This window comes from Collinsella sp. CLA-ER-H7 (assembly GCF_040092345.1).
Taxonomy (GTDB): Bacteria; Actinomycetota; Coriobacteriia; order Coriobacteriales; family Coriobacteriaceae; genus Collinsella.
In genome coordinates this window covers 1-56451 of record NZ_JBBNLT010000012.1, presented here as the reverse complement: position 1 = coordinate 56451, position 56451 = coordinate 1, and the positions used below count along the sequence as shown (strand labels likewise).

Below are 56451 nucleotides of genomic sequence, written 5' to 3'. Positions count from 1 at the left end.
CGCCCTTCGCGAACTCCGCGGCGACCTCGTTGTAGACGCCCTCGATCACGTGGTCGCCTGCGACGTGCCCGGGATACCTGCCGCTCTGGTTGGCGATGGCGTGGCCCTTCTCCAGCAGATGCGTCAGCTGGTACTGCCGGTTGTGCACGGTACAGCTCATGCCGGTCTCGTCGGTCTCCACGTCAGACATCCAAGCCTTCGCGTAGCTCCCCCCGTGGTGGACGCGCTTGCGGCTTCGCTCGCGCAGCAGCCTGACCGCCTTCTGTCCGGCGGCGCGGGCGTTCCCCTCCAGCGCCTCAGCGTCATCGTCGATTACGCCCTGCATGTCGTTGACGATAATCTCGGCAAGGTTGTCGATATTGACGCCGCTCATCGGTCACCAGTCCTCTCGACAAGCGTGAGGCGAATATTGTCCGTGCCGCTAATAAGCCTGCTGTCGACCGAGTACGTCACGCCGCCGAACTCGACGAGGGTTTCGCCGGAATATGCGCAGGAGCGTATCTCAATTACCGCCTGCGGTTTCACGCCGGCCTGAGCCGCGACGTAATAGGCTGCCGCGCTCATCGAGAAGACGTTGCACGGCACCTTGCGGCGGCTCTCATTCCTGTGCGGGACGCCTTTGTCATCGCGCTCTGTCTCGGTCGCGATGAGCGTGCAGACGCCCGACCACCTACTCATCTCTCGGCTCCGCCCTATAGAGCGAATCGCCGCTCATCGACGTGAGCATGCATTCGAACGACTTCATGAAGCGGTCAGCATCGGGGTTGTCCATGCCGAAGTTGGCCTTTACGTAGACCTTGATGGCAAGGCGAATGCGGCCATCGGAATCGTCGTTGGCCTTTTCGGGAAGGACGCCGCCCGCGACAAGCTCGGCGCGGGCGGCTTCGATGACATCGGCTATCTCATCGTCGTAATCGTTGCAGAACTCAGGGATGCGGAGCGCAGCGCGGCAGGCATCGAGCAGCTCTGTCTTGGCATTGTCGGCCATGCCGCACCACCTCCCTAGGCAGTCTTAAGAGTCAGCTGGGCGAACGACTTGGGCACTGCAAGGCCGCAGTCGATCAGCTCGTAGCCGTCAAAGCAGCGGTTCTGGGTTCCGTCGGGCGCGATATAGGGCATAACGTCGGGGCCGTCGAACACGTTGCCCTTGAACAGGTCGGGGTAGCCGGCGATGATCACACCGTCGGCGATGGAATCGTCGCGCTTGACCAGCTTGCCGAAGATGTGGCCTTCGACGGTCGGGTCGGCATTCTTCTCATCGACGAAATAGGAGCGCCCATTAGCGTCCTCGAGCATGGCGATGTAGTTCCAGATGACGTTGCTGTTCGCGTAGATGATGGCACCCTTGGGCGTGGGAAGGCCGTAGGTGTTGAGCCTGGAGAGCAGGCCAGCGAGGTCGGCCTTCGCGAACTCTCCGGCTTTGGCTGTCTCGATCTTGTTAGTCTTCTCCATGCCGTAGGTCTCGTTGGCCAGGCGCGCATGGGAATGGGTGTTGCATCCAACGGACAGTCGTGCGGCGGTCTCGCTTACGAGATAAGACTGGAAGGATGCGACGGATTGGACGGCCATGCGGCGGCTAATCTTCAGGGTCTTCTTGATCTCGACGCCCTCGAACTTGAGCGTGTCGAACGCGTTCTTCTCGTCGTCGGTCGGTGCCGCGCCCTCGGCGGTCTGCGCGGCGTCGCCAGCATCAATGGACTTGTGGCGGATAATCTCGAACTGATGGGGGAAGTTCTGCTTCGGCATGTCGCCCCACAGAACGGCGGTGTTGTCGATGAGCGAGATAATCTCGTTTTGCAGCTCGACGGGAATGACGGAACCGGTGTTGCTCGTCATGTGGTTGAATGCGTCGCGCTGCTCCATGGCGTGGTTCTGCGCGGCGCGCTCCGCGTCGGTCAGTGCGTAGCCTTCTACCAGCTGGACGCCGGCGCGCTCAGCGACTCCCTTCACCCACGCGCGCTGCTCGGCGGCGGCATAGTCGGTCGTGTCGTATACCGCGCCGGTGGCGAAGTTGTTTGCGGAGCGAGCCAGCGGGACGGAATCGACGCGCTGTGCGGTGCCGTTGTCGATGGCGGCGCGGGCGGCTGCCACTGCGGCGGCGCGGGTCTGGGCGGTCTGGTCGAGCTGCGCACGGATCTGGTTGATCTCGTTGGTGAGCTCTGCCATGCGGGCGGCGTCCTCATCGGACGGGTCGGCGTCATCGCCGTACTTGTCGACGAGTGCCTTGAGCTCTTTCAGCAGATCTTCAAGGTTCATGTTTGTTCCCTTTCTAGTTGGTGGCGATTGCCATTACTGCACGCGCACGGATGAGCGCGTTCCTTCGGCGCGCGTGCTCCCCGCGCGACTTCTCAATCACTCCGTTGAGAAGGTTTCTTGCACTTATTTCGGTGTTTGGGTCAGCCGGTAGGCTCACCGCCGACACGTCATAAATCTTCTTGACCCTCGTGATGGTCGTGGTGTGCGTATCCCTGTCGTACTCGGACGCTCCGATGGTGAACGCCCACGACATACGGGTCACAAGGCCGTTGTCGATTTCCTCAAATCTGTTGCGGGCGGAAAATGACCTTGAGAGGTCAGCCGCGATAAACAGTCCATGCTCATCTGGTTCGACAACCAGAGTGCCGTTTGACAGGCGCGCCAAGACATCGCCGCAGTGGTCGAATTGCATGATGATGTCGCTCATGTCGGTATCTACGAAGGCATCGGGGCTGATGACCTCTCGATACTTAGTGCCGTCAAATGGGTCTTCCCACAAGACATACGGATCGTTGAAGGTCGAAGCGTATCCCTCTACATAGCAGTCGGAATCGATGCGCTTCTCACGGCCTTGGCCTCCATCCACGCTACGCAGCACCATCGCCATTGAACGATACTGGCGCTCATTCGGTTTCGCCGGCATCGGCATCGCCGTCCTTTCCGTCGATTTTTGCGATATTGGCATTTGTCTCGGCCGCCTGCGCCGCCTGCGCCGCCGTGTGCTCGCTGATCAAGTCCAGGTCGATGTACTCGCCGCGAATGACATGGCGGTCACCGCCCTCGTAATGCGGAAGCTGGAACACATCCGCGACCTGATCGCCAGTCATAATTCCACGGTCGTATAGCGATGTACTCACGTTGAGCTTCGTCTGGTTGCTCGCGAACTCAAGTCGGTTCGCGCTGAACATGATTGAGTTTCCGTGCGCGATCTCGTTCGGTGTGAACGTCATGCAGGTGAGCACGTATCCCAGCTGCACGGCGAAGACCTCGGTTCGCCCCTCGTAGAAGGCGTTGTATGTGTCCTCGTCTGCCTTGTTCATGACGATATCTTCGTTGCTGCCGAAGAAACGGTATGCGGCTTTCTCGATTCGCTCCATCTGCGCCGCGTCGACCGTGTAGTTTTGCGGCGTTATCTGCTTCACGTCGTTGTACTTGTTGTCGTACACGGCGATGCCGCCGGCGTTTGCGGTACCGAGTTGCGCGTTGAAATCCTCGCGAGCCTTTTTAAGGTCTTCTGGATTGCGGTTCTGGCTCATCTTTCCGATGAATCGAATGGCAGCGCCCTGCTCGATTGCGGTCTTCTCGGCATCCACCTGCGCGTGCATCAGCTCCAGCGTGGGGCGGAGCACATCGGTGCCGTCTCCGAAAAGATCGCTCTTGAACTGATGCCTTGTCAGTACGCCGACGCGCGACCACTCGATAAGTGTCTGCTCGCCACCGTTGAACGACAGCTTGAGCCAGAGTTGGCCGCCGACATCGTATGCCTCGCACTGCCCCGGCAGAACCGGGTAGTAGCCGACGATGGTGACCATGTCGGCACCGGTAATCGGAACGATGAGGCACGTGTCGCACACATCGAGCATTGTCGAGACGCGGTGCAGGAACTGCGGCGTCGTCATCCAAGGGTTGGGCTTCCATTCAAGCGACCGCGTGGCGGCACCTTGCGCGGTGCCTGAAACCTCCGGCTTGAGCTTGCTCGCATGGTCTGCGTTACGCTCGATGATGCTTCTCGTCAGCTCGGCCTCATAGATGCCGCCGCTCCACGTGCTGAAACGCGGCGCGTACGCCGTGAACGTCTGGAAATACCCGTCGACCGCCTTCATGATCGGATTGTGGAAGACGGCATCGAACATGGAGCGGAACACCGACGTTAGTTTCGCCACGGCTAACCCCCAATCATGCTTTTGAAATCGTCCATCATGTCCTTGAGCACGACGAATGCGTCGCACTCGGCTGCCCACGCATCGATTCGGTTGCGCGGGTCTTGGTTCTTCTTGTCCGGCGCAATGTTGCCGTTCGCGTCGCTTCGCACCGCAACGTTCGAGCGGCACCATTCGGCGATCGGGTTTGAGTTGTCGACGATGCGGTTCTCCTTATAGAGCGCTCGCAGCTCCTTCATGGGCATCGAAAGCGTCTGCGCGCCCTGAATGACCTTCCGGAAGTTGTCCGCGCCGAAATAGCCCTCGTAGGCTTCCACCGTAGGGACGTCTCGCATGTGCCACGGGTCGTAGCCGCATGCGACGGCGTAGATACCGCATCTCTCGCGTATCTCGTCGACCCAATCGAGCACCTCGCGCTTATCGATAATCGGCGTCGCGGATGTTCGCAGCAGGCCGCGCGCTATCCAAGCGTCGTACGGCACGCCGTCACGACCGCCGCGCCGCCCCTCTAACTCCGCCTGCTCCAGCGCGCGGAGCGGAATCCAGGCCATGTGCAACGCGTAGATACGCTCATCGCCCGGCCTCATCATCAGCAGGCATGCCGCCGTGAGGTCGGTCGTGTCCGATGCGTCGACACCGAGCACCGCGTAGGAGAACGACCCGTCTGCCGGGTCGAACGTCTCGTCATTGTGTATCTCAGCCCATGTGAGCCATGCTTGGCTCTGGTTCTCGATAAGGTTGAAGTCTTTAACCAAGAGCGTCGGCAGGAATGTCGGATCGTCCTTGGCCTTGCTCACGTTCTGGCGAAGGCTGTTTAGGCTCTTGATAGTCCCGAGACCGGGATTGGCCTTAATCCATGCGGATTCGTCCTGCCATTCCTCGCGCTCGTCGAGTTCGTAGATGAATGCAATGAAGCGCTCGGCCTTCTCGCCTGTTGCCTGACCGTCCAGCCACTTCACGGCGTATTCGTACTGTGCATCGAAGATGCCGTTGCGCACGAAGCCGTTCGTGGTGATCTCCAGCACCAGCGGTTGCCGGCGCGCGGAGGTGCCCTGAATCGTGAGGTCGTAGAGGTCGCGGTTGCGCATGGCTGCGAGCTCGTCAACGATAGCGCCTGAGATGTCCAAGCCGTCAAGGTGATTCGTGTTGGCGGATAGCGCCTTGATTGACCCCATGTTGAGGTCGCAGTAAAGGTCGCTCACGCGCTTCCGCACGTGCTTTGCCAGCGCAGGCGAGGTCGCTACCATTCGCCAAGCGTTATTAAAGCCCTTCGCCGCCTGATCGTGAGCCGTGGCCACGTTGTAGACTTCCGGTGCGCCCTCATCATCGTTTATAAGCAAGTCGTGCTCTATTGCAGACGCGAGCGCGGTCTTGCCGTTCTTTCGCCCCATAATCCAAAGGACTTCGCGGTATTGGCGCAAGCCCTCGGCATCCACGAAACCGAAGATTACGGAGAGGATGGCCAACTGGAAAAGCTCGAGCTTGAATTTTCGCCCAAGCCTGCCGCTCGGAAGGCGGCAAAACGTTTCGATGAACGTAACATGCTTAGCCGCGAACTCTTCGCGGTAATGGTACGGATAGAGCGGATCGGTGTTATCCAGGTCGCGCAGCACGCGCTCCGCGAGCTGATGCATCTTCTCGCAAGCAGTGATCTCACCGTTGAGGATGCCACCGAAGTAGCTTCGTATCGCCTGCTCGCAGCGACCAGCGCCGCTTCGCTTCTTAGCCGCCGAAGCGCGTTTCATTGAGGTAGTCAATGAGGGCATCGCCTGCGGTGCTGCCGGACGGCATCATGTCGGTGAGCTGCTTGATGCCGCGTGAGAACGTTGTAAACAATTTGTTATAAGCGCTGAAACCCGGATGCTCCCGCAGACCGGATTGACCGCCGCCGTTGTCATATGACGTAAATATGCTCTCATACATCAGCTCGCGTCGGGCTTCGTCAAGCTTGACCTTCAGGAACGCGATGTTCGACATCAGCGGAAGCACGGCGCTTCGCTTCTCGTCTGGTATCGCGTCCTTGGTGAGCCGTTGGAGCTTTTTCAGCTCGCTTTGGTATCGGCTCTCGATAGAAGCGGTGCGCTTCTTCGGGGGACTTTCCGTGGCTTTGAGCAAAAGGACGTTACTTTCGCACACTTTTCGCTTTCCCACAAGACCACCCCCGTTCTGAAACCCGTCACGCGCATAAATCTATCTCCCGGCGTTGGTGCCCTAGGCCACTAGCCTAGGTTTTCGAATGGGGGGATTGCTCGGCGCTCTGACCTGCTGTTTTGTTGTCCATGTTTTGTGAGCAGTTGATTGTGCTCAGTCTGTGTGTTCGCTGTCCAGTGAAATCAAGTTGCCGTCCTCGTCAAAGACCAGCCCTTGCCTTGTGCTGCCCTGCCTTACCCATCCGTGCACCTTCTTGTGGCACAGGTCGCAAAGGCTGACAAGGTTCTTCGGGTCGGTGCTGATGTTCGGATCGTTGATGTTCGCCGGAGTCAGCTCGACGATGTGATGCACCATGACCGCCGGTGTTGCGATGCCCTGTGCCAGACAGTGCTGGCACAGGTAGGCGTCACGCTGTAGAGCCTGCTCGCGGGCGTGCTCCCAGTCCGTCGAATGGTAGAAGCGATACGAGAAGCCCTTAGCCATTGCCGCGCCTTCCCAACAAAAAAGGGACGCGAGCCGGAGCCCGTGTCCCTTTTGCTTACCTAATCCACCGTATCGAACTTTAGCACAAGGCGGGAACTGAAGGGAAGTACCGATTTCAATTTTCTTTCAGCCATGCCATGCCAACTGCGTCGATGTACCTGAACGCGGCGTTGCACAGCTCTCGGCACCACTTCGGTGAGCACTGCATGACGGCTGCCACCTCTGTCCACGGCATGGCCTGACAGTAACCCATGCAGATCGCGTCGGCATATCGGTTGCCCTTCTGCCTTGCGAGACCGCCACGGTTGTTACTGCCATAGAGCACCGCGCACGCTTCATCAATGGCGGCTGAGCTGTCGGCGATGCGTCGCTCGAACCTGCCCTCCAGGTCGATGCGGCCATTGATTGCATCCATAGGGTCGGTGTATCCGCCGCCACCGCCGCCGCTGTAGCTCTGGGCTTTCGCTCCTTCCTTCGCCCTGAGCCTTGCTAGCATTTCCCTCGTGCCCTCGATGGCCTTCACTTCCTCGCGGATGGCTTCGAAATACTCCTTGGCATCCACGCGCTTCGCCTACTCGATACCGGTGGAGCCGAGGCCATCGGTTCCGCGCTCGGTGTCTGTCAGCTCGTCGACCTCGACGAGCTCACACGGCACGAACGGCACGATGACCATCTGGCAGACGCGCGAGCCCTTCGGCAGGTTGACGATATCGCAGCTGAGGTTGATGAGCGGTGCGCTGACCTCGCCTCGATAGCAGCTGTCGATAACGCCCACGCCGTGGCTGAGCGTCACGCCGTGGTTGCTCGCCAGACCGGAGCGCGGGAAGAGCAGGCCGACACAGCCGCTCGGAATCTCGAAGGCGCAGCCGAGTCCGACGATGGCGCGGGCGTTTGGCTCAAGGCGGCAGTCCTCGGTAAGGCACATGTCGAAGCCGGCGTCACCGTCGTGCGCATAGCGCGGCAGCTCCGATCCGTCCATCACCTTCGCGTTCATCTTTCGTCCGTACATCTTTCCTCCTAAAACGGAATGTCTTCGTCGTAAAGTTCAGGTGCGTTGACCTGCGGTTGAGTTGCCTGCTGCGGCTGCTGGGTTTGCGGTTGCCGGTAGCTGGTCATGCCGATGATGTTCTCGACGATGACCTCCAGCTTGCGGTGGCGCTTTCCGTCAGCTTCCCAGACGGCCATGCGCAGGTGCCCGGTGATTGCGATACGTGCGCCCTTGTGCAGGTAGCCGTTTGCTTGCAGGGCTTCCCCGCGCTTGCCGAACAGCGTGCAGTCGACCCAGCTCGTCTCGTCCTCGTAGCTGCCGTCTTGTGTTCGGCGGCGGCGGTTGACGGCGAGTGAGAATGACGTGATGGGCGTGCCGCCCTTGGTGTAGCGCACCTCGGCATCGTTACCGAGGTTGCCGCTCAGCGTGCAGGTGTTCAGGCTCTCGGCGCTCATGCGGCACCACCGCTCACGATAGCGAGCGCGATAAGCGCGAAGAGCATCGCCACGGTCGCGATTGCCGGAAAGAGCAGCGAGAACGCGCCGCCGGTGAACAGCATCACGGTCGCTTCGATGATGCAGAACGACACGAAGAGAATCACGACGAGCAGCACGCACATGAGGACGGTGAAGACCAGCGACAAGACCCTCTTCACCTTGTGCGGTCGATTCTTAGGCATCGTCATCACCAGCCAGAATCGACAGAAGCCTTGCACGCTGCGTGGTTCCAAGCCCCTTGACCTTGCGGCCTTGTGCGATGCGGAGTTCGTTCATGAGCTGGCGCGATCTGACTTCGCCATACCCAGGCAGCGAAGTGAGCAGCGAGTAGACGCGCATGCCGTATGCGGCCTGATATCCGCTGTCAGCCAACTTGAAGAACTGCTCAACGGTCATCGAGCCGTCTTTCAGCTTCTGCTTATACTCGGCACGCTCGAGCCTGATCTGCATCCCCTTATCGAGGGCTGCGCGCCTTTGCTTGGTAGTCAATTTAGGTACCATTTTTGGTTGCTCCTGATTCTTACTTGAAATACGGTGGTTATCCTTTGCCAAACCGCTGGTTTTGCGGTCTGACCTTCCTTTTTCGTGACGATGCGCAAATGGTCGAAGTAGAGCCGTTTACACATCGTTTACAGTCCCTCCGCGAAGCTCATCCGTGAACTTGTCGAACACCTCGGCGGCTCTCTGGTCGCGTCCGGGCATCGCGTGGGCGTAGAGTTTGAGCGTCGTGGCTTCGTTCGCGTGCCCGAAGCGTTCGGCGATGTCCTTGAGGTTCGCGCCGTTGGCGAGAAGCCATGTCGCGTGCGTATGTCTAAGGCTGTGGAAGGTGCATCCCTTCGGCAGCCCTAGACGGTCGCGCAGGCGGCTGAAAGCCTTTGAGACGGTCGTGGGACGCATGAAGAAGCCGTCAAAGGACACCAACGGCATGTTCGGTGTGAAAACGTCCGTAAAGCCGTCCTGAAGCTCGATAAAGCCGAAGATCGTCTCAAGCTCACGCTCCGTCATGGATACGTTGCGGCTCTTGCGGCCCTTGGTCACGTCCACGCGCTCGACGCCGCCGCCGTCAAGCTCGACGATCTTGCCGCAGACGTGGAGGTATCCCATGCGCTTCGACACGTCCCTCCTGCGCATCGCGCAGACCTCGCCGACGCGCATCCCGGTGTGCAGCGCAAGCCATGCGGCGAAGGCGTACGCAGCTTCCCTCATGCTCTTTTCCGTGGGCTCGTCTGGATGCAGCGCGGTCGTTATCGCTTCGTCCAGACCCGGGTAATCCCACTCGTCGAGCGCAACGGCCTCGTGCTTGTCCTCGTGCGGCGGCTCGACGTAGAAGAGCGGGTTGGTCTCGCAGACACCGGACTTGACCCAGTGGTTGTATGCGCCGCGAAGGAAGAAATGCACGCTGCGCACCGTGTTTCGCGACAGACCCTGACCGCGTTTATCCTTCGGCAGCAGCAGGCGCGTCTCGAAGTCGTTGAACTCCATCACGCCGAGGTCGAGCACCGATTTACCCTTGAGATACCTGCCCACATAGCTTCGCGTGAACAGTTTCCAGCGCTTCACCGTGTAAGGACTCACGCCCTTGGCGCGGCGCTCGTCGATGTAGGCGTACAGCAAATCGGCGATAACGACGCTCTGCACCTTGCCACCGGCGGAGATATCGGAGAGCCAGCGGTTCGCCAATTCCTGTGCCTGGGCGCGGGTCGCTGCTTCGGGAAAGCTGCGGCGCGGCCTGATCTGCTTGCCCTCCGGAGTCGTACCAAGATAGGGCTGCGCGTACCAAACGCCCTTGGCATCGCGCTTGACCTCGATGCCCATCACCTGCACCTGCCGGTGCGCTTCAGATAGGCGACGTTCCTGCGCGACCGCTTGAGCGCCTTTGTATACCGGCGCTGCCATTTAGGGTCGCTATACTTCACGCAACGCTTCTCGAACTTGACCCATTCCCTATGCGCACGGCTCAACGCGCGTGAAACCTCATAGAAGAAGTTTCCCTTTCCACGCAAAGCGGATGTGAAAGCATCACCAAAGTCCTTAATGATTCGGTTGACGGCATGGCCTGGACTCTCAATCATCTTTCTCGCCCTTCTCGTCGATAACCTCGATGGCGTCAGACACGATGTCAGACCACATGACCATGTCTTCGTAGCTGACCATCACGTTGCTGCGACCGCGCCGCTCGCACGTCAGGATGCGCCGGCTCATGTCCTGTGAGACCGTGCAGAGGTTATCCAGGACGTGATACTTCCCGTACTTACTCATCGCCGTCATCCCCCACGATCTTCACCGACACGCCGCTCACGCCAAACGCGCGAATCAGGAAGAGCAGCGAGGTCGTGAACCGCTTGGCCGCTTCCTCGACATCGGCAGTCTTGACGTTGGGCTTTTTGTCCCCGAGTTCAAAGTTGAGCTTCACGGTTGTCATTGCCCATCACCCTCAATCGCGCGGATCACGTTGTCGATGCACTCGCGTGCCTTCTTGAGGTCTTCGATGCCGTTCTTTTCACGCCAGCGCCAGAGGTACTTGAACGCGCAGCCCTGCATGTAGGAGGCGTATGCTTCGGTGCCAAGCATCGACTCCATTGCCGTCTTGCACTCGATGCCCGTGTGTCCCGCGTAATGCGAAGGCTTGGTCACAGGGTCGAACTCAGTATCGACCGTCGAGGTCATCTTCTCGGCAACCTGCGAAGCGCTGAGCTCAACAGGCTCGGTCAGATCGCCGACTCGCTTGACGTATGCTGCCATTTCCTATCGACCTTCCTCTGTGTCGGCGGATTCAAAATCAGCTGGCCTAAAACTCCTTGTCCACGGCTCGGGTTCGATATATGAGCCGCACTTCACGCAAAACCTATGCTCGGGATGATACCTCTCGACCTCGCGACCACACACGCTGCAACGCATGGTGCAGTGGTCAGTTCTGACATAGCGGCACGTCTTCCGTTCCGCGAGGTCTGCGACCCTTCGCATCGTTCCGCGCCAGGACGAGTCTTCCGCTTTGCAGATTTCAGCCAGGCGCTTCTGAAAGCTCATGCCGGCAAGGCAGTCATTTGCAGTACGCCTGAGCGCGGATACAATCTTCTGGCGATCTTCCTCTACACTCATTCCTTTCCATCCCTTCTGTTCCAGTTCTTAATCGCTTCGTCTTTCGTTCTGCCGATTTCACCCTGACTGTCACAGGCTTTACAGGCGCATATCCACCCAAAACCAGATTCGAAGTGGTAAGTGCTACCGCTATACGCCCGTGCTTTGCCACCGCAGAATGGGCAAGGCTTCAGTTTCATTCCGCCACCTCCTTATCAAGCCATGGATGCGGGAACAGAACCCTTGCGCGGCATCCAGGGCAGTATTTCAATTCGATTGGCTTGTACGGGTATTCAGACTCAAACCAGCTGCCTGCGCCATCCCAGTCGAACTTCAGCTCTTCCCCGCATTCAGAGCACGTGAAACAGCCGCAATCATCAGAAGGCTTCTCAATCCGCAAGCACTGGTTTTCGTCGTCCCAACGGGTTTCGAATTCCTCCGGGATGAACTCGCACTCTTTGTCGGGCACGTACAGCCTTCCATCGCACTCGATGATGTCGGGCTCGCCCTGCGGTTGGAGCAGGCGCAAGACTTTGACTTGATGATCATTTGCGGCGGCAAGCAGCTTATCGACGCTAATCATTTCGCATCGCCCTCAATGACTTCGCCGGTGTCATCCACTCGTCGACCCACCGACAGAAGCCAGAGACAAACGGCCTAGAGTTCATCGAATCGGCCCAGCCGCAAAAGCCGATGAACCCATCTTCATTGAATGAGATCGCCTCACGCCCGTTGAAATACGACCCATCGCAGAATAGGAAGGCTTCTCTGATACCACCAGCGTCACCCGCATGAATAATCGGTCGCGTTTTTCGGTAATGGGAAACGGAAAGCTCCGGAACGGTCACCTCGCCAATTGCACGAAATGCGGCAATCTCGATTGAGATATAGCCCTCAAGAGCTGTGATGTCGCACGGTGTGATGTCTCGATACGTAACGTAATCGTTGAAGTGCCGGCGTGCGTAATTGCGGTCACTCCTATCGGTCTGCTCGTTGCCTCTAGCCAAGTCGAATATGCTTAGCTTTTTGAATGGTTCCTTCGTCGATGAGGTCATAGCGCATCCCCTCCTTAACATCCCTTTTGACTGCCCTGCACTTCCAGCAGGCGCTACGGTTTTTGATGAAATAGTCGAGCGGTCGGTCGATACCGCAATAAGGGCATCGCTTGACCCTGATCTTGTTGATGTAGCTACCAAACGGCATTTGCATCACCGTCCATTTGTTGAAAACTATTACGAATGTTGAAAACCTGTTGAAAGGCTGTTGAGAACTCAAGTTTCATAAGCGCGAAAACTCGAAAATCAGGCGCGAAATTAAAGGGCGATAAAGAAAGAAGCAAAGAAAGTAAGACTTCCTTGTTACATAACGCCACAAGCAAGTTGCGGGTTTTTGGCTTTGGGTTTGGGTCTTTAGACCCAAACCCAAAAACCCGCCCTGTATTGTTATGTACTGTATTGTTAGGGTTTAGCCAATCTAAAACCGATGGTTTAGCGACGCTTTCATGCTCCATTGTCCAATTCACCGCCTTTGACCTGCTATTCCGTTGGCTCTGTTTTGTTCTTCTTCGGCCTGCCGCCCTTGGCTCCGTTCGCCCTTTGCATGCCGAAATAAAGAGCGTTTTTTTGCATTCGCGCACTCTCGATGCGGCCTTTTCCATCCCGGTTTAGCAAGCCGATCTCCAGCAGGCAGCTGATGAAATCGCGGCAGTCCTCGACGCTCGACATATCGTCGAAGGCACCAGCCTTGCGCATCCCGATTTGCTCCGCGAGAATCAGCCAGTCCTCGTCTGTCTCGACCGGCAATGAGTGCGTCGTGGTGTTCGCCAGAATCTCGCAGATGCGCCAGAACGCCCCGTATCCGGCGTTGCCGTAGCGGAACAGCAGCCTTTGGCACTTCTGGTCTTGCGCGGAGTTTGAGTCGTGCTGGAACCATGCCATAGGCTCCTGGGCTTTGTCGCGCACGTCCTTGGTAATCATTCCTCTTCACATCCATCATCGATAGACAGGCCATCGCACGTGCCGCGCTGCCACCAGCCGTCCCACAGGCAGTGGCCGCACTCGCGGCAGTTAGTCCAAACGACAGACCCGCGAAACGTGCATTTGCTCTTGGGCTTTGCGCCGTCCTCGTCGAGTACGCCGCACTCGTAGTCGCACCGATACGGCTCCGGCATGGGCGGATCGTCGAACAGGCTCGGCTGGCTAGAGGTCGCGGGCATAGATATCGGCGGCGAGCAAGATGATTGACATGTGCCCCTCGTCGGCATCGCAGATCTCGCAGGTGCCGGCGATGATGGTCGCGGCATAGGCCAGGGTCGCGCACATAACGGCCGAGGCGAGACGCTCGTCAAGCTCGACAGTCTCGTCGGTCTCAGCGTTCTTCAGCTCGATCTTCCCTTTGTTCTTGGTGGCATATCGGGTGATGTCCTCGAAATGCTCGACCACCTGCAACGTCGTTGTCATGTCAGCTCTCCTTGGTGTCATAGATGGATTTGCGCGTCTCGATATTCAGATCGGGATGCTTGTCGAGAAGCCAACGGCTCAACAGCGGCGTATCCGTATTGTTGATGCCGTAGACGTGCTCTTCCCCGTTGCCGTCAACGAACGGAACGCCGACGAGCTTGTAGGAGCCTTCGTAACGCTGCTTCTCGATGAGGTACTTGGTCGACACGCGCATACCGCGCTTATCGATAGCCAGGGCCGTCAACTCGATGCTGCGGAGCGTCTTGGGGTTGAGCTCGCACCACTTCTTGAAAAGCTCGGCGCGGTCTTGGAGCCTGAGCGGCATCGGATAGACAGTCATCTTCTCCTGGGCGATGACGCTCTCAAGCGGCTGTGCCATGTTGTCGAGATCCATTAGATATCACGCTCGATGATGCGGAAGATAAGCCATATGACCGCACCGCAAAGCACGAAGATGAGCCATTCGCAGTTGTATGTCTCGCAGAAGGTGATGAGACCGCCTGCGATTGCCATGGGGATAATCCCGCACATGAAAAGAGCTGCAAAAACGTAGACAAACCAACGGATAACCAACGGTTTTCCTGTTAGAATCTGATCGTCATGACCGGCGCGGTTTTGACGCTTGCCCGTGCGCGTTTGCCGACGTGCGCGGGCTTCTTCTTTTTGCAGGCTTGCATAGCTTCGGTGGCTCTTATGTGGAACCGCCGCTGGAACGCACTCGATGCGCTTCGGCGCTCGCGAGCATCCAGAACCGCTACGCAAACCAACGGTTTCCGTCTTGGCTTCATGCATCTGAAACCCCTCCTTTCTATCTGTGGTCGTAGGTGTTGATCTTGATCGTGACGTCCTTTAGAGCCGCCTTGATGCCGTGCTTGACACCTGATTCGATGAGTGCCGACAGGACGATGATGTTCACCGCAGTGTGGGCAATTGCCAACAACAGATCCTTCACTTCCAAACCTCCTTACTTAAAGTCGGGAAACGTGCACGGGTCGTTCGGAGTGCACTCGAGTGCGATTGCGAGCTTTGCAACGCTCTCTAAATTCGGTGAGCACTCACAGCGCTCGTACTTACCAATTGCATCGACACTCACGCCAGATGCATCCGATAGCTGCTGCTGCGACCAATGCTTTTTGGTACGGCGAACTCGCAAGCTGTCTGCGAATGCGCGTTTCAACTCAGGCATAAATCCACCTCCTCTCAATGAATGCTCATTAGGTTTGTATTGGCGTTAGTCAATACAAACCGTATTCTTTTACGTGTAGTAAAAGAATCGAAACCAACGTGAATCACGTTGGCAGATACAGACAATAAACGTGTTGAACGTACTTTGCAAGCATGAATTACGTATTTTCTTGATTAACGTACGTGATTAACGTAGAATCGGCATTGCGACAGCGAAGGGAGGATAAATGCGATACCAACTGAAATTGAAAGAGTTACGCAAGGCTGCGGGCTTCGCGACACAAAAGGCGTTTGCTGATTATTTGGGAATCAAAGAACGCAAATATGCGTCATGGGAACGCGGTGAAGTCGGCATTCCTCTTGAAGATGCATTTATGTTGTGCGAAGCGCTCAAATGCACACCCAATGATTTATGCGGCTTTCCAAGCTCTGGAACAGACGAGCGAGAAATCCTTTCCGCCGATGAGCGCGAGATCGTTGACAACTACCGCGACAGCTCACCCCAATGGCAGCTAAACATAACGATGACTGCAAAAGCAGCGGCAAGCGAATCGAGAAAGGAATAAAAATGGGATTCATCAAGAACCAGCGCGAGGAAGTTGCTCGTCAGGAGATTGAAAAAGCAATTGCATCTGTTCCAGAGCCGGATGGTCGTATTCATGTGTTGCTGATTCGTTCATTTGGGCAGACGTTTAGCAGTCAGGTTTTCGGTGCCGACCAAAAATATAATGAGCAAATCAACGAAGTGCTCAACGGACTCCAGGATAAAGGACTCGAAATTATTCGCGTTGAGACAAACTCCGTCCCCAATCAGGGTATCGGCGGAGCAGACCGCTACGACACGCTCATTACGTATCGATAGCAAAATGCCCTGCACTCGGTCTTGGCGGATAAGTGCAGGGCTCGCCATTCCAGAAAAATGAAAAGGCAAGGTGATAATACCATGACAAAAGGCAGCCGTGCGGCCATCTACGCGCGCTTCAGCTCGCACAACCAGCGTGACGAGAGCATTGAGATTCAGGTCGACAAGTCCCGAGAGTTTTGCGTAGAGAGTGGCCTTACTGTCGTGCGCATCTATAGCGACTACGCCAAAACAGGCAGGAACTCAGACCGCACTGAATTTCAGCAGATGCTGAAGGATGCCCAAAAAGGGCTATTTGATTATGTTGTGATTTATAAGGTCACGCGCATCATGCGCAACCGCGATGAAATGGCACTCGCGCGAATCATGCTGCATAAAGCCGGCGTTGAGATCTTATACGCCGGCGAGACGCTCGGCGAAGGGTCAACGCGTGTCCTGCACCTCGGAATGCTCGAGGTGCTTGCGGAGTATGAGAGTGCTGTTGATAGCGAACGCATACGTGACGGCATCCAGAAGAACGCTCAACGTGGCATGGCGAGCGGTCAGCGCCTGTACGGGTGGAATGTCGTAGACGATCACTTTGTCATCAATGAGCGCGAAGCCGCCGTCATGCACAAGATGAAGAACATGCTGCTTAGCGGCTCGACCGTTGCCGACATCCAGCGCGCCGTAAAGACCGAGCGCTCCAGGAGAGGAAAGCCCTTCTCGCACGGATCCATCAAGAAGCTGCTCATGCGCGAGCAGAACTGCGGCACGTACAACTACGCAGGCGTGCGCATACCTAACGGGATGCCTGCTATATGGTCTCGCAGCGAGCAGGAAGAGATTAACAGCGTCCTCAACGGCAGAGGTCACAAGCACCGTGTGGAAGACGGTGAGCGCGTGTACGCGCTGAGCGGAAAGATGTTTTGCTGTGAGTGTGGCCGTTGGTATGTCGGAACCTCTGGAACTGGTAAGAGTGGCAAGGTCTATCACTACTATCGCTGTCCGAAATGCCGCAGAACCTTTAGGCGCGACGTTATCGAGGATGCCGTGACGGATACCATCCTGGAATCAATCAAAGACCCAAAGGTGCGCGAGCGCATTATCACGACGCTCGAAATGATGATCGCCGAGACCGCCGAAAACGATGAGCCAAAAGACAGTGAGCGAATCAAGGCAGAGATTAAGCGCATTGATGCGTCGTTTGAGCGCATCTGGCAAGCCATAGAGGACGGCTTTGCCCCTCCCGGCGGTAAGGAGAGGGTGGACGAGTTGAAAGCCCGTCAAGGCGAACTCAAGGACGAGCTTGCAACTGCGCTCGAAGCCGAGAGCGCCGAAGCGCTAACGATTGACGATTACATTAACTGGCTCGATACCCTTGACGCCAATTCAGATCCGTATGACATCATCGACACGTTTATTAGGTTCATCCAGATTGACGGCGATGAGGTTCAGATCTATTTCAGCTTTGACAATTGGGACGACGACTTTATGCCGACAAAAAAAGACGAACCCCAGATAAACAAGGGTTCGTCTAATTCAACTCGGGTGGAGACGAGGGGAATCGAACCCCTGACCTCTTGACTGCCAGTCAAGCGCTCTCCCAGCTGAGCTACGCCCCCGTGACGAAGCAGTACTATAGGGGAAGTTGGCGCGACGTGCAAGGACTTTTTTGGTCAGACTCTAAATGCCTAATGATATAGGTAAGCGATGGCGGTGCCGGTGTGAACTTGGATCTTGGCCGTTTTTCTAACGACATTAGAGATGCCGGTGTCGGCCAACAGGCCCAGGGAGCTGTGGTCTAGCTCCCATTCTAGGCCGTGTTCGCTTACCACGGTGTTGGGGGCAATGGCGATGATGGAGAACGTCTTGCCTTCGGCGCCCACAATGGTCCAGGATTCGCCTCCGTGTAGGATGCGGGCCGTGGTCTCGTCTTCGGCAATCCAGACTGGGGCGCCCTTGTAGCCCGCGAGCAGCCCCAGAACGGATAGGGCCATATCCGGACGGCCGCCGGTGGCGCAGGTCGCAACCACTTCGGCACCCGGCCAGCGACGACGGACGGAATCGAGCGCCAGCGCCAGATCGGTATAGTCCTTGTACGGGTCGTGGCGCTCAACTTCAAAGTCGGTGGCGGCATCGACCAGCGCGCGACCCGCATCGCTCACCGTGTCGGCATCTCCCACATATACGTCGCAGTCCAGTCCCGCGCCCAACAATGCGTCGAGTCCACGGTCCACGGCGACAACGTGGTCGCACTCCCCTGCTAGCCTACGCAACAGATCTGTGCTCGCCACCACGGGCGAGCCGCAGACAACTAATACCTTGCAAGCCACAGCCCTCGCCTATCCCTCAAACGAAAGCACGCGGGCCAGGTCAAGCTCCTCGTAGCTGTCGATAAAGATATCGCAGTTGGCGCGCACATCGTCGCGCTTCATGCGGCCATGCGGGTCATAAATACCTACACGCTTAAAGCCGGCGGAGCCAGAGCTCTTTAGGCCAAAGACGGCGTCCTCAAACACCCAAGCGCGCTCAAACTTGTGCCCATGGCGCTCCTCCAGGCGGCGCAGCGCCAGCTCGTACACATCGGGGAACTGTTTGGAGCGTCCTGCCTCACCCGTCGTGGTAACAAATTCCATGTAAGCATCGAGACCGGCACCAGCGAGCGCGGACTGCACCAGCTCGGCCGGCGTGGACGTGGCAACGCACATGGCAATACCGGCCTCCTGCGCCTGCTTCAAAAATGCCAGGAGCCCGTCGCGCGGCGGCACCTTGGAGTACCCATCGATCAGGATATCGCTCAGTTCGCGATACAACTCTTCGCCATTCGTGCCAATGCCCCACGTGTCGTGGTAGGCCTGGCACTCGTCCTCCAGCGACAGGTGCTCAAATTGGGCAAAGTCATCCACGGTCACGTCAATCCCGTGACGGTGCAATAACTCGGGCTGGGCATAGGCCCAAACGGGGGTACTATTAACCAGTGTGCCGTCGCAATCGAAAATAAAAGCAACCTTGGGAGCGGCGGTATGGGACATAAACGAACCTTTCGATGTCAAATGGTAAACAACCTGCTAAAAACGTTTTACCAAACGTAAGCCTAACAATTTTGAAACCCTAATTGGTAAAACTGTCAAGAGTTTTACCACGGCAATTCTGCCAGTGGTATAAACATGTCGCTTACCGATTAAACGCCCCCGCAAATCCGCTTTCGTCCATAAAACTAACGCACAGGTGTTATCGTAGTTTCTGCCGAAAGTTCCACCGAGCACGCGAGGTGGAACGAATCACAGAAACTTCGCCGTCCCTTCGATTCGTGCAGCCTTGGACCTTTCGCATCTAGTCACCAAGGCAACACGCTGCCGCGTCATGATGGGATCAAACGTGAGCGATACAAAGCTAAAGCCAACGGCTAAAAAGCCCGCAACCCGCAAACCGGCTCCGCACGCACCGGAGCTCTCCAAGGACGATGTCTACCTGTTTGGCATTGGAATGTGGGAGCGCAGCTGGGAAAAGATGGGCGCGCATCCCGACACGCAGAACCGTACGCGCGGCTGGCGTTTTTGCGTTTGGGCTCCCGACGTAAAGAGCGTCCATGTCATTGGCGAATTTAACGACTGGGATGAGCAAGCCAACCCACTGGTGCCCGTGCATACGAGCGCTATTTGGGAAGGCTTTATTCCTGGCGCCGAGCAGGGTCAGCTCTATAAATACCTTATCGAGACCAACGAGGGCGAAAAGCTCTACAAGGCCGATCCGTATGCCTTTAAGGCCGAGTGCCCTCCGGGTACCGCGAGCGTACTGTGGACCCTCGATGGGTACCAGTGGAACGACGCCGCATGGCTCAAGCGCCGCGCCGGCCATAACCACATGTCGCAGCCCCTTAACATCTACGAGGTGCATATTGGATCGTGGAAGCGCCACGGCGACGCACCGCAGGGCGAGCCGGACGAGTACGGCAATTACCCCGGCCCCATGGATCCCTTCCCCGCGCAGAGCGGCGAGTTCTACACCTATGACGACCTGTCGGTGGAGCTCGTGGACTACGTGCGCGACATGGGCTACACGCATATCGAGGTCATGCCGCTTATGGAGCATCCCTTCGATGGCTCCTGGGGCTACCAGACGACCGGCTACTACGCCGCCACGTCGCGCTACGGCAACCCGCAGCAGCTCATGCACTTTATCGATGCATGCCACGAGGCGGGCATCGGCGTGATCATGGACTGGGTGCCCGGTGGTTTTTGCGCCGACTCCCACGGCCTTGCCACCTTTAACGGCCACATGCTGTTTGAGCACGAGATTCACCCCAACTGGGGCACGCACAAGTTCGACTTCGCCCGTGGCGAGGTCCGGTCCTTCTTGGTCTCCAACGTGCTGTATTGGCTCGAGAACTTCCATGTAGACGGCATTCGCATGGACGGCGTGTCTAGCATGCTGTACCTCAACTTTGGGATTGACGATCCCGGCCAAAAGAAGTTCAACAAGTACGGTACCGAGGAGGACCTGGACGCTAGCGCATTTATCCGTCAGGTCAACTGCGCCGTTGAGGCACACTACCCCGACGTGATGATGATGGCCGAGGAGTCCACCGCGTGGCCGCTCGTGACCTATCCGCCGCAGGACGGCGGCCTGGGCTTCCACTACAAGTGGGACATGGGCTGGATGAACGACACCCTGCACTACATGCAGACCGATTTTCCGTGGCGTCCCGGCAACCACGGCCTGCTCACGTTCTCCATTATGTACGCCTTTACCGAGAACTTCATCTGCCCGCTCAGCCACGACGAGGTCGTACACGGCAAGTGTTCGCTCATCGGCCGAATGCCGGGCGACTGGTGGCGCCAGTTTGCCGGCCTGCGCACGCTGGCCTTCTACCAGATGACGCATCCCGGTGCCAAGCTCAACTTTATGGGCAACGAGATCGGCCAGTTTATTGAGTGGCGCTACTACGAGTCCATCCAGTGGTTCCTGACCGAGGAGTACGAGACCCACCGTCATCATCAGGCGTTTATCAAGGCGCTCAACCACCTGTACACCGCCGAGCCCGCCCTGTACGAGCGCGGCTACACCGACGACGGCTTTACCTGGATCGACGCGGACAACTCCAAGCAGTCCATCGTGAGCTTTGTGCGCCAGGGCGAGGACGTCGACGACGACCTGGTGATCCTCATCAACTTTGATCCGGCGAGCTACGAGAGCTTCCGCGTGGGCGTGCCGCGCGAGGGTGACTGGGAGGTCATCTTTGATTCCGACCGTCCCGAGTTTGGCGGCAGCGGCTATGCCGGTGAGGAGCCCTACACCTGCTCGAGCGAGCCCTATCCTTGGAACGGGCAGATGGACTCCATCGAGATCAAGGTACCCGGCCTGGCAGGCGTGGTGCTTAAGCGCCGCGGTCCCAGCAGCTATAAGCCGCCTGTGGTCGAGGAGCCCAAGAAGGCGACGCGCAAGCGTGCGTCCTCGGTGAAGCCCAAGGTCGCGGCTGCTAAGAAGGCTCCGGCTAAGGCGAAGGCGACCAAGTCTGCCGGCAAGCCCGCTTCCAAGACCACGGCCAAGAAGGCAGCCACCAAAAAGGCTGCTCCCAAGGCCAAGGCAGCAGCTGTTAAGGCTCCTGCCAAGAAAGCGTAACAAAGGCGTTACCACTGTAATTACCCGCCCCGCCGGGGCGTAGGATACAAGTCATAACCGTTCCGGGAGAAACATCCCCGGGGGAAAGGAACGTATGAATAAGATCTTCGACAACAAGCAGGAGTTTACCGAACTCTATCGTGATGCCGTTATGAGCATCAGCGGCAAGAGCGTCGAGGCCGCCAGCGACCTCGATCGTTTTAACGCCCTGGCCAAGCTCGTGGCCGAGAAGGCACGCACCGTTGCCACCAAGAGCGACGCCCGCGCCACCGCCGAGGGTAAGAAGCGCGTGTACTACTTCTCGATCGAGTTTTTGATCGGCCGCCTGCTCGACAACTACCTGCTCAACTTTGGCGTGCGCGACATGGTCGCCGAGGCGCTCGATGACATGGGCTTTGACCTATCCGTCATCGAGAACCAGGAGCCCGATCCGGCGTTGGGCAACGGTGGCCTGGGCCGTCTGGCCGCATGCTTCCTTGATTCCATGGCAGCCGAGGGCATTGCCGGCTACGGCAACGGCATGCGCTACCGCTACGGCCTGTTTAAGCAGGAGATCGTTAACGGCAGCCAGGTCGAGGCCACCGACGAGTGGCTCACCCACGGCTATCCCTGGGAGGTCCGTCGTCAGGACAAGGCCGTGACCATCAAGTTTGGTGGCCGTGTAGAGGGCTTTGAGGAGAACGGCCGCACGTTCTACCGCACGGTGGACACGCAGGATATCCTGGCCGTCCCTTATGACATCCCCGTGGTGGGCTATGCCGGCGAGACTGTCAACAAGCTGCGCGTCTGGGCCGCCGAGCCGGTCGAGGAGCACTTCGATCTGGAGGCCTTCAACCGCGGCGACTACGCCCTGGCCGATGCCGAGCGCGCCGAGGCCGAGGCCATCAGCGCCATCCTCTACCCCAACGACGCTGGCGAACACGGCCGTCTGCTACGCCTGAAGCAGGAGTACCTGTTTGTATCGGCCGGCATTTACAGCCTGCTCGACACCTTTGAGAAGGAGCACGGCGAGAACTGGGAGCTGCTGCCGCAGTTTGTTGCCATCCATACCAACGACACCCACCCCGCCATGTGCGGCCCCGAGCTCATGCGCATCCTCATCGATGAGAAGAAGCTCGAGTGGGATGACGCCTGGAACATCGTGACGCAGGTCGTGAGCTACACCAACCACACCATCCTGCCCGAGGCCCTGGAGAAGTGGCCCATCGGCACGTTCTCCAAGCTCCTCCCCCGCGTGTACCAGATCATCGACGAGATCAGCCGTCGTTGGCACGAGTCGTTCGACACCACGCAGGAGGGCTGGCAGGAGCGTCTGCGCCAGACCGCCATTCTGTGGGACGGCGAGATTCGCATGGCCAACCTGTCTGTGATCTGCAGCCACAGCGTCAACGGCGTGGCCAAGATCCACTCCGACATCATCAAGAACATCGTGCTCAAGGACTTCTATGCCTTAACGCCCGAGAAGTTCAACAACAAGACCAACGGCATTTCGCACCGTCGCTTCTTTGCCGAGGCCAACCCCACCTACGCCAAGCTCGTGACCGAGGCCATTGGCGACGGCTGGCTCAAGGACGCCTTTGAGCTGGAGAAGCTCAAGGAGTTTAAGGACGATACCGAGTTCCTGAAGGCCGTGGGTGCCTCCAAGCGCGCCAACAAGGAGCGCCTGGCCGCCTATGTTAAGGCTGAGACCGGTCTAGTCATTGACCCCAACACCGTCTTTGATGTTCAGGTTAAGCGCTTCCATGCCTACAAGCGCCAGCTCATGAACATCATGAAGGTGATGGACATCTACAACCGTCGCATCGCCGATCCCAACTTCCACGTGACGCCGACGACCTTCATCTTTAGCGGCAAGGCTGCCTCGAGCTACACCTTTGCCAAGGAGACCATCCGTCTGATCAACTCCGTGGCCGACGTCATCAACAACGACCCGCGCGTCAACGAGGTCATGAAGGTCTGCTTTATCCCCAACTTCCGCGTGAGCAACGCCCAGCTCATCTACCCCGCCGCCGAGATTTCGGAACAGATCTCCACGGCCGGCAAGGAGGCCTCGGGCACGTCCAACATGAAGCTCATGATGAACGGCGCCATTACGCTGGGCACCCTCGACGGCGCCAACATCGAGATCGCCGACCTGGCCGGCCGCGAGAACGAGGCCATCTTTGGCCTGACCGCTCCCGAGGTCGAGCAGCTCTGGGCATCCAACAGCTACTTTGCGTGGGATACCCTCAACAACGATCGCGAGCGTCTGGGCCGCGTGATGGACGAGCTCAGGGACAACACCTTTGCGGGTCTTTCGGGCAACTTCGAGAGCATCTACAACGAGCTCATGAACAAAAACGACCCCGACCTGGTCATGGCCGATTTCCGCAGCTACGTGGATGCGTGGGAAAAGCTCACCGGCAGCTACGGCGACCAGGAGACCTGGAACCGCAAGGCGCTGCTCAACACCGCCTCGAGCGGCTGGTTCTCGAGCGACCGCACCATTCGCGAGTACCGCGACGAGATCTGGCACGCGTAAAGGCGCGCGAGCTCCCTTATGCCAGCACGGCATTACTCGACGGGCGCGACCGAGCGCCGCGCCCGTCGCTAATGGGTTTAAGAACATCGATGACAGAAGGAGAAATCGATGAGTAAGAAAGAATGCATCGCGATGCTCCTCGCAGGAGGACAGGGCAGCCGATTGGGGGCACTCACCCAAAAGATCGCTAAGCCGGCGGTTAGTTTTGGTGGCAAGTTCCGCATTATCGACTTTTCGCTCTCCAACTGCTCCAACTCGGGCATCGACACGGTGGGCGTTCTGACGCAGTACCGCCCCTACCTGCTGCATGCCTATGTGGGCTCCGGCGAGGCGTGGGATCTTGACAGCCGTGACGGCGGTGTGTCGATTCTTCCGCCGTACGAGACGCAGACCGGCGGCGCCTGGTATGCGGGCACGGCCGACGCCATTACGCAGAACCTCGACTACATCAAGGCCAACGACCCCAAGTACGTCCTGATTCTTTCGGGCGACCATCTGTATCGCATGGACTACCGCAAGATGCTCAAGACGCATATTGAGAACAACGCCGACCTCACGGTGAGCGTTATGCCCGTGCCTTGGGAGGAGGCCAGCCGCTTTGGCATCCTGACCACCGACCCCGAGGACGGCCGCATCACCAAGTTCACCGAGAAGCCCGAGAAGCCCGATTCGAACCTTGCGTCCATGGGCATCTACATCTTCTCGGCCGACGTGTTGATCGAGGCGCTCGAGGCGGACGCCCTGGACCAGCGCTCGAGCCACGACTTTGGCAAGGACATCATCCCCAAGCTGCTCGGCGAGAACAAGCGCCTGTACAGCTACGAGTTCCACGGCTTTTGGAAGGACGTCGGCACCATCGCCAGTTTCCACGAGACCTCGATGGACCTGCTGGGCAACAACCCCGAGTTCGATCTGTTTGACAAGAACTTCCCCATCATGTCCAACATCACCACGCGTCCGCCGCACTACATTGGCCCGGACGGCCGCCTGGATGACTGCCTGGTCTCCAACGGCTGCAAGATCTACGGCACTGCTCGCCACTCGATCCTTTCGACCGATGTCATCATCGAGGAGCGCGCCGTGGTCGAGGACTCCGTGCTGCTACCGGGTGCGCACGTTAAGAGTGGCGCGCACATCTGCCGCGCTATTTTGGGCGAGAACTCCACGGTCGAAGAGGGCGTGAAGCTCGGCTCTGTCGATACCACCAAGGATACGGCCGTCGTTGGAAATGACGTCGTTATCGGGAAGGGGGAATGATCCGATGATCAATCGCAAGGCCATCGGTTATATCACCGCTAACTACTCTTCGACCTACGGCAGCGTGCTGCTCAAGGACCGCCCCATCGCGTCCGTTCCGTTTTTGGGCCGCTACCGCCTGATCGACTTCCCGCTGTCCAACATGATGAATGCCGGCATTAAGACCGTCGGCGTCGTCATGCCGGGTAACTACCGTTCGCTGATCGACCACGTGGGCTCGGGCAAGGACTGGGGCCTGGACCGCAAGAAGGGCGGCCTGTTCATGGTGCCCGGCAACGCGTATGGCACCACCAAGGGCGGCATGCGTTTCCTGCTGCGCGACATCATCTCCAACAAGACACTGTTCCAGCGTTCGGACAAGCCCTATGTTGTGATGATGGGCACCAACATCATCTTTAACATGGACCTCAACACCATCATCGACGCGCACGAGAACTCCGGCGCCCAGATGACCGTGGTGTACTGCAAGGCCACGCGCAACGTCGATGACGAGACCAAGCTGCAAATCAACGAGAACGGCCGTCTGACGGGCGTGAGTGCCGGCGTCGTGTACGGCGACAACGCCTCGATGGACTGCTGCATCGTCAACCGCGAGACGCTGCTCGAGATTATCGATCACTACCAGGCTGCCGACTATCTGGACCTGCTCGAGGCACTCCAGGGCGACTTTGGCAACATCGACGTGTGCAGCTACGAGTACAAGGGCGAGGTCGTGGGCGTGTTTAGCGAGAAGTCGCTCTATCGCCGCAGCATGGACCTGCTCGACCAGACCGTGGCCGACCAGCTCTTCGATCCCGAGCGCCCGATCCTGACCAAGGCTCACGACGTGCCGCCTTCGCGCTATGCGACCGGTAGCCACGCGTGCAACTCGATCATCTCGGCCGGCTGCATCATCAAGGGCACCGTGCGCAACTCGATCCTGTCGCGCGGCGTCGTGGTTGAGGAAGGCGCTTCGGTGACCAACTCGATCATCAACCAGAGCTGCATCATCAAGAGCGGCGCTCGCGTCGAGAACGCCATCCTGGACAAGAACAACGTGGTTCCCTCCAACACCGAGCTTCGCGGCACGCCCGAGAACATCCTGGTGCTGGGCAAGGCCCCGTTAACTCCCGATACCACCATCGTGCATTAACGTAGGCACCGCAACATCGCTCGTAACATGCAGAATAGCCGCCCGGTTTGTGCCAGGCGGCTATTCTCGAATTGCAACAGGGAGACAATATGGCAGATTCCAGCAAAAAGATGCAGATCGTGTTTGCCTCGGCCGAGTGCGCACCGTTTGTAAAGACCGGTGGCCTGGGCGACGTGGCGGGCTCGCTGCCCGCGGCGCTTGTGCGCGCCGGCGCCGAGGTCATCGTGATGGTACCCAAGTACGCCACCATCAAGGACGAGTACAAGGCGCAGATGGAGCACTTCTCCGACTTTTACGTGAGCCTGGGCTGGCGCAACGAGTACTGCGGGCTCGAGAAGCTCGAGCACGACGGCGTCACGTATATGTTCATCGACAACGAGCGCTACTTTGCGCGCGACTATCCGTACGGCTTCTTTGACGACGGCGAGCGTTTTGCGTTCTTCTCCAAAGCCATCACCGAGAGCCTGCAGCACCTGCCGGCCGGTTTTGAGTGCGACATCCTGCACTGCAATGACTGGCAGACGGCACTGGCGCCTGTGTTCTTGCGCGAGTTCTACCAGGGCCTGCCGCTGTACGACCGCGTCAAGACCGTGTTCTCGATCCACAACGTGGCGTTCCAGGGCCAGTTTAGCGACACCGTGATGGAGGACATCCTGGGCGTGGCGCACATTCCGGCGGCCGCCTCGCAGCTGCGTTGCGACGCCTGCAGCATCAACTACATGCTGGGCGCGCTGCGCTATGCCGATGCCATCACCACGGTGAGCCCCACCTATGCCAACGAGATCCAGACGCCCGAGTTTGGCGAGGGCCTGGACGGCGTGCTGCGCGAGCGCTCCTATGCGCTGCAGGGCATTTTGAACGGCATTGACGTGGCAGGTTTTGACCCGGCGACCGACAAGCGCATTGCCGCCAACTACACCGTGGAAGACCGTTCCGGTAAGGCTGTGTGCAAGGCCAAGCTGCAGGAAGAGCTGGGGCTCGAGGTTCGCGACGACCGTCCGCTTATGGTGATGGTCACGCGCCTGACGCGCCAGAAGGGCATGGACCTGGTCATGTACGCGCTCGACCGCATCCTGTCCGGCGGCGTGCAGGTGGCGGTGCTGGGCACCGGCGACCGCGACTACGAGGATGGCCTGCGCTACTTCCAGGACAAGCACCCCGGCACCATGGCCGCACGCATCGAGTTCGACCCGGCGCTGTCGCAGCGTATGTACGCCGCCGCCGACATGTTCCTGATGCCTTCGAAGTTTGAGCCCTGCGGTCTGTCGCAGATCATCGCCATGCGCTACGGCACCCTGCCCATCGTGCGCGAAACCGGCGGCCTGAAGGACACCGTGCAGCCGTACAACGAGTTTACCGGCGAGGGCACGGGCTTCTCGTTTAGCAACTTTAACGGCGACGAGATGGGCGACGCGGTGTTCCGCGCGGCGCGCCTGTTCTGGGATAACCGTGACGCTTGGAACCAACTGGTCACACAGGCCATGAGCCAGGACTTTAGCTGGACGCGTTCGGCCGATAAGTATCTGGACCTGTACTTCTTTATGCACCCGGAGATCGAGAGGCCGGCGGCGGTTGTCGACGAGCCTGTGGTTGTGGCTGAGGAGACTGCGGCCGTTGTGGAGCCTAAGGCCGAAGAGAAGCCGGTTGAGGCTGAATCTGAGATGAAGGCTGAAGCAGCTCCCGAGGCTGAGACCAAGCCGGCTGCAAAGCCTGCCGCCAAGAAGACTACGACGCGCAAGACGACGGCCAAGAAGGCTACGACAACCAAGGCCGCTGCCACCAAGACCGCCGCAGCAAAGACGACTGCTGCCAAGGCAACGACGACGCGCAAGCGCACGACCGCCGCTGCCAAGAAGGCCGCCGAGGCCGAGGCAGCCTCCGAGGTAAAGGCTGAAGCCGCCGTCGAGGCCAAGCCCGCCGTCAAGGCACCGGCCAAGACCACCGCCAAGAAGTCGACCGCGACCGCCAAGAAGGCAACGGCAGCCAAGAAGACCACGACAACGAAGGCGACGACCACGAAGGCCGCCACGACCAAGGCAGCCGCAAAGCCGGCCGCCAAAGTCGAGGAGACGCCCGTCGAGGCAAAGCCGGCCGCCAAGACCACCACGCGCAAGCGCTCTACGACGACGGCCAAAAAGACCACGACCAAGACAGCCGCCCCCAAGGCAGAGGCTAAAGCCGAGGACAAGCCTGCAGTAAAGGCCGAGCCGGCACCGAAGGCCGCTGAGGTCAAGACCGCCCCGAAGGCAGAGGCTAAGCCCGAGCCCGCCAAGGAGACCCCGGTCTCCCCCGCCGCTCCGGCAGCGGAAAAGGCCCCGTCCAAGAAGACGTCCGTCCGCAAGGCAACGGCCACCCGCAAGCGCCGCTAGCCCACAGACGATCTAAAACCTAATCAAAACCCTAAACAAGGGGCGCTCCAACCGGGCGCCCCTTCTCTGTAGATAGTTGGTAAAACGATTTTCTAGGACAACCGTTCGCCGATGGTAAACGAATGTTGTTTATACACCCTGTGTACAACAGATATACTTATATTTTGTGCGTAAAGCCCATGGCCCGCAGGCCGTGATTCTATTGAACTGGACCGTATTATGAGATTGATACACAACAGTCGCCTACCGCAGTTTCGCACTCCGTTTGGCGCTGTGACCACAGGAACTACCGTTGCACTCTCGGTTATTTTGGAGGATGCCGATCCCAACCAGGCAACACTCACCCTACGTACCTGGGTCGATGAAGTCGGCGAGACCCTGATTCCGATGGAACACGAAGGCGATGGCATTTTTACCGGCGAGCTCAAATGCACTGAACCGTGTCTTGTGTGGTACAGCTTTATCTGCAATATCGAGGGCCAGCCCGAGGTTCGCCTGGGCGCACCGCAGGGCCGCACCGGCGGCGAAGGCGTAACCTACGACTACGCCGAGGTGCCGTCCTTCCAGATTACCGTCTATAAGCACCGTGAGAACCGCCCCACCTGGTACGAGCGTGGCATGGTCTACCAGATCTTCCCCGACCGCTACGCCCGTGACGAGCATTGGCGCGAGCGCACAATGGCCCAACTCGAAAAACCGCGCAAGGGCATTCAGCGCCGGATGGTCGAGGACTGGAACGAGCCGCCCGTGTACGAGCGCGCCGAGGACAGCTCCATCAAGACATGGGACTTTTACGGCGGCTCGCTCAAGGGCATCCAGGAAGACCTGCCCCGCATCGCCGAGCTGGGCTTTAAGGCCATCTACCTCAACCCCATCTTTGAAGCCGCGAGCAACCACCGCTACGACACGGCCGACTACACCAAGATCGACCCGATCCTGGGCACCGAGCAGGACTTTACCGAGCTGTGCCAGGCAGCCGAGAAGCTGGGCATCTCCATCATCCTGGATGGCGTCTTCAACCACACGGGCGACGACTCGATCTATTTCAACCGCTACGGCAACTACCCCGGCGTGGGTGCCTGGCAGAGCGAGGATTCGCCGTGGCGCGATGCGTTTACCTTCCACGAGGACGGCTCGTACGACTGCTGGTGGGGCGTGGGCAACATGCCAGCCATCAACGAGAAGTCCGAGCTGGTGCGCGAGCGGCTCCTGGGCAAGGACGGCGTGATCCGCAAATGGCTGCGCGCCGGTGCCCATGGTTGGCGCCTGGACGTCGCTGACGAGCTTTCCGACGACTTCCTGGCCCAGATCAAGAAGGCCGTGCTCGCCGAGAAGCCCGACGCACTGTTGCTCGGCGAAGTCTGGGAAGACGCCTCCAACAAGATTAGCTACGGCCATTTGCGCCGCTACCTGCAGGGCTCCGAGCTGGACTCTGCCATGGATTACCCCTTCCGCGACATGGTCATCGGCTTTTTGATGGGCTACAAGAACGCCTACGAGGCTGCCGAGGATATCGAGACCCTGCGCGAAAACTACCCGAGCGAGGCATTGTCCTGCGCGCTCAATCTACTTTCGAGCCACGACCGTCCGCGCATCATCTCGGTGCTCGGCGGCGGACCCGACGAGTCGCAGCTGCCCGAGTGCGAGCGCAGCAAATGGCGCCTGGACGAGAACTCGATGGGCCTGGCCAAGAGCCGTTTTTGGCTTGCAACGCTCATGCAGATGACCTTCCCCGGCGTGCCTTCGATCTACTACGGCGACGAATACGGCCTGGAGGGCCTTACCGACCCGGGCAACCGCCGCACCCTGCCGACCAAGGACCAACTGCACGACTTCGACACGCTGGCTATTGTCAAGAACGCCTCCGCCGTGCGCCGCGCGCTGCCATTTATGATCGACGGCGAGATTAAGGCCTTCGCGCTCAACGACGAGGTGCTGGCATACAACCGCACGGGCAAGGATGGCGAGTCCGCGACGGTTATCATCAACCGCAGCCTACGCAATTCGCACCGCGTGACGATTCCGGCGCTCGGCGAATGTGCGAGTGACGTGATCAGCGGTCACGAGTGCGAGATCCACAACGGTACGGTCACGCTCGATCTGTATCCGCTGGGCTCGTCGATCATCTATCACCATGCCGAACAGCGCCTGCAGGAGCCGCTCGATCACGGCGCGGGCGTCGTGTGCCATATCACCTCAGTGCCCACCGACGACGGCAAGCCCGGCACGATTGGTGCGCCAACGCGTCGCTTTATCGACCATCTGGCCGCTATGGGCATGCGCTACTGGCAGGTTCTGCCTGTCAACCCGACGGATTTCTTCCGCTCCCCTTACGCTGGGCCTTCGGCCTTTGCGGGCAATATTGACCTGCTGCCCGAAAGCCAAGAGGAACTGGCGGCCGACTTTGAGACTTGGAAAGCTCGTGGCGGCGAGGATGCAGACCCGCTCTACACGGCGTTTAAGCATCGCAACGCCGATTGGCTCGAGAAATACTGCGTCTACATGGCCGTCAAGAAGTACTTTGAAGGAGAATCGCGTCACGATTGGCCGACCGATGTCGCGCGCTACAACGAGTATCTGATCGATGACAAGCGTTTCCACGACGAGGCTGAACTGCAGGCGTACATGCAGTATCGCTTTGACCTGGCCTGGTGCGAGCTCATGAACTATGCGCACAAGAAGGGCATCGAGGTCATCGGCGACATTCCTATGTATGTTTCGGACGATTCGGCCGATGCGTGGAGCGAGCCCGAGAACTTCTGGCTGTCCGATACCGGCAAGGCGATTGAGATTTCTGGCGCACCGCCCGACAATTTTGCGCCCGAGGGCCAGGTGTGGGGCAATCCCACCTTCCGTTGGGATCACATGAAGGAGAACGGCTACCGCTGGTGGATGGACCGTCTGCGTCGCGCGTTCTCGCTCTACGACCGCGTGCGCCTGGACCACTTCCTGGGATTCCACAGCTACTTTAGCATTCCCGCAGGCAAGGCCTGCGCCGACGGCCGCTGGCTGGCGGGTCCGGGCAAGGATCTGTTCCAGACTGCCTATGACGAGCTGGGGCCGCTCAACTTTATCGCCGAGGACCTGGGCTACCTGACGCCCGGCGTTCGCGCCATGGCTTCGACCTGCGGCTTCCCCGGTATGGACGTGCTGGAGTTTAGCGATTACGACGTCCGCTGCGGCGTGCATCCCACGCCGGGCAAGATTCTGTACACCTCGACACACGACACGTCGACGCTCGCCGGTTGGTGCACGCGCTCCTTCGCGGGCGGCGACGAGCCGAGCGGTGTTGAGGTGGCGGCCAAGCTGATGGGCGACGCGCTGGCAAGCGACGCTCCCCTGGTGATGATACCGCTGCAGGATATCCTGGGGCTTGGCGACGACTCGCGCATGAACGTGCCGGGCGTGGCCACGGGCAACTGGACCTGGCAGGCCGATGAGGCCGACGTTGCGGCCGCCGAGGGCAAAACTGCACAGCTCCTGCGCAGCACCCATAGATTCTGGGGCGAAGCGTGATAAAACCCCCGATATAGGGTACAGTTACAGCTGTTTGAATTTATGCGGGCAGAGCGATCTGCCCGCTTTGTGCTGAAAAGGAAGTATTATGGCGCGCTACGATTACAAGTGCTCGAGCTGCGGCAACGTGTTTGAGGTTGAGCATCCCATGTCCGAGACCCCCGAGGTCGTGTGCCCGAGCTGCGGCGCTCCGGCATCCAAGACGTTCTCGGCCAGCGGCATCAAGTTTGAGGGCAGCGGTTTCTACAACACCGACCAGCGCAGCGGTGGTTCCAGCACCACCGCCACCAGCGGCTGCTGCGCCAACTGCCCGCATAACCACTAGTGACAAACGGTCCCGCCACCCAGGTTTCCTGATGAGTTGCGGTGAAATAGTTCCTGAATCAGCCCAACCAACGGCCAAACAGGAACTATTTCACCGCAACGTTTCTTTAGATCGGATTTCAGGGTGATGCTGAGTTTGTAACATTTCAAAACTCTGCCGGATTACGGGGCTGAATTGACAACCTCTATCCATTCCGGTAATTTGCAAATTTCAACAAGCCATCTACCTGCGGTTTTATTTAGGCCATTTTTGCTGTGGTCGGGCATCACCGATCTAGCCCCGTAATCCGCCCTACTTTTGATAACAGCAAGTATGAGTCGGGCTATTTTTCCCACTCTTTACCGCTTTTGCGATCTCCACTCGCACGACCTTCTGAGTTGCGGTGAAATAAGGACTATTTGGCGGGTAGATGCCGCTATTCAATCCCTATTTCACCGCAACTTAGTAGTTACTTGTGGACCAGGCGGGCGCAGAAGTGACCGTCGTAGGAATCTGCGTTTATGGGGACGCTCTGGAAAAGCCCGCGGTCGTTTTGGCGCACAGAGACAAGCTTCTTGGCCTGCGCGAAATCGGGAAGCTGCAGAATCTGGGCTTCGGAGAGCGGCGCCACGGTAAAGCCGGCGCCCTCGGGAGAGGCCAGGAAGGCATCCACGACCTGCGTATTCTCTTCGTCAAAAACCGAGCAGGTGGCATAGATAAGCTCACCGCCGGCAGCCACGCGCACAGCTGCTTCCTTGAGCATCGTCAGCTGCAGCTTGGGCAGCTCAGTCGTAACGTCGTTCTCGGTCAGACGCCACGGTATCTCGGGGTGACGGCGCATGGTGCCGGTGCCAGAGCACGGTGCATCGATAAACACCGTGTCGAACAGGGCAGGCTCGCCAAGCATCGCGTCAAACGACGTAAGCACCTCATTGAGCTCGCAGGCATCGCCCGACACCGTACGGACACCCGTTATACCCGCCTTATGCAGGCGCGCGAGATTCTGGTCACATTTACGATCGTGCAGATCGAGCGCGGTATGCTGACGCTCGTACCCAGCGCGCTTGGCCTGGCACATCATCACATAGGTCTTGGTGCCGCGGCCGGCACCAATCTCCAAGCAACGCCCGGGACGTGTCGCCGCAGTAGCGATAAGCTGAGCGTTGAGGTCCGAGGCAACGGCAGCGGCGCGTTCAAACACGCCCGACGCAACCGTGACCTGCGCATCAACCGGAGCATGGCAACCCGGGAACACGGGTGCCACAAGCTGCGAAATGTACGGGTCGGGTTTGGTCGCAAACGCATTCTCGTGCAGAGCAAGCGGCGCAGGAGCCAGATTGCCGGCAAAGTTGAGCGCGCCCTCGGGCGTATCGAACGAGGCCATAATACGAGCACAGAGCCAGCGAGGAAGACCCATCAAACGAGACAGGCGAACCAGGCGGCGCTCGGACTCATCCACGTCGGATGCCGTGGCAAAGTCCTCAACGTTGTCCGCAACCTTGTGCAGCACCGCGTTAGCCAGGCCCGCGGCAGACTTAGCACCGCTGCGCACCAGCTCAACACTCTGGCTCACGGCAACGCGGCCCGGCGTATGCAGGTAGAGCATCTCGAAGGCCGAGATACGAAGCGCCATGCGCACGCGCGGCGCGACCTTTTTGGGCTTATCCAAAAACTGATCGAGCAACTCATCCAAAATGCCCTGCGTGGCAGCAACACCGAGCGCCAAACGCGCGGCAAAAGCAGAATCGCGCTGGTCAATAGCCTTGGCGGAAGCACGGGAAGATAACACGTCGCGTGCGTACATACCGCGGCGATCGGCCTCCATCAACACATCGAGCGCAAGCTTACGCGCGGGAGACAACTTGCTCATGACAGTACACCCCACCTAAGTTCGGCACCCTGCAGACCGGCAGCCCAGGCAGAAGCGGCCATGGCACGCTTACCATCGGGCTTAACCTCGAGCAGTTCAACCGCGCCATCGGAAAGGCCCAGGTAAACACGCTTGCTCTTGACGGCAACAGCGCCCTCGCCAAGCGAGACATCAGCCGGCGCGGCATCGAGCACGCGAACCGACTTACCGGCAATCACGCAACGGGCAGGCGCGGTATCGGACGAAGCAAGCACATGACGCACGCAATCGAGCGCCGCCATCTTCGGATCCAGACGCATCTCCTGCTTGGAAATCTTGGCAGCATGCGTGACGAACGACTCATCCTGCTCGGTCCAAACAGCCGAGCCATCGGCAAGCGAAGGAAGCGTATCGGCAAGCAACTTACCGCCAAGCTCACCAAGCTCCATCGTGAGCGCCTCGGCATGCTTACCGGCAACCGACGTAGAGGCCTGGGCACAATAAGCGCCCGTATCCACGCCATGCCCAATGCGCATAATGGAAACGCCAGCAACCTCGTCACCAGCAAGAATGGCACGCTGAATAGGAGCAGCACCACGCCAACGAGGCAGCAGCGAAGCATGAACATTCACAATACCAAGCGGCGCCATATGCAGCACCTCATCAGGCAAAATGCAGCCATAGGCAGCCACACAGAAAATATCAGCCTGCGCAGCCTGGAGCGCCTCAACAACCTCCGGCGTCATACGATTGGCCTCAACAACGGGCAGACCAAGCTCGAGCGCCTTGGCCTTAACGGGAGAAGGCTCAAGCTTCTTACCGCGCCCGCGAACAGCATCGGGACGAGTAATAACAAGCGCAATCTCGTTCCCAGCCTCAACAAGCGAAGTCAACGAAGGCACAGCAAAATCAGGCGTACCCATAAACACAATACGCATAAAAGTTAGTCTCCTCTCAATAACGAGCCGAGACGGCTACAAAAAAGCGTTCCAGGTCGCAAGCGAAACCAGCCGCAATAACAATTCAACTGAAACAAATATACCCAAAAACAAAGAAAGAGCCGCATAAAAGCAGCTCTTCCAACAAAGCAATTATCAGCGAAGACGCCCTCCCTGGCCCAACGGCACCCGGGCGAAACGAAGAGTGACAACGTAGTCCCTGGGATGGGGCCCACACATATCGTCCCGCGCGCAGTTTCGCAGCAAAGCGAGAATGTTTGAGCACGGGATGATATGTGTGGGCCCCATCCCAGGGACGGACAATTAACCTATTCGGTCTCGCCCGGACGAGCGCCGCGGGCCAGGGCGTCCTGGTACTCCTTGACTGCCTTGATGCGCTGCATGGGCTTAAGTCGCTCGAACATGGTATTGCCGTGCAGGTGATCGATCTCATGCTGCAAGCACACGCAGAACAGGTCGCCTGTGGCCTCATAGCGAATCAGGTTGGCATCCAGGTCATACGCCTCGACGACAACGTGATCGGGACGCTCGATCTCGCAGCTAATGCCAGGGATGGAAAGGCAGCCCTCGCTAAACGGCACCAGGTGGTCGCTCTGCTCAACAATAACAGGGTTGATGAGCACGTACGGGTCATAGTCGTTCTTGTCGCTGTAGTCGCAGTCGATAGTGACAAGCTGAATGAGCTCGCCAATCTGCGGGGCGGCCAGGCCGCAACCGCCGTTGTCGAACATCATCTTCTTCATCTTCTCGGCAAGCGCCTCGATCGCCGGGGTGATCTCCTCGATGACGGCGCACTCCTGGCGCAGACGAGGGTCGGGCGACAATACGATTCCGTTGGCTTCCATGGCCATCCTTTCGGGTTGTTACATCAAATCATAGGCGTCGACGTCAACGCTCACGCTCACGCCGCGCACGGAGCCCACCTCTTTGAGGCAGGCGTCGATATCATCAGAGACATGGTACCCTACCGGCGACTTTACAAGCAGATGGAAGCGGTAACGGTCCTTGGCTCTCTCGATTACACACGAAGCCGGGCCCAGCACCTGGGGCACGGCGCTCCCCGACCGCAAAAAGTCGGGCGCGGCGGCATGCCAGCGGCGCTTGAGGAGCTTCGCGATGCGACCGATGTAGTCCCGCGCGTCGTCCGCGTTCGTCGACCATACCAAGATGTTGGCCAGGCGCACGAACGGCGGGTACAGGGCGTCGCGGCGCTGGTCCAGGTCGTAGTCGGTAAAGATCGAGCGGTCGTGCTCAGCGACAGCGCGAATGACCGGGTCCTCGGGCAGGTAGGTCTGGATGATAACCTCGCCGGGGCGATCGCCGCGACCGGCGCGGCCCGCAACCTGCTCCAGCAGATCGTAGGCGCGCTCCCCTGCTCTAAAATCGGGGAGCTTCAGCGCAAAGTCGGCATTGACCACGCCCACGAGCGTGACCTCGGGAAAGTCGAGACCCTTTGCAATCATCTGAGTACCCAGCAGCACCGCGCAATCGGCGGCATCGAACTGTTCGAGCAGCTTTTTGTGTGCGTCTTTGCCGCGCGTGGAATCGGCGTCCATGCGAATGATAGCGACGTCGTCAGGCAGCATCTGGTGCAGTGCGTCCTCAATCTGCTGCGTACCCAGGCCCATTTTTGCCAAGTAGCGACTGCCGCACTTGGGACAGCGGCTCGTGGGTGCAGGATAGGGCTGCACGCGCCAGGACGATCCGCAGGTGTGGCACTGCAGCGTGTGCGTGCGCTCGTGGTACGTGAGCGCGGTGGAGCAGTGGTTGCAGGTGGGGACGCAGCCGCACTCGCGGCACATCAAAAACGGCGCAAAACCGCGGCGGTTGTGCAGCAGCACGGCCTTCTCGCGACGCTCGACCACGCGTTCTAAGCCTTCCATCAGCGGTATTGAGAACATGGAGCGGCTGCCGTGCGAGAACTCGCGGCGCAGGTCGGCAATGCGAACCTCGGGCAGCACGGCGTGTCCCGGGCGCTCGGGCATCTCGACGCGTGTCCAAGTGACACCGTTGAACGTGCCGCGGCGGCAGCGGTCGAGGGCCTCGGCAGAAGGCGTAGCCGAGCCCAACACGAGCGGGCAGCGATAGCGACGCGCCATCTCGGCCGCCACCTCGCGCGCATGGTAGCGCGGGCTGGAACCCTGCTTATAGCTGGTCTCGTGCTCCTCGTCGATGATGATGAGGCCCAGGTCGCTGAGCGGGCAAAAGAGCGCCGAGCGGGCGCCCACGACCACGCGTGCGGCACCGCTGGCGACCATATCCCACTGGTCTAGGCGCTCACCGGCCGAAAGGCGCGAATGGAACACAGCAACCGTCTCGCCAAAGCGCGAACGGAAGCGCCCGACGGTTTGGGCCGTCAGCGAGATCTCGGGCACAAGCACGCACGCTGAACGGCCGGCCTCGAGCACGCGCTCGATAGCGGAGAGGTAGACCTCGGTTTTACCGGATCCGGTGACGCCGTCGACAAGGACTACGTCGCCGTGCGCATCCAGGCGAGCGCGCTCAATCTGCGCGAGCGCCTGCTGCTGGCCGTTCGTAAGTGCGACCGGCGCTTTACCGCTTGCCGAGGACAGCGTAGTCTGCTCGCTGCAACCGCGCCAGGCACGGCGCTCCTCCACCACCACGACGCCGCGTTTTTCGAGCGCCTTGATGGTCGCCGACATACTGTTGTAGAGCAAATTGAGGTCGCGCGTCGTGACCGGTCCGCACTGGAGCGCCTCGATGAGCTGACGCTGGCGAACTGCGGTCTTGGGCGGCGTATAGTCAAAGCCCTCGGGCGTAAGCATCACCCAGCGGTTTTGGATAGGCTTGACGGCGGGACGCTCGACCGTCCACGCCCCGTCATCGCCCTTAACGACACGCGGGCTGCCACCCGGAGGCAAAAACAGGCGCAGGCATTCGGAAAGCGTCGCGACATACTCGCGGCTCATCCAACGCGCAATGCGGGCGGCCTCGACGCCAAAGAGCGGTTTGCTGAGGATGGTCTCGATGGGCTTGACGCGCGAGGGGTCGAGGACGTTGTTGCCTTGCAACTCGCCCAGCCCAGACGCAATGTCGACGATATAGCCCGCGGCAGCACGGTTGCCAAAATGAACTAGGACAGTGGAGCCGATCTGGGCCTCGTTGGCAAGAGACCGCGGAATGCCGTAGGCAAAAGGCTCGGACAGCGCACGGGTGGGAATGTCGAGGACCACGCTCGCGTAGGCGGCCGTGGGCTCGGGCGCAGGCGCGGGCTTGGCCTGCTCGGCCGTGCGGACAGGCTTTACGGAAGCCTGCTTAGGCTCAGGCGAACCAAACAGCGACAGTTGCTCGGCCATGGTCTCTGTACCTCCCACCCCATACGTCTTTAGAAACAAGAGCCCCACTCGTGGTGAGCGGGGCTCGGATACATGCGTTTGCGCGACTGTTACAGCGCCATCGTGCGGGCGCGGTCGATACGCGCCAGGCAATCGTCGCGGCCGACGAGCGCCATGGTCTCGCCCAGCGGAGGGCTCACCATGTTGCCGCAGACGGCGACGCGCACAGCCTGGAACACCACGCGCTTCTTGAGGTCCATCTGCTCGGGCAGCGGCTCAAGCGCGGCGTCGATGGCCTCGGCGGACCACTCGGTAACACCCTCGAGCGCGGCCTTGGCGGCGTCAAGAATGGCACCCATGCCCTCCTTGGCCAGGCCCTTGTTGACGGACTTCTCGTCATACTCGAGCGTCTCGGCCGTAGCAAAGATGGGAGCGGCGACGGTCACGGCGTCGGCCGGCATCTTGGTGCGCGGCTTGACGATAGCGGCAAGCGCATCGATCCAATCCTCGCCGTACTCGACATTACCCTCGATGAGACCCGCCTCATGCAGCTCGGGGACCATGATCTCGTCGGCAAACTGAGCATCGGACATACCGTTGATGTACTCGGCATTGACCCAGTCAAGCTTCTTGGGGTCGAAGGTCGCCGGGTTCTTGGAGATGCGGTCGAGCGAGAATTTGCTGGCCAGGACATCACGCGGGATGATCGTGGTCTCGCCGTCGAGCGACCAGCCGAGCAGCGCCAGATAGTTGACGAAGGCATCGGACAGATAACCGGCGTCGCGGTACTCCTCCACCGAGGTGGCGCCGTGGCGCTTGGAGAGCTTTTTGCCGTCGGCACCCAAGATCATGGAGATGTGGGCGAACGTGGGCACGGGCGCGCCGAGGGCCTCGTAGACCATGACCTGGCGCGGGGTGTTGGACAGATGGTCGTCGCCGCGGATGACGTGGGTGATCTTCATCATGGCGTCGTCGATGACGGTCGCGAAGTTGTACGTGGGCGTGCCGTCTGAGCGGAAGATGACAAAGTCGTCGAGCTCCTTGGCGTCGAAGGTCACCTCGCCGTGAACGGCGTCGTGGATGACGACATCGCCGCGGTCCTCGGGCACCTTGATGCGCAGGACGTAGGGCTCGCCGGCCTCGATGCGGCGGCGTGCCTCTTCGGGATCAAGATCGCGGCAGCGGCGCTGATAGCCCTGGAAGGGGTCCTTGCGCTCCTGGGCGGCCTTGCGGTCGGCGTCGAGCTGCTCCTTGGTGCAGAAGCAGGGATAGGCCTTGCCCTCGTCCCAAAGCTTCTGGGCGGCCTGCTTGTACAGGTCCAGGCGCTCGGTCTGTGCGTAGGGGCCAAAGTCGCCGCCCACCTCGGGACCCTCGTCCCAGTCCAAGCCCAGCCAACGCATGGCGCGCAGGATGATCTGCGTGTTCTCGTCGGTGGAACGGGTGGGGTCGGTGTCGTCGATGCGCAGGATGAACGTGCCGCCGTTTGCGCGGGCGAAAGCCCAGTTATAGATAGCGGTGCGGGCGCCGCCGATGTGCAGCTTGCCCGTGGGTGAGGGTGCAAAGCGGACGCGAACGTCTGATGCCATGGAAATCTCCTCGATTGCAGGATGGATGTCTAACCGCATTAGTATAAAGCAACAAAGCAACCTCCGCACAAAGGGCACCGACCCACTCATTGGGGACAGACTTAAATGACCAGTCGTTGGGGGAAGGCTTTAAGGCTAGCCGACAATGAGTGTCCAAAGGCTGGTCATTTATGTCTGTCCCCAATGAGTAAGGCAGGTCATTTAAGTCTGTCCCCAATGAGTAGGTGCGGAAAGGGTGTGAATGTTTGATTTACGCGCTATGATGTGCCCTTGCATAGAGAGCCCGGCGGAATGGTAACGGTCGCCGGGACACGTTTTTGAAAGGACTATCATGTCAGAAGAACTTCGTTCCATCCCGCCCCAACACGGGTCCTTTGTTTTTACGTCGGAGTCGGTGACCGAAGGTCATCCCGATAAGATCGCTGACCAGATCAGCGACGCCGTCCTCGACGCAATCCTCGCCAAAGAAATAGAGCTGCAGGAGCAGGGCTACATCGCCCCCAACGGCATCCCTGCCAACGTGGAGAACGTCCGCTGCGCCTGCGAGACCCTCGTGACCACCGGTACCGTCATCGTTGCCGGCGAGATTCGCACCCAGGCCTACGTCGACGTTCAGGAAATCGCCCGCGGCGTTATCCGCCGCATTGGCTACAACCGTGCCAAGTTCGGTTTTGACTGCGACACCTGCGGCGTTATGAGCCTCATCCATGAGCAGTCGCCCGATATCGCCCAGGGCGTCGACGAGTCCTTCGAGACCCAGACCGGCGCCACCACCGACCCGATCGACCTGATCGGCGCCGGCGACCAGGGCATGATGTTTGGCTATGCCTCCAACGAGACCAAGACCCTCATGCCAATGCCGCACTACCTGGCGAGCCGCCTGGCCGAGCGCCTGGCCGCCGTGCGCCACGACGGCACCCTGCCCTACCTGCGCCCCGACGGCAAGACCCAGGTCACGGTGCGCTACGAGGACGGCAAGCCCGTCGAGGTCACGACCATCGTCATCTCCACGCAGCACGCCGCCGAGATCGAGGACATGGGCAAGATCAAGGACGATCTCATCGAGCACGTCATCGCCCCCGTCATGGCTGCCGAGAACATGCCGTGGGACAACGCCGACATCTACGTGAACCCCACCGGTCGCTTTGTCGTGGGCGGCCCCATGGGCGACACGGGCCTCACCGGCCGCAAGATCATCGTCGACACCTACGGTGGCTACGGCCGTCACGGCGGCGGTGCCTTTAGCGGCAAGGACTGCACCAAGGTTGACCGCTCCGCCGCGTATGCCGCGCGCTGGGTCGCCAAGAACGTGGTCGCCGCCGGTCTGGCCGACCGCTGCGAAGTCGAGCTTGCCTACGCCATCGGCGTTTCCAAGCCCCTCTCAATCATGGTCGACACCTTCGGTACCGCACATGTTGCCGAGGACAAGATCGTCGAGGCCGTAGAGAAGACCTTCGACCTGCGCCCGGGCGCAATCATCCGAGACCTGGACCTGCGTCGCCCCATCTACGAAAAGACGGCAGCCTACGGTCACTTCGGCCGCGAAGACGCCGACTTCACCTGGGAGAAAACCGACCGAGTCGAAGAACTCAAATCAGCCTGCGGCCTGTAATTGGGAACCACCAAGGTCACAACACGCATGCGCTTTCAAAAGAAGTACCGCCCCCAAGCGGTGCTTCTTTTTTATTAATCCGGTGGTGAAGATGCTTCGATAAGAGCCTACGCTGCGTCACCAGCTAATGAATTTTGCCATCTAGCAACTCCAACCATGTATCCTTAGTCCCGAGGGGCGGGGCATAAGGTCGATCGCGAGTTCCGCACGAGCCGGAGAGCACTTAATGTGCTCTCCGTGCGAGCAGGACTGTCCGAGCAGGCGACCTTATGCCCCACCCCTCGGGACGACGGGATAGATAAGGAGCACCCATGGCAGGCAAGCCGCAAACACTAGCTACGACCTCTGCATTCGAGATCTTGGGGCCCGTCATGGTCGGCCCCAGCTCATCGCACACCGCCGGCGCCCTGCGTTGCGCACAGGTGGCCGCCAGTCTGCTCGAGGGCCGCATCACCAAGGTCACCTTTGGCCTGTGGAACTCCTTCGCCCACACCTACCGCGGCCACGGCACCGACCGCGCGCTCGTTGCGGGCATCTTGGGCCTCGACACCGACGACGAGAATATCAAGCAGGCCTTCGACCTCGCACGCGAGCAGGGCCTCGATTATCACTTTGACATCAAGGGCGACGACGCCTCCATCCACCCCAACACCGTCGATATCGAGATGGTCGACGACACGGGCGCTACGGCGCAGGTCCGCGGCGAGAGCCTGGGCGGCGGCAAGATGCGTATCAGCCGCATCAACGGCGTCGGCGTCGACATCTCGGGTATGTACTCCACGCTCTTCGTGGCGCACCAGGACGTTCCCGGCGTGCTCGCCGCGCTTACGAACCTACTTGCCTACGCACACGTGAACATCGCCTTCTGCCGCACCTACCGCACCGAGGTGGGCGGCCAGGCCTACTCCGTCTTTGAGACCGACGGCACACCCGACGACACCGTCATCCCCATGGTGCGCAAACTCGACAACGTCGGTTACGCCACCTTTATTGAGCTCCCTGGCTCAGCATCATCGCTCTCCCCCGGCGTCTCGGCCAAGGAGATCTTCGACGATGGCGAGCAACTGCTCGACGCGTGCGAGGAGCTGGGACTCAGCATCGGCGCCGTCATGGCCGTGCGCGAGGCGCGCCTGACCGGCGAGGCGCACGCCGTCGCCGCCATGCGCCGCGTGCTCGACGTCATGCGCGAGGAGACCACGGCCCCTATCGCCAATCCGCAGCGCTCGCTCGGCGGGCTTATCGGCGGCGAGGCGAAGCTCGTCGAAGCAACCCGCTGCAACGATTTGAGTGCAAGCCTGATGGGCGCCGTCCAGACCGACGCCGTTGCCCGCGCCATGGCCGTGCTCGAGCGCTCCGCTACCATGGGCGTGATTGTCGCCGCCCCCACGGCAGGCTCCGCGGGTGTTGTGCCCGGCTGCGTGCTGGCGCTCGCCGATCACCTGCAGCTCGACGACGAGCAGGTCATGGACGCGCTCTACTGCGCAGCCGCAATCGGCCTCAACCTCACCACAAGCGCCTGTGTTGCCGGCGCCGAGGGCGGCTGCCAAGCGGAGGTGGGAAGCGCCGCTGCCATGGCAGCCGCCGCGTTGGTGCAGATGCTCGGCGGCACGCCCGATCAGGCGCTCGACGCCAGTTCCATCGCGCTGAGTAACCTGCTGGGCCTCGTTTGCGACCCCGTCGGTGGCCTCGTGGAGGTGCCCTGCCAAAACCGCAACGCCATTGGCGTGGCAGCGGCCTTTAGCTCGGCACAACTCGCCCTCGCAGGCATTAAGAGCTTGGTGCCGTTTGACCAGATGGCACATGTCATGCTTTCGGTGGGCCACGCGTTGCCGGCCACGCTGCGCGAGACGGCAAAGGGTGGCATCGCGCAGGCTCCGGCCGCACTTTCGGCCTGTGCAAAATGCGGTGTGTGCGGATAGCGGCAAAGAATGACTCAAAGGTTGGACAAATGTCCCACCTCTTTTGAATGCCACCGTTTCCGTACCACAAACAGCAGGGCAATCGCTATAATGCAAGCCCAGTAAAAACACGATGAACCGCAAGGCGAAAATCGAAGGATATGCATACGATGTCGCAAAACGATCGAACTCAACTGATTCCCGATCCGCAGCAGCCGAGCAGGCACACCGGCGGCGTTCAGTCGCCGCGTCCTATCGCGCCGAGCCACGGTCAGCAGCGTGGTGCGGCAAACGCTTCCCAACGCCCGAACCAACAGCGACAGCAGCGTCAACAACGTCAGCAGCGCCAGGCAAACGGCAATGCGCCCAAGCAGCCCCCCACGCACGCTCGAGGCGATCGCGGCCCCGCGCGCAAACCCGCCGAGAACAATAAGTCGGGCAAAAAGACGACGTTATTTGTCGTCCTGGGCCTAATCGTCATTGTCTATATAGTAGGCGTCGTAGCGTTTTCGCAGGTAGCCTACCCCAACACCACCATCGCCGGCGTCGACGTCTCGTTCTCCAACGCTTCGTCTGCCGCCACCAAGGTCAATTCGGCATGGAAGCACTATAAGCTCGCCGTGACAGGCGATGACTTTAGCTGGACCTATCAGCCCGAGTCCGATGAGCCCATCGTCGACGGCGAAGCTGCCGCAAAAGAAATCATCAGCCACAACGAAGCCTTTATATGGCCGGTCCGTCTTGTGGAATCCTTAAGCGGCAAGACCAAAACAACCGCTACCTCCAACGAAGTCGATCTTGATCAAGACGTCGACCTGTCCATGCTCTCCGACACCTTTGACCAAAAGCAGTTTGAGGAGGATCTGGGCGCCGCCATCGACGAGTTTAACGAGGGCCGTTCGGGCACGTTCGAGGCCAATAGCTCCTATGACGAGCAGGCCGGCAAGTTTACCGTCGAGAAGGCGCGCTCCAACGAAAAGCTCGACCGCGAGCATGTCATTAAGTACGCCGAGCTCGAGCTTGCCTCGCTGACCGAGACCGTAGATCTTTCCAAGCTCGGCAACGATGCCTATGAGCCGCTTAATGGAACGCTGACCGATGATCAGATTCAGGCCGCATGCGATGCCGCCAACAACTTCCTGGGCGTCAACGTGACCCTCAAGCTCAACGGCGAGGATGCCGGCAAGGTTGATGGCAGCTCCGTGTTGCAGTGGATCAGCTTTGCCGATCCGGCCAACCCCACGCTCGATACGTCGCAGATCAGCAGCTGGGCAGCCGAACTCGCCAACGGCTTTAATACCGTGGGCTCCACTCGTTGGTGGACGCGCGCCGATGGCAAGCAGTGCGCCGTCGAAGGCGGCGACTTTGGTTGGTCCATCGACAGCAGCTCGCTCGCCAAGCAGGTCGAGGACGCCATTAACAACAAGCAGACCGGCGAGATCGAGATCAAGTACTCCCAGAAGGCCGACACCTTTACCGCAAAGGGAGAGCCCGACTGGAAGGCGTATATCGACGTCGACCTGTCCGAGCAGCACGCGCGCTACTATGACGAGAGCGGCAATATCGTGTGGGAGGCCAACTTTATTTCCGGCAAACCGGGCGAAGACGCCACCCCCGAGGGTGTGTGGCAAATCAACAGCAACGACGGCGGCAGCACCCTGATCGGAGCCAAGGACCCCGAGACCGGTAAACCCAAATATGAGAGCCCGGTGAGCTACTGGATGCCGTTTGAGGGCAACATGATCGGCTTCCACGACGCCACCTGGCAAAACGACAAGAGCTTCGATAACGCCGAGTCGTACAAGTGGTGCGGCAGCCACGGTTGCATCAACCTGCGCCTGGCCGACGCCAAGGCACTGCACGATTGCATCAAAGTCGGCCTGTGCGTGGTTGTCCACTCGTAGTGCAACGCGCGCATTCCTACAACGTGGAACCGCTGCGACCAATCTAACAGTTCCGAAAGAAACCGTCCTATGCGCCCGCCCCAACCGGTGGGCGCATATAATTATCGAGGTTCTTTCTATAAAGGAGACGCTATGCCGAATGTCCCCACGATCACCCCGGGCCCAGATGATACCGAGCGCACGCCCGAAGGTGCCACCGAAACGTTTCCTCTGATTACAAACGTACATGCCGACAAGCAGAGCGGACGCGCGAACGCTACGGCCGAGATTTCCGATGAAGAGGCATATGCCAAGCTCAAGGCAAAGCGTGCCGAACGTCGACGCAAAAAGCTGATTCGTCGCGGTATTGCCGCCGGCGTCGTGGGTGCCATCGCGCTCATTGCCATTGTCGCAACCCTGGTTATCAATGCGCAGCCACAGGGCGCTAGTGGGCCTGTGACTGACATGGTGACCGAGGGCACGTTTACCACAACGGTCGAGGCGAAAGGCCAGCTCAAACCCATTTCGTCCTCAGTGGTCTCCCCTTCTGTCGACGGCACGGTCGATTCTATCAACGTGCAGGCAGGCCAATCCGTCAACGAGGGCGACGTGCTTATGACCATTAAAAACGACGAGCTCGATCGCAACGTTGCCGAGGCGCAGCGTGCAGTTGCTGCCGCTCAAGAAGACCTCGCCAACGCTCAGAAAGCCGCAGCTGCCGCGCAGGCCACCCCAACGACGGACGTCGAGGGAGCTTCCGCAGCGGCTGGCGTCTCCGCCGCATCAGTAGACACGAACGCCGTATCGGCCGCGCAGCGCAGCCTCGCATCAGCCCAGGCAAACCTCGACCAGGCGAACGCCAAGGCCTCCAGTCGCACGGTCACGGCCCCGAGCTCGGGTAGCATCGTGGAGCTCAATGCCAAAGTGGGCGTCACGGTTACAGGCGGCATGATCATGGGCGAAAGCGATACGAGCGGCGGCAAGCAGTGCATGCAGATCGCCGACCTATCTAAGATGAAGGTGACCGTGCAGGTGGGCGAAAAGGACATCGCCAAGATCGCCGTTGGGCAGAGCGCCAACGTCACGTATCCCGCGTTTCCCGATATCGTGAGCCAGGGCACCGTCACGGCTATCGCGTCGGTGGCAAACTCCGACGCCGCCAACGGTGGCGGCGGCAGCGTAACCTTTAACGTCGACATTCTCATCGAGGCGCCCGACGCGCGCCTGAAGCCGGGCATGACGGCCGAGGTCTCGGTGGTGACCGAGCAGCTCGACGACGTGGTGATGGTGCCGACGATGGCGCTCATGACCGAAGACGGCGAACACTATTACGTCAACGTGGCGACTGATGAAGAGGGCAAGCAAACCCGTCGCGTGAAGGTGACCGTCGTGACGCAAAACGACAACGAAGCCGTAGTCGGCAAGACACAGGTCAAGCGCGACGACCAGGGCAACGAGATCAACCCCAACGTGCCGGTTACCAAGCTGCGCGATGGCGACACCCTCGTCATGGACACCGGAGCTGACGCAACAGCTGACGGCGGCTACAGCACGGATTCGGGCAGCATGTCTGACGACGAGGGCATGTAATGCGTCCCGTTATCGACATCCGCAACGTGCACCGCATCTTTGAGAGCGAGGCAGGTTGCGCCCATATCCTGCATAACGTGAGCCTGGCGGTAGATCCCGGCGAGTTCGTCGCCATTACCGGCCCTTCGGGCTCGGGCAAGTCAACGCTCATGAACATCCTGGGCTGCCTGGACAAACCGACGGCGGGCGACTATTACCTGCAAGGGCTCAACGTGGCCGAGCTCGATGATGACGAGCTCACCGAAGTCCGCGCCCTGAGCATTGGCTTTGTCTTTCAGAGCTTCAACCTGCTGCCGCGCCTGTCGGTTATCGAAAACGTCATGCTGCCGCTGGCCTACACCAATGTGCCCCGTAGCCAGCGCGAGATGCGCGCCGTGCACGCGCTGCAGGCCGTCACACTACCGGTCGACCACTGGGACCACCGCATATCCGAGCTCTCGGGCGGCCAGATGCAGCGTGTCGCCATCGCACGCGCCCTCGTCAATGACCCGCCCATCATTCTGGCCGATGAGCCAACGGGAAACCTAGACTCCGCCACTGGAGCGCTTGTGATGGAGACCTTCCATAGACTTCAGGAGCGCGGCAAAACCATCGTTCTTATCACACACGACCCCGGCATCGCCGCCGAAGCCGACCGTGCCGTGACCATCCGCGACGGTCGCATTCACGACGGCGCGTATATTCCACATGCACCGCGGACCCTGCGCAGCGCCGTAGATAGCCTGCCCATGATTTCCGCCTCCGCCAACCCGCCGAAAGGAGTGGTGGCATGAGCGCCCGCGATCTCATCCAGGAAGCCCTTCACTCGCTCGAGGCCAACAAGGGGCGCAGCCTGCTCACCATCCTGGGCATTGTCATCGGCATCGCCTCGGTTATTGCCATGACTTCGCTCATCGGCGGCATCCAAAACAGCCTGGTCAACAGTCTGGGCCTCAATGCGGCACGCATGGTGCAAGTCTATTCGTCGCAAGAACTCACCGAGTCCGACATAGAGAAGCTTCAAAAACTGGTGCCGCAGATAGAGCAGATCGGCATTGTCGACAGCGCGTATACCGAGTATAAGACCGGCGATAAAAGCTATACCGTCATGGCACAGGGTGTCGATAGCGACATGCTCGACGCCGTGGGGGCCAGCAAGCTCGTTGCGGGGCGCACCTATTCCCAGGCCGAGTCCCAATCAGGCTCGCGCGTGGCGCTCATCAGCCGCGGCGGCGCCGATCAGCTTTACGGCAACGAACAGGATGCGCTGGGGAAAACCATCAAGGTGTCCAACGGCGAGGTGCAGATTGTAGGCGTGATTGATGGCGGCAGCGACTCCATGGGCTCGCTCACGCTGTATATGCCACGCGAAACAATCTCCGGACTGTTTGGCGACGAGAATCCTTCATTCCCCAGCGTGACGGCACTTGCCGCCGAGGGCACGGACATGGATGAGCTTTGTAAAACCATCGAGTCCAAGGTGCGCGCGATGAAGGGCATCGAGGAGGAGGAGTACGACAGTGTATCGGCAACATCCATGAAAAGCGCCATCGATACACTCAACTCCTTTATGGGCGCGTTCTCGCTCATCATGGGCGCTGTCGCCAGCATTTCGCTGCTTGTCGGCGGTATCGGCATTATGAATATGATGCTCACCAACGTATCTGAACGCATCCGCGAGATCGGCATCCGCCGTGCTCTGGGCGCCAGTCGTCGCGATATCACCGCGCAGTTTTTGGCCGAGTCTTCGGCGCTGTGCGTCACCGGCGGACTGTTGGGTGTCCTGATTGGCTATCTGCTGGCCTGGGCTCTTGCGATGTTTGCCTCCGGATCCGGGATTCTTGGCGAGCTCGGTGCCAGCGGGCAAATCACACCGAGCTTTTCAATCGCCACGGTGCTGCTGGCCTTCGCCGTCTCCGTCGGCATCGGCGTAATCTTTGGCTTCTACCCCGCTCGCCGCGCGGCAAAGCTCGACCCGGTGGACTGCCTACGCTATCAGTAAGCCACCACCAATAAGTTGCGGTGAATTAAGGACTAAATATGCTATCTAGCAGCAAAAACAGACACTATTTCACGGCAACTTATTGAAGGGCTGCTTGCGCCAGTTCCGGGCTTCGTCCTCGAGCTATTGGCGGATGACGGGCTTATACGGGTCGAGCTTGCTCAAGGCGCTTCTCCTCGCGGGCGGGAGGGCACGCAGGCGCGGCGAGCGCCTAGCGCGCGAACTCCCGTAAGAGCGCGTCTTCCACTTCCCGAAGCGAAAGGCCCCCGCCTCCCTCGGCGGGACGGGCGACCACGATACAGCGCGCTCCCACGTCGCGCGCGGAGGCGATCTTCTCGGCCGTGCCACCTACGGTTCCCGAGTCCTTGGTCACAAGCCACTGGGCGCCCACCTGCCGAAGCATCGCCTCGTTGAGCTCGCGGGTGAAGGGCCCCTGCATGCCGATGACGTGCGACGGCGAAAACCCCGCGTCGATGCACTTCGTTATAGCACCGGGCAGCGGGAGAACACGCACGAAGAAGCGCTCCGCGAAATCGGCGACGCGCGTGTAGGGAGCAAGCTCCTTGCTCCCCGTCGTGAGAAGCGCGCGACCCGGGTTCTCGGAGAGAAAGCGCGCCGCGCAGGCGATCGACGCGACCGACACGACGCCTTTGGGTAGCGCCTCGACCGGGCGCGCAAGGCGCAGACATCGTGCACCCACGGCGAGCGAAGCGGCCCGGATGTTGCCGCTTGCGAGCGTAGCGAAGGGATGCGTGGCGTCGACGACGATGCGCGCGCCGGAAAGCTCGCGCTCCATGTCGGCCTCGTCGAGCCTGCCCGCATGCACCTCGATGCCCGGAAGCTCGCCCAAAAGCTCGCCTCCGTACTCGGTTGCCGCGTAGGCACGGGCGGGGATGCCCGCCCCGCTCGCCCATTCGCACAGAAGGCGGCCCTCAGTGGTGCCGGCGAAGATGCGCAGCGCCGGCGCGGATGCGGGCGCCGTCACTTCGGGCCGCCTGGGCGCGTGATCTCGTAGAGCAGCGCGTTCATAATGGCGGCCGCCACGGTCGAGCCGCCCTTGCGACCCCTCGCGACGATGGCCGGCACCCGTCGCGCGAGTAGCTCCTCTTTCGCCTCGACCACGTTCACAAACCCAACCGGCACCCCAACGACGAGCGCGGGCGCGATCTTCCCCGCGTCCATGAGCTCGGCGAGGCGCAGAAGTGCTGTGGGAGCGTTGCCGACGGCCACGATGAGCGGACCCTCGATGCCGCAAGCTTTGTCCATGCTCGCAACGGCGCGAGTCGTGCCCGCGGCGCGCGCAGCCGCGGCGACATCAGGGTCGGCCATGTAGCACACGGCCTTGCAGCCGAGCTTCGCGAGCGCGGGCTTGCTTATGCCTGCGAGCGCCATGTTCGTGTCGGTGAGCACCGTGGCCCCTGCGCGCAGTGCGTCGAGCGCACAGTGCGCGGCGTCATGGGTGAACACGAGGGAATCGGCGTACGAGAAGTCAGCAGTGGTGTGGATGACGCGCTTCACGACGGGCTCTTCGAGCGGCGGGAACGTGCGGCCGCCGAGCTCTTCGGTGATGATCTCGAAGCTGCGCCGCTCGATGTCGCCGGGCGCCATCTCCTTGGAATCCATCTAGTACTCCACTCCTTCCCTTGCACCTATCCCCTGAGCGTAGGGGTGTTTCTCGCACCGCATCTCGGTTATGTAGTCGGCCTTCTCCACGATCTTGCGGGAAGGCGCGCGCCCGGTGAGCGCTACTTCGACGCCGCGCGCGGACATATCGAGCGCGCGGTCCACGAGCGCCTCGTCGACAAGCCCATTCGAAAGCGCGTCGAGCGCCTCGTCGAGCACGAGCAGCCCCTCCTGCGCGCCCTCGAGCTCGGCGAGCGCGGAAGCGAGGTTCCCATCGTGCAACTCGCGCGTCGCGGCAAGTTCTTCCGACGTCATGGACCAGGTAAACTTGTCCGACGCCTTCCCCGCGAACACGGGCACGCCGAAATGCTCGGCGAGCAGGCGCACCTCCCCGCTTTCGCCGTCTTTCAGGAACTGCACGACGACGACGCGGCGGCCTGCGGCGAGCATGCGAAGGGCGAGGCCCATCGCCGCCGTGGTCTTGCCTTTGCCGTCGCCATGATACACGTGGATCATACGCCCTCCTCGATAATGCGGTAGACATACTCCATGTCGAGCGCCCCGCGCACGGAGTCGGCCAGGCGGCCGAACTCGCGCGCACGATGATCGGCCGCGGACACCGCGCCCTCAGCACCCACGACGCTCTCGGGCAGGCCGCGCATGCGCACGAGCGAGCGCGCGAGGGCGAGTGCCACCCCCGGTTCGTCGAACAGGCCGTGGAGATAGGTTCCGAACACGTTTCCGCAGGCCGCGCCTTCTGGTTTGCCGCCAATCGTGCCCGCAGGGGCGCAGGAGACGGTCGTTTCGCCGTCGTGAATCTCGTACCCGCGCGCCGTCATGCCGTTCCACACCGAGAACGCGCCTTGGGCGCCCGTGATGCGCAGCTCCGACTGGGCGAGGCGCTTTTCCTCCTTGAACACCGTACTTGCAGGGATGAGCCCGAGCCCGCGCGCGGTGCCAGCGCCTTCCCTGCCGTGCGGGTCGGAAAGCTCGTCACCCAAAAGCTGGTAGCCTCCGCATATGCCGAGCACCGGCGTGCCCGCACCCGAAAGCGCGCGTACACAGGCTCCGATGCCGCTAGCCGCAAGCCAGCGCGCGTCGTCGAGCGTGGTCTTCGAGCCGGGGAGCACCACCAGGTCGGGTCGGCCCAGATCGGTCGTCGAGGAAACATAGCGCACGCCCACGCCGGGCACGCGCGAAAGCGGGTCGAAGTCGGTAAAGTTCGACAGATGCGGAAGGCGCACGACGGCGACGTCGATGACGCCGCGCGCCTCGCGGGCAGATAGGCGCGGCGCGAGCGAGTCCTCGTCGTCCAGGTCGAGCGTAAGATACGGCACGACCCCCACGACGGGGGCCCCGCACATCTTCTCAAGTGGGGCCAAACCCGGGCGCAGGATTTCCACATCACCGCGGAACTTATTTACTACAAGCCCCCGCAAAAGCGCGCGGTCCTCGGGCGCAAGGAGCGCGACCGTGCCGTAAAGCTGGGCAAACACCCCGCCTGGGTCGATGTCGCCCGCGAGCAGCACGGGGGAGGACACGGCGCGCGCGAGCCCCATGTTGACGATGTCGTTTTCGGCAAGGTTGATTTCGGCGGGGCTGCCGGCGCCCTCGATGACGATGACGTCGTTTTCCTCCGCGAGCGAATCGAACGCCTCCAAAATCTGCGGCATGAGCGCCTTCTTTCGCGCGAAGTAGTCCCTCGCAGCGAAGGCTCCCTGCTCCTTGCCGGCCACGATGAGCTGGCTTCGGTGGCCGCTTTCGGGCTTGAGCAGAATGGGGTTCATGCGCACGTCGGGCGCGATGCCGCACGCCTCGGCCTGCATGATCTGGGCGCGCCCCATCTCGAGCCCGTCGGCCGTGACACCGCTGTTGAGCGCCATGTTCTGGCTCTTGAAGGGAGCCACGCGCAGGCCGTCCTGCGAAAGAACGCGGCACAGCCCCGCCGCAAGCAGGCTCTTCCCCGCGTTCGACATGGTGCCCTGGATCATGATGGGCTTCGCCCTACCCACGGGTATCGACCTCCTTCGCCGAGCCTCGGCCATCCGCGCCCGCCATAGCACCGCTGCAAGAAGCGCCGCCCCGTTCGTCGGGTTCGCCTTCGCCTGATGTACCTTCCGCCCATAGCGCGCGGCTGAACGCCATCGCAAGCCGGGCGTTCTCCTTGCGCGTGCGCACCGCGACGCGGCACCAGAAACGGGACAGCACCGAAAACGAGTCGCACGTGCGGACCAAAACCCCCTGTTTATACAGGCGTTCGGGAATGTCTTTCGTCGGCGTGCGGACTAAAAGGAAGTTCGCATCCGACGGCACGACGGAAAGCCTGAGCGAGGAGAGCTCGTGGGAAAGCCACGCTCGCTCGCCCGCCAATACATCGCGCGTGCGCGAGACGTATTCGACGTCTTCCAGGGCGGCGATGCCCGCGGCCTCGGCGACCGAGGAGACGGGCCACGCCTGCCCCGCCCGGCGAATTCCATCGATGAGTTGGTCGTTTCCGCTGATCAGATATCCCAGCCGTAACCCCGCCATTCCGTAGAGCTTGGTGAACGCAGAGAGCACGGCCACATGGCGCGAACACGCGGCGCGTGCGGCCACGCTCCTATCGCGGGCGTCGGGCGCAAATCCGAGGAAGCACTCGTCCACGACGAGCAGCGCGCCCACCTGCTCGCAGCGGCAAGCCGCGGCATCGATCACGCGGGGGTCGACGAGGCGCCCCGTCGGGTTGTTCGGATTGCAGAGGTACGCCACGTCTCCCGGCCCCTCGATCGCGCGGGCGAAGGAGGCGGGCACGTCGAAGTCGTCCGCTTCGGAGAGCGGGAACTCCTGCACGCATGCGCCGTAGTACGATGCCGCCTCCGCATATTCAGAGAACGTCGGCGCGCACACGACGATGCGTTTCGGGCGCACCGCCGCAGCGAGCCGCCAGATGATGTCGGACGCGCCCGCGCCGCAGACGATAGTATCTTCGGGAATGCCCTGGGCGCGCGATAGGGCGCGAACAAGGGCGAGGCTTTCCCTATCGGGGTAGGCGTCGATTCGAGAAAGCGCCTTGCAGGCTGCGGCGACAGCGCGCGGCGAGGGGCCTGCCGGATTCACGTTCACCGAGAAATCGATGAAGTCGGAGGCGCCCCCTTCGCAAGCGATGCCAAGCGATTGCGCACTGCCCCCATGCGTACGGGCGCGCAGGATTCCCCCGGCAGCCCGGGACGCAGCGTGGTCTTCCCTCATGACATCGCCCCCACGGCGAGCACGACCGCCGCGCGCGCGGCGCCGAAGACGACGAGCGCGCATACGGACGCGGCGAGCATGAGCCTTGTCGCCCGGGCGATGTCGCCCCACTCGATTTCGCGGGATGCGTCGCCTATCGTCGGTTTCTCAACGAGCTTGCCGAAATACACCGCGGGTCCTGCCAGGCGCAGCCCGAGCGCGCCCGCACACGCTGACTCGGTCTGCGCCGAGTTGGGACTCGCATGGCGACGCCTGTCGCGGCGCCAGATGCGCGCCGCCCCGCACGCGTCGAGCCCGACGATCGGGCACACGGCGATCATGAGCAGGGCCGATAAGCGCGAGGGAATCCAGTTCACCGCATCGTCGAGGCGCGCCGAGGCGCAGCCGAAGTCGATGTAGCGCTCGTTTTTGTAGCCCACCATGCTGTCGAGCGTGTTCACCGCCTTGTACGCCATGCCCAAGGGCGCACCCCCGATCATAAGGTAGAAAAGCGGCGCGATGACGCCGTCGCTCGCGTTCTCCGCCACCGTTTCCACGGCGGCGCGCGCAACGCCCTGCTCGTCGAGAACAGACGTGTCGCGTCCCACGATGAGCCCGACGGCTTCACGAGCCGCGACAAGGCCGCCCTTCGAGAACGCGCGGGCCACGGCCAGGCTCTGGCGGCGCAGCTCGCATGCCGCGAGAATCTGATAGCTCGCCCATGCCTCGGCCACAAAGCGCAAGCCGGGGTGAACCATGCCGCAAAGATGCAGGATTCCCCAGGTCAAAAGCCAACACGCAAGCGGAAGCGCCACGGCGAGCACAAGCCCTGCGGCGCGCGTGCCCGCGGACGTTTGCGGGAATGCGCCCCGCAGGCGGCCTTCGGCCCACGTGATCGCGCGCCCCATGGCGACGACGGGATGGGGAAGCCAGCGCGGGTCGCCGAAGGCAAGGTCGGCCGCGAACCCGGCGGCGACGGCAAGAATCGTCATCACCGGGCATCGCCCCCCGAAGCGGGGCGAACGTCGCGAAGGCAGCGCCCATCCCAGGTGGCGGCCCATGCGCCGCCCGGCTCGGTATGCACGTCGAAATATCCCATTTTCGGGACAGCTAGCTCGGAGAGCAGCGCTTTCACGGTACCCGCGTGAACGACGAAGACGGCGCGCCCACTCCCCTGGGCGCGCTCCGATTCGCACGCCTCCCGAAACGCCGCGACGACGCGGCGGGTGAAATCGCTCTTGCCCTCGCCATGCGGGCAGCGCGTCTCGCACCAGGAGTCTACCCAGGCGCGGTAGCGCACATCCTCTTTAAGCTCGGCGGCGCTTCGCCCCTCGAAGTCACCGAAATCCATCTCGCGCAGACCGGGGCACGCCATAAGCTCCGCGTACGGGAAGAGGATGCGCGCCGTCTGGTCGGTGCGGGCCATTCCGCTCGTGATAACACGGAACACGTCACGATCGCACGCGAGATCGCGCAAAGCGCGCTCGCCCGCGCTCGACAGGGGCTCGTCGGTGCCCGCCCCGCTGTAGCGATGGTCTTCCGTGCCCGCCGTGGCACCATGGCGCACGAAGACGACTTCCAAAGGCGCGCTCGCGCCCTGCGTCCCTCGAGACGCATCGGCAAGGTTTCCTTTGATGACCTGGGGAATCCCGCACGTCATGCGCACGACGACGTCGGCGCGCGCAGCGAGCGCGCATCCCAGGCGCCCCGCGCGCTCGCGCCATTGGGCGTCTTCCGCACGCATGGGGACGACCCCCGAGCCGACCAAGGACAGAATCACTGCGTCGAAGCCGATCAGCCGCTCGAGCGCCCGGTCAACGTCGAGCGCGCGTACGAGTTCCTCAGCACGGTACGCGACGCGGCCGGCAAAAGCCGCGGGCACGCCGCCCTCCGCAAACTGCGCCGCGTCGACGAAATCGTCCGCCGCGAACCCGAGCTTTTCGCGCACGAAGGTCCTCTTCCCCGAATGCGCGCCACCTAACACGAGCATCATAGGAGCATGCCCCCCGCTACCAGCATGGCAAGCATCGCGAGCTCAGCCCATTGCAGAAACCATCCGGCCAAATCCCCCGTCACCCCGCCGAAGCGGGACAGGGCAACATGGCGGTACCACGCGAGCGCCAAAAGCCCCGCCACCGCCATAAGGGCGCCGACGGCCTGGGCGCACGCGACCATCCCTGCAGCCGAAGCCGCAGCGAAAGCGCAAAGCGGCACGACGATCGCCGCGCGCTTCTTCGCAGGCGAGAGCCCCGCGGCCATGCCATCCGCCCGCGCGGCAGGCCAGCATTCAACGGCGAGCCCCGAAGGCGCCCGCCCGCGGGTCGTGCATGATCTCAAGCTTTCGCTCGCGCGGGGCCCAACTTGCAAGCGCATCGGAGGTGTCGCAGAGCCCGTCTAGGTGGATGCCTCCCGTCACCACCACAGG

58 protein-coding genes, 1 tRNA gene and 1 pseudogene (1 of these 60 only partly in view) are annotated in these 56451 nt (G+C 60.7%); 16 read left to right on the top strand and 44 right to left on the bottom strand.

What is annotated here, in order from left to right; all coding sequences use genetic code 11:
- The 28 genes from AAAX75_RS08085 to AAAX75_RS07950 all read right to left on the bottom strand — a co-directional run.
- Window positions 1-373, bottom strand: the 5' portion of a protein-coding gene (locus tag AAAX75_RS08085) for a hypothetical protein (protein WP_349091805.1). The gene continues 8 nt to the left of window position 1, outside the view; only the first 373 of its 381 coding nucleotides appear in the window; its start codon is at window positions 371-373; the stop codon falls past the left edge of the window.
- Window positions 370-678, bottom strand: coding sequence for a hypothetical protein (locus tag AAAX75_RS08080; protein ID WP_349091804.1), 309 nt, complete (start codon window positions 676-678; stop codon window positions 370-372). The genes AAAX75_RS08085 and AAAX75_RS08080 overlap by 4 nt, the downstream gene beginning before the upstream one ends.
- Window positions 671-988 carry a hypothetical protein gene (locus AAAX75_RS08075; RefSeq protein ID WP_349091803.1) on the bottom strand — a complete coding sequence of 106 codons (318 nt, stop codon included), beginning with the start codon at window positions 986-988 and terminating at the stop codon, window positions 671-673. Before AAAX75_RS08075 ends, AAAX75_RS08080 begins: the two co-directional genes overlap by 8 nt.
- A gap of 14 nt (window positions 989-1002) precedes the next feature.
- Entirely contained in the window at window positions 1003-2256 is a 1254-nt protein-coding gene (locus tag AAAX75_RS08070; RefSeq protein WP_349091801.1) for a phage major capsid protein, read from the bottom strand.
- 13 nt (window positions 2257-2269) lie between these two features.
- A complete protein-coding gene (locus AAAX75_RS08065; protein WP_349091800.1) occupies window positions 2270-2899 on the bottom strand; it encodes an HK97 family phage prohead protease in 630 nt (209 codons plus the stop codon).
- Window positions 2880-4139: a phage portal protein gene (locus AAAX75_RS08060; RefSeq protein WP_349091799.1), complete on the bottom strand. Its 1260-nt coding sequence runs from the start codon at window positions 4137-4139 to the stop codon at window positions 2880-2882. The genes AAAX75_RS08065 and AAAX75_RS08060 overlap by 20 nt, the downstream gene beginning before the upstream one ends.
- A 2-nt stretch (window positions 4140-4141) precedes the next feature.
- A complete protein-coding gene (locus AAAX75_RS08055; protein ID WP_349091797.1) occupies window positions 4142-5881 on the bottom strand; it encodes a terminase TerL endonuclease subunit in 1740 nt (579 codons plus the stop codon).
- Window positions 5859-6287, bottom strand: coding sequence for a hypothetical protein (locus AAAX75_RS08050; protein WP_349091795.1), 429 nt, complete (start codon window positions 6285-6287; stop codon window positions 5859-5861). Before AAAX75_RS08050 ends, AAAX75_RS08055 begins: the two co-directional genes overlap by 23 nt.
- A 153-nt stretch (window positions 6288-6440) precedes the next feature.
- Complete coding sequence (locus AAAX75_RS08045; protein WP_349091793.1) at window positions 6441-6770, bottom strand: HNH endonuclease; 330 nt, start codon at window positions 6768-6770, stop codon at window positions 6441-6443.
- Window positions 6771-6885: 115 nt separating this feature from the next.
- Window positions 6886-7332, bottom strand: coding sequence for a hypothetical protein (locus AAAX75_RS08040; RefSeq protein WP_349091791.1), 447 nt, complete (start codon window positions 7330-7332; stop codon window positions 6886-6888).
- A gap of 9 nt (window positions 7333-7341) precedes the next feature.
- Window positions 7342-7779, bottom strand: coding sequence for a dUTP diphosphatase (gene dut / locus AAAX75_RS08035; protein WP_349091789.1), 438 nt, complete (start codon window positions 7777-7779; stop codon window positions 7342-7344).
- Between the two features lie 8 nt (window positions 7780-7787).
- Window positions 7788-8213, bottom strand: coding sequence for a single-stranded DNA-binding protein (locus tag AAAX75_RS08030; protein ID WP_349091787.1), 426 nt, complete (start codon window positions 8211-8213; stop codon window positions 7788-7790).
- Window positions 8210-8437, bottom strand: a complete 228-nt coding sequence (locus AAAX75_RS08025) for a hypothetical protein (RefSeq protein WP_349091785.1) — start codon at window positions 8435-8437, stop codon at window positions 8210-8212. Before AAAX75_RS08025 ends, AAAX75_RS08030 begins: the two co-directional genes overlap by 4 nt.
- A complete protein-coding gene (mihF, locus tag AAAX75_RS08020; protein ID WP_349091783.1) occupies window positions 8430-8807 on the bottom strand; it encodes an integration host factor, actinobacterial type in 378 nt (125 codons plus the stop codon). The genes AAAX75_RS08025 and mihF overlap by 8 nt, the downstream gene beginning before the upstream one ends.
- Before the next feature lie 66 nt (window positions 8808-8873).
- The gene (locus AAAX75_RS08015; RefSeq protein ID WP_349091781.1) at window positions 8874-10151 is read right to left on the bottom strand and encodes a site-specific integrase; all 1278 of its coding nucleotides are present in this window, start codon (window positions 10149-10151) and stop codon (window positions 8874-8876) included.
- Between the two features lie 168 nt (window positions 10152-10319).
- Window positions 10320-10514, bottom strand: coding sequence for a hypothetical protein (locus AAAX75_RS08010; RefSeq protein ID WP_349091779.1), 195 nt, complete (start codon window positions 10512-10514; stop codon window positions 10320-10322).
- Window positions 10507-10677 (bottom strand): hypothetical protein, encoded by a 171-nt coding sequence (locus tag AAAX75_RS08005; RefSeq protein WP_349091776.1) that lies wholly within the window; start codon window positions 10675-10677, stop codon window positions 10507-10509. The genes AAAX75_RS08010 and AAAX75_RS08005 overlap by 8 nt, the downstream gene beginning before the upstream one ends.
- On the bottom strand, window positions 10674-10997 hold the full coding sequence (locus AAAX75_RS08000; RefSeq protein WP_349091774.1) for a DUF3310 domain-containing protein: 324 nt from the start codon (window positions 10995-10997) through the stop codon (window positions 10674-10676). Before AAAX75_RS08000 ends, AAAX75_RS08005 begins: the two co-directional genes overlap by 4 nt.
- Window positions 10998-11529: 532 nt before the next feature.
- Window positions 11530-11916 (bottom strand): hypothetical protein, encoded by a 387-nt coding sequence (locus AAAX75_RS07995; protein ID WP_349091772.1) that lies wholly within the window; start codon window positions 11914-11916, stop codon window positions 11530-11532.
- Complete coding sequence (locus AAAX75_RS07990; protein ID WP_349091770.1) at window positions 11909-12388, bottom strand: hypothetical protein; 480 nt, start codon at window positions 12386-12388, stop codon at window positions 11909-11911. Before AAAX75_RS07990 ends, AAAX75_RS07995 begins: the two co-directional genes overlap by 8 nt.
- 134 nt (window positions 12389-12522) lie before the next feature.
- Window positions 12523-12843, bottom strand: a complete 321-nt coding sequence (locus AAAX75_RS07985; RefSeq protein ID WP_349091768.1) for a hypothetical protein — start codon at window positions 12841-12843, stop codon at window positions 12523-12525.
- 25 nt (window positions 12844-12868) lie between these two features.
- Entirely contained in the window at window positions 12869-13309 is a 441-nt protein-coding gene (locus tag AAAX75_RS07980; RefSeq protein WP_349091766.1) for a Lin1244/Lin1753 domain-containing protein, read from the bottom strand.
- Window positions 13306-13548, bottom strand: coding sequence for a hypothetical protein (locus AAAX75_RS07975; RefSeq protein ID WP_349091764.1), 243 nt, complete (start codon window positions 13546-13548; stop codon window positions 13306-13308). Before AAAX75_RS07975 ends, AAAX75_RS07980 begins: the two co-directional genes overlap by 4 nt.
- Window positions 13532-13792: a hypothetical protein gene (locus AAAX75_RS07970; RefSeq protein WP_349091762.1), complete on the bottom strand. Its 261-nt coding sequence runs from the start codon at window positions 13790-13792 to the stop codon at window positions 13532-13534. The genes AAAX75_RS07975 and AAAX75_RS07970 overlap by 17 nt, the downstream gene beginning before the upstream one ends.
- A gap of 1 nt (window position 13793) precedes the next feature.
- Window positions 13794-14171: a hypothetical protein gene (locus AAAX75_RS07965; protein ID WP_349091760.1), complete on the bottom strand. Its 378-nt coding sequence runs from the start codon at window positions 14169-14171 to the stop codon at window positions 13794-13796.
- Between the two features lie 14 nt (window positions 14172-14185).
- Complete coding sequence (locus tag AAAX75_RS07960) at window positions 14186-14584, bottom strand: hypothetical protein (RefSeq protein ID WP_349091758.1); 399 nt, start codon at window positions 14582-14584, stop codon at window positions 14186-14188.
- A gap of 16 nt (window positions 14585-14600) precedes the next feature.
- Window positions 14601-14744: a hypothetical protein gene (locus AAAX75_RS07955; protein WP_349091756.1), complete on the bottom strand. Its 144-nt coding sequence runs from the start codon at window positions 14742-14744 to the stop codon at window positions 14601-14603.
- A 12-nt stretch (window positions 14745-14756) separates the two neighbouring features.
- Complete coding sequence (locus AAAX75_RS07950; RefSeq protein ID WP_349091754.1) at window positions 14757-14978, bottom strand: helix-turn-helix transcriptional regulator; 222 nt, start codon at window positions 14976-14978, stop codon at window positions 14757-14759.
- 226 nt (window positions 14979-15204) lie between these two features.
- Here AAAX75_RS07950 and AAAX75_RS07945 point away from each other — a divergent pair, with 226 nt between their 5' ends.
- From AAAX75_RS07945 to AAAX75_RS07935, 3 genes are all read left to right on the top strand, one after another.
- Entirely contained in the window at window positions 15205-15543 is a 339-nt protein-coding gene (locus AAAX75_RS07945) for a helix-turn-helix transcriptional regulator (protein ID WP_349091752.1), read from the top strand.
- Between the two features lie 2 nt (window positions 15544-15545).
- Window positions 15546-15839, top strand: coding sequence for a hypothetical protein (locus tag AAAX75_RS07940; RefSeq protein WP_349091750.1), 294 nt, complete (start codon window positions 15546-15548; stop codon window positions 15837-15839).
- A gap of 81 nt (window positions 15840-15920) precedes the next feature.
- Window positions 15921-17405 (top strand): recombinase family protein, encoded by a 1485-nt coding sequence (locus AAAX75_RS07935; RefSeq protein ID WP_349091748.1) that lies wholly within the window; start codon window positions 15921-15923, stop codon window positions 17403-17405.
- Here the strand turns inward: AAAX75_RS07935 and AAAX75_RS07930 are convergent.
- The 3 genes from AAAX75_RS07930 to AAAX75_RS07920 form a co-directional block, all read right to left on the bottom strand.
- A tRNA-Ala gene (locus tag AAAX75_RS07930) sits at window positions 17371-17443 on the bottom strand. The genes AAAX75_RS07935 and AAAX75_RS07930 overlap by 35 nt on opposite strands.
- 69 nt (window positions 17444-17512) lie before the next feature.
- Entirely contained in the window at window positions 17513-18154 is a 642-nt protein-coding gene (locus AAAX75_RS07925; protein WP_349091746.1) for a thiamine diphosphokinase, read from the bottom strand.
- A 9-nt stretch (window positions 18155-18163) separates the two neighbouring features.
- Window positions 18164-18853, bottom strand: coding sequence for an HAD family phosphatase (locus AAAX75_RS07920; protein WP_161115684.1), 690 nt, complete (start codon window positions 18851-18853; stop codon window positions 18164-18166).
- A 331-nt stretch (window positions 18854-19184) separates the two neighbouring features.
- Here AAAX75_RS07920 and glgB point away from each other — a divergent pair, with 331 nt between their 5' ends.
- From glgB to AAAX75_RS07885, 7 genes are all read left to right on the top strand, one after another.
- Window positions 19185-21443 carry a 1,4-alpha-glucan branching protein GlgB gene (glgB, locus tag AAAX75_RS07915; protein WP_349091828.1) on the top strand — a complete coding sequence of 753 codons (2259 nt, stop codon included), beginning with the start codon at window positions 19185-19187 and terminating at the stop codon, window positions 21441-21443.
- A gap of 94 nt (window positions 21444-21537) precedes the next feature.
- Window positions 21538-23964 carry a glycogen/starch/alpha-glucan phosphorylase gene (locus AAAX75_RS07910; RefSeq protein ID WP_349091745.1) on the top strand — a complete coding sequence of 809 codons (2427 nt, stop codon included), beginning with the start codon at window positions 21538-21540 and terminating at the stop codon, window positions 23962-23964.
- 108 nt (window positions 23965-24072) lie between these two features.
- A complete protein-coding gene (locus AAAX75_RS07905; RefSeq protein WP_349091743.1) occupies window positions 24073-25221 on the top strand; it encodes a glucose-1-phosphate adenylyltransferase in 1149 nt (382 codons plus the stop codon).
- 4 nt (window positions 25222-25225) lie between these two features.
- The gene (gene glgD / locus AAAX75_RS07900; protein ID WP_349091741.1) at window positions 25226-26353 is read left to right on the top strand and encodes a glucose-1-phosphate adenylyltransferase subunit GlgD; all 1128 of its coding nucleotides are present in this window, start codon (window positions 25226-25228) and stop codon (window positions 26351-26353) included.
- Window positions 26354-26442: 89 nt separating this feature from the next.
- Window positions 26443-28722, top strand: a complete 2280-nt coding sequence (glgA, locus tag AAAX75_RS07895) for a glycogen synthase GlgA (RefSeq protein WP_349091739.1) — start codon at window positions 26443-26445, stop codon at window positions 28720-28722.
- Window positions 28723-28941: 219 nt separating this feature from the next.
- A complete protein-coding gene (locus tag AAAX75_RS07890; RefSeq protein WP_349091737.1) occupies window positions 28942-32238 on the top strand; it encodes a 4-alpha-glucanotransferase in 3297 nt (1098 codons plus the stop codon).
- Between the two features lie 88 nt (window positions 32239-32326).
- On the top strand, window positions 32327-32563 hold the full coding sequence (locus tag AAAX75_RS07885; RefSeq protein WP_138340823.1) for an FmdB family zinc ribbon protein: 237 nt from the start codon (window positions 32327-32329) through the stop codon (window positions 32561-32563).
- Window positions 32564-33011: 448 nt separating this feature from the next.
- Here the strand turns inward: AAAX75_RS07885 and AAAX75_RS07880 are convergent, their stop codons facing one another.
- The 5 genes from AAAX75_RS07880 to gltX form a co-directional block, all read right to left on the bottom strand.
- The gene (locus AAAX75_RS07880; protein ID WP_349091735.1) at window positions 33012-34412 is read right to left on the bottom strand and encodes a transcription antitermination factor NusB; all 1401 of its coding nucleotides are present in this window, start codon (window positions 34410-34412) and stop codon (window positions 33012-33014) included.
- Window positions 34409-35329, bottom strand: a complete 921-nt coding sequence (gene fmt / locus AAAX75_RS07875) for a methionyl-tRNA formyltransferase (RefSeq protein WP_349091733.1) — start codon at window positions 35327-35329, stop codon at window positions 34409-34411. The genes AAAX75_RS07880 and fmt overlap by 4 nt, the downstream gene beginning before the upstream one ends.
- Window positions 35330-35658: 329 nt before the next feature.
- Window positions 35659-36195 carry a peptide deformylase gene (gene def / locus AAAX75_RS07870; protein ID WP_055250379.1) on the bottom strand — a complete coding sequence of 179 codons (537 nt, stop codon included), beginning with the start codon at window positions 36193-36195 and terminating at the stop codon, window positions 35659-35661.
- An 18-nt stretch (window positions 36196-36213) separates the two neighbouring features.
- Window positions 36214-38667: a primosomal protein N' gene (priA, locus tag AAAX75_RS07865; protein WP_349091731.1), complete on the bottom strand. Its 2454-nt coding sequence runs from the start codon at window positions 38665-38667 to the stop codon at window positions 36214-36216.
- Between the two features lie 89 nt (window positions 38668-38756).
- Complete coding sequence (gltX, locus tag AAAX75_RS07860) at window positions 38757-40232, bottom strand: glutamate--tRNA ligase (RefSeq protein ID WP_349091729.1); 1476 nt, start codon at window positions 40230-40232, stop codon at window positions 38757-38759.
- Window positions 40233-40563: 331 nt separating this feature from the next.
- Between gltX and metK the strand changes: the two genes are divergently transcribed.
- The 6 genes from metK (at window position 40564) to AAAX75_RS07830 (ending at window position 49196) form a co-directional block, all read left to right on the top strand.
- A complete protein-coding gene (metK, locus tag AAAX75_RS07855) occupies window positions 40564-41844 on the top strand; it encodes a methionine adenosyltransferase (protein WP_349091727.1) in 1281 nt (426 codons plus the stop codon).
- Between the two features lie 311 nt (window positions 41845-42155).
- A complete protein-coding gene (sdaAA, locus tag AAAX75_RS07850) occupies window positions 42156-43763 on the top strand; it encodes an L-serine ammonia-lyase, iron-sulfur-dependent, subunit alpha (protein WP_349091725.1) in 1608 nt (535 codons plus the stop codon).
- A 149-nt stretch (window positions 43764-43912) separates the two neighbouring features.
- Entirely contained in the window at window positions 43913-45646 is a 1734-nt protein-coding gene (locus tag AAAX75_RS07845) for a L,D-transpeptidase (protein WP_349091723.1), read from the top strand.
- A 132-nt stretch (window positions 45647-45778) separates the two neighbouring features.
- Window positions 45779-47215, top strand: a complete 1437-nt coding sequence (locus AAAX75_RS07840) for an efflux RND transporter periplasmic adaptor subunit (protein WP_349091721.1) — start codon at window positions 45779-45781, stop codon at window positions 47213-47215.
- Window positions 47215-47988, top strand: a complete 774-nt coding sequence (locus tag AAAX75_RS07835; protein ID WP_349091719.1) for an ABC transporter ATP-binding protein — start codon at window positions 47215-47217, stop codon at window positions 47986-47988. The genes AAAX75_RS07840 and AAAX75_RS07835 overlap by 1 nt, the downstream gene beginning before the upstream one ends.
- The gene (locus tag AAAX75_RS07830; RefSeq protein WP_349091717.1) at window positions 47985-49196 is read left to right on the top strand and encodes an ABC transporter permease; all 1212 of its coding nucleotides are present in this window, start codon (window positions 47985-47987) and stop codon (window positions 49194-49196) included. Before AAAX75_RS07835 ends, AAAX75_RS07830 begins: the two co-directional genes overlap by 4 nt.
- Window positions 49197-49407: 211 nt before the next feature.
- Here AAAX75_RS07830 and cobK read toward each other — a convergent pair whose 3' ends face one another.
- The 8 genes and pseudogenes from cobK to AAAX75_RS07790 all read right to left on the bottom strand — a co-directional run bounded on the left by cobK (window position 49408) and on the right by AAAX75_RS07790 (window position 56442).
- A complete protein-coding gene (gene cobK, locus AAAX75_RS07825; protein ID WP_349091715.1) occupies window positions 49408-50181 on the bottom strand; it encodes a precorrin-6A reductase in 774 nt (257 codons plus the stop codon).
- Window positions 50178-50819 carry a precorrin-8X methylmutase gene (locus AAAX75_RS07820; protein ID WP_349091713.1) on the bottom strand — a complete coding sequence of 214 codons (642 nt, stop codon included), beginning with the start codon at window positions 50817-50819 and terminating at the stop codon, window positions 50178-50180. The genes cobK and AAAX75_RS07820 overlap by 4 nt, the downstream gene beginning before the upstream one ends.
- Window positions 50820-51335, bottom strand: a complete 516-nt coding sequence (locus AAAX75_RS07815) for a cob(I)yrinic acid a,c-diamide adenosyltransferase (RefSeq protein WP_349091711.1) — start codon at window positions 51333-51335, stop codon at window positions 50820-50822.
- A complete protein-coding gene (locus AAAX75_RS07810) occupies window positions 51332-52831 on the bottom strand; it encodes a cobyric acid synthase (protein WP_349091709.1) in 1500 nt (499 codons plus the stop codon). Before AAAX75_RS07810 ends, AAAX75_RS07815 begins: the two co-directional genes overlap by 4 nt.
- Entirely contained in the window at window positions 52824-54047 is a 1224-nt protein-coding gene (locus tag AAAX75_RS07805; RefSeq protein WP_349091708.1) for a histidinol-phosphate transaminase, read from the bottom strand. The genes AAAX75_RS07810 and AAAX75_RS07805 overlap by 8 nt, the downstream gene beginning before the upstream one ends.
- The gene (cbiB, locus tag AAAX75_RS07800; RefSeq protein WP_349091706.1) at window positions 54044-55018 is read right to left on the bottom strand and encodes an adenosylcobinamide-phosphate synthase CbiB; all 975 of its coding nucleotides are present in this window, start codon (window positions 55016-55018) and stop codon (window positions 54044-54046) included. Before cbiB ends, AAAX75_RS07805 begins: the two co-directional genes overlap by 4 nt.
- Entirely contained in the window at window positions 55018-55974 is a 957-nt protein-coding gene (locus tag AAAX75_RS07795) for a histidine phosphatase family protein (RefSeq protein WP_349091705.1), read from the bottom strand. Before AAAX75_RS07795 ends, cbiB begins: the two co-directional genes overlap by 1 nt.
- Window positions 55975-56015: 41 nt before the next feature.
- Window positions 56016-56442 (bottom strand): annotated as a pseudogene (locus AAAX75_RS07790) (adenosylcobinamide-GDP ribazoletransferase).
- Between the last annotated feature and the right edge of the window lie 9 nt (window positions 56443-56451).

Coding starts and splice junctions, on each gene's coding strand:
- AAAX75_RS08080 (WP_349091804.1), bottom strand. CDS start 678: ATGAGTAGGTGGTCGGGCGTCTGCACGCTCATCGCGACCGAGACAGAG.
- AAAX75_RS08075 (WP_349091803.1), bottom strand. CDS start 988: ATGGCCGACAATGCCAAGACAGAGCTGCTCGATGCCTGCCGCGCTGCG.
- AAAX75_RS08070 (WP_349091801.1), bottom strand. CDS start 2,256: ATGAACCTTGAAGATCTGCTGAAAGAGCTCAAGGCACTCGTCGACAAG.
- AAAX75_RS08065 (WP_349091800.1), bottom strand. CDS start 2,899: ATGCCGGCGAAACCGAATGAGCGCCAGTATCGTTCAATGGCGATGGTG.
- AAAX75_RS08055 (WP_349091797.1), bottom strand. CDS start 5,881: ATGAAACGCGCTTCGGCGGCTAAGAAGCGAAGCGGCGCTGGTCGCTGC.
- AAAX75_RS08045 (WP_349091793.1), bottom strand. CDS start 6,770: ATGGCTAAGGGCTTCTCGTATCGCTTCTACCATTCGACGGACTGGGAG.
- dut (WP_349091789.1), bottom strand. CDS start 7,779: ATGTACGGACGAAAGATGAACGCGAAGGTGATGGACGGATCGGAGCTG.
- AAAX75_RS08030 (WP_349091787.1), bottom strand. CDS start 8,213: ATGAGCGCCGAGAGCCTGAACACCTGCACGCTGAGCGGCAACCTCGGT.
- AAAX75_RS08025 (WP_349091785.1), bottom strand. CDS start 8,437: ATGCCTAAGAATCGACCGCACAAGGTGAAGAGGGTCTTGTCGCTGGTC.
- AAAX75_RS08015 (WP_349091781.1), bottom strand. CDS start 10,151: ATGGCAGCGCCGGTATACAAAGGCGCTCAAGCGGTCGCGCAGGAACGT.
- AAAX75_RS08010 (WP_349091779.1), bottom strand. CDS start 10,514: ATGAGTAAGTACGGGAAGTATCACGTCCTGGATAACCTCTGCACGGTC.
- AAAX75_RS08005 (WP_349091776.1), bottom strand. CDS start 10,677: ATGACAACCGTGAAGCTCAACTTTGAACTCGGGGACAAAAAGCCCAAC.
- AAAX75_RS08000 (WP_349091774.1), bottom strand. CDS start 10,997: ATGGCAGCATACGTCAAGCGAGTCGGCGATCTGACCGAGCCTGTTGAG.
- AAAX75_RS07995 (WP_349091772.1), bottom strand. CDS start 11,916: ATGATTAGCGTCGATAAGCTGCTTGCCGCCGCAAATGATCATCAAGTC.
- AAAX75_RS07990 (WP_349091770.1), bottom strand. CDS start 12,388: ATGACCTCATCGACGAAGGAACCATTCAAAAAGCTAAGCATATTCGAC.
- AAAX75_RS07985 (WP_349091768.1), bottom strand. CDS start 12,843: ATGGAGCATGAAAGCGTCGCTAAACCATCGGTTTTAGATTGGCTAAAC.
- AAAX75_RS07980 (WP_349091766.1), bottom strand. CDS start 13,309: ATGATTACCAAGGACGTGCGCGACAAAGCCCAGGAGCCTATGGCATGG.
- AAAX75_RS07975 (WP_349091764.1), bottom strand. CDS start 13,548: ATGCCCGCGACCTCTAGCCAGCCGAGCCTGTTCGACGATCCGCCCATG.
- AAAX75_RS07970 (WP_349091762.1), bottom strand. CDS start 13,792: ATGACAACGACGTTGCAGGTGGTCGAGCATTTCGAGGACATCACCCGA.
- AAAX75_RS07965 (WP_349091760.1), bottom strand. CDS start 14,171: ATGGCACAGCCGCTTGAGAGCGTCATCGCCCAGGAGAAGATGACTGTC.
- AAAX75_RS07960 (WP_349091758.1), bottom strand. CDS start 14,584: ATGCATGAAGCCAAGACGGAAACCGTTGGTTTGCGTAGCGGTTCTGGA.
- AAAX75_RS07950 (WP_349091754.1), bottom strand. CDS start 14,978: ATGCCTGAGTTGAAACGCGCATTCGCAGACAGCTTGCGAGTTCGCCGT.
- AAAX75_RS07945 (WP_349091752.1), top strand. CDS start 15,205: ATGCGATACCAACTGAAATTGAAAGAGTTACGCAAGGCTGCGGGCTTC.
- AAAX75_RS07940 (WP_349091750.1), top strand. CDS start 15,546: ATGGGATTCATCAAGAACCAGCGCGAGGAAGTTGCTCGTCAGGAGATT.
- AAAX75_RS07935 (WP_349091748.1), top strand. CDS start 15,921: ATGACAAAAGGCAGCCGTGCGGCCATCTACGCGCGCTTCAGCTCGCAC.
- AAAX75_RS07920 (WP_161115684.1), bottom strand. CDS start 18,853: ATGTCCCATACCGCCGCTCCCAAGGTTGCTTTTATTTTCGATTGCGAC.
- glgB (WP_349091828.1), top strand. CDS start 19,185: ATGATGGGATCAAACGTGAGCGATACAAAGCTAAAGCCAACGGCTAAA.
- AAAX75_RS07910 (WP_349091745.1), top strand. CDS start 21,538: ATGAATAAGATCTTCGACAACAAGCAGGAGTTTACCGAACTCTATCGT.
- AAAX75_RS07905 (WP_349091743.1), top strand. CDS start 24,073: ATGAGTAAGAAAGAATGCATCGCGATGCTCCTCGCAGGAGGACAGGGC.
- glgD (WP_349091741.1), top strand. CDS start 25,226: ATGATCAATCGCAAGGCCATCGGTTATATCACCGCTAACTACTCTTCG.
- glgA (WP_349091739.1), top strand. CDS start 26,443: ATGGCAGATTCCAGCAAAAAGATGCAGATCGTGTTTGCCTCGGCCGAG.
- AAAX75_RS07890 (WP_349091737.1), top strand. CDS start 28,942: ATGAGATTGATACACAACAGTCGCCTACCGCAGTTTCGCACTCCGTTT.
- AAAX75_RS07885 (WP_138340823.1), top strand. CDS start 32,327: ATGGCGCGCTACGATTACAAGTGCTCGAGCTGCGGCAACGTGTTTGAG.
- AAAX75_RS07880 (WP_349091735.1), bottom strand. CDS start 34,412: ATGAGCAAGTTGTCTCCCGCGCGTAAGCTTGCGCTCGATGTGTTGATG.
- fmt (WP_349091733.1), bottom strand. CDS start 35,329: ATGCGTATTGTGTTTATGGGTACGCCTGATTTTGCTGTGCCTTCGTTG.
- def (WP_055250379.1), bottom strand. CDS start 36,195: ATGGAAGCCAACGGAATCGTATTGTCGCCCGACCCTCGTCTGCGCCAG.
- priA (WP_349091731.1), bottom strand. CDS start 38,667: ATGGCCGAGCAACTGTCGCTGTTTGGTTCGCCTGAGCCTAAGCAGGCT.
- gltX (WP_349091729.1), bottom strand. CDS start 40,232: ATGGCATCAGACGTTCGCGTCCGCTTTGCACCCTCACCCACGGGCAAG.
- metK (WP_349091727.1), top strand. CDS start 40,564: ATGTCAGAAGAACTTCGTTCCATCCCGCCCCAACACGGGTCCTTTGTT.
- sdaAA (WP_349091725.1), top strand. CDS start 42,156: ATGGCAGGCAAGCCGCAAACACTAGCTACGACCTCTGCATTCGAGATC.
- AAAX75_RS07845 (WP_349091723.1), top strand. CDS start 43,913: ATGTCGCAAAACGATCGAACTCAACTGATTCCCGATCCGCAGCAGCCG.
- AAAX75_RS07840 (WP_349091721.1), top strand. CDS start 45,779: ATGCCGAATGTCCCCACGATCACCCCGGGCCCAGATGATACCGAGCGC.
- AAAX75_RS07835 (WP_349091719.1), top strand. CDS start 47,215: ATGCGTCCCGTTATCGACATCCGCAACGTGCACCGCATCTTTGAGAGC.
- AAAX75_RS07830 (WP_349091717.1), top strand. CDS start 47,985: ATGAGCGCCCGCGATCTCATCCAGGAAGCCCTTCACTCGCTCGAGGCC.
- AAAX75_RS07820 (WP_349091713.1), bottom strand. CDS start 50,819: ATGGATTCCAAGGAGATGGCGCCCGGCGACATCGAGCGGCGCAGCTTC.
- AAAX75_RS07815 (WP_349091711.1), bottom strand. CDS start 51,335: ATGATCCACGTGTATCATGGCGACGGCAAAGGCAAGACCACGGCGGCG.
- AAAX75_RS07805 (WP_349091708.1), bottom strand. CDS start 54,047: ATGAGGGAAGACCACGCTGCGTCCCGGGCTGCCGGGGGAATCCTGCGC.
- cbiB (WP_349091706.1), bottom strand. CDS start 55,018: ATGACGATTCTTGCCGTCGCCGCCGGGTTCGCGGCCGACCTTGCCTTC.